Below are 57,671 nucleotides of genomic sequence, written 5' to 3'. Positions count from 1 at the left end.
CCCGTTGGCATGAAAGCCGCGTGAAACCGGTGCTGCGTCATCACATTCAAGGATATCAGCGCCCCTTGACGGGTCACAGTGCGCCTCTTGCCCAGGCTTCGGTGAATCCGCACTCTTCGATATCGCGCCAGGTGAGCGTGACGTCAGCCCAGGAGCCGTGCCCTGGGCCGAGGGCTTCCTCGAGACGGTCATGCAGCAGTGCCAGGTCAGCGCAGTCGGTGAGGTCGAGCACGAGCACTTGCAGGTATCGGGCACGGTCACGTTCCACATCGTTATGCAGCCGCGAGGCGAGGCCCGTGGGCAGATTCACGAGCAGTGATTGCGGGAACCCGGTCGGCCGAAGGCAAGCGATACCAACCCGTAGGACGGCAGGATGCGTATCGAGTTCGTGTTTCAGATCCTGAATGGTGTCATGCCAGCGGGCACGCGCAGCTTTCCGCGTCGCACAGTTCCGGAGGTCTACGCCCCAGAGCATTCCGCGCGACGGAGCATGCTCCAGATCCTCATCGGTGTACGGCGTCTGCGGCAAGGGGTCGCCGCGAACCAGGAACGAGACAGGCAAGAAAGTCTCCTCGGAGGGTCGGGTCGAAGTTGTTTCGCCGACCAGACTTCCCGGCACACCATTCGCTGGATGCGGCAATGCCGCGCAGCGGTCTCCCACTCTACGCCCTCTCCGCGCTCCGTGCGCAAGCACTGCCGTAGAAGGAATCTTCGACGAATATTGTCGTGCGGAGTAAAGTCGAGTGCGGTGCGCCGGGAAGTCTGGTCGGCACACCGCCCGTCCGGGTGGTGTTCATGAATGCTGAGGACAGCCCTATGGATACGCGCACCGGGAACATCGCGATAGCGCGCGTGCGCGACCTTGCCCACCGCGCCACTGCCCGCACCCGCTATCTCGCCGGGCACTCGCCGGCGCGCATCGCGATCCTCGTGTTCGCCGCCGCGGTGCTGCTGTTCACGGCGCTGCTCATGCTGCCGATCGCATCGCACACCGGCACGGTCACCGCGCTCCCCGATGCATTGTTCACGGCGGTGTCGGCGGTGACCGTTACGGGGCTCACGACCGTGGACACGGGCGAGCACTGGTCGATGTTCGGGCAGGTCGTGATCCTGACCGCGATCCAGACCGGAGCGCTCGGGGTCGTCACGATCGCGCTGCTCCTCGCACGGATGGTGACGCGCAGACTCGGAATCAGCGGGCGGGTGTTCGCGCAGTCGAGCATCGGCACCACCGGGCTCGGGGACGTGAAGCGCCTCCTCCGGGTGGTGGTCGTCACGACGTTCACGATCGAGTTCGTGCTGATGCTATTCCTCGTCCCCGCCTTCATCGTCGCCGAAGGGTCGTTCGGATGGGGACTCTGGTATGGGGTGTTCTATGCGATCTCGGCGTTCGCGAACGCAGGCTTCACGCCGCATGTCGGAGGCATGGGCCAGTTCGCCGACAATCCATGGATCTTGTTCCCGCTTGCGATCGGCGTGTTCGTCGGGAGCTTCGGATTCCCCGTGTTCCTGAACCTCATCCGTGCAAAGTGGACGCGGAAGCGTTGGACGCTCCACACGAAGCTCACCATCATCACCACCATCGTGTTGTTCGTGCTCGGCACGGTCGCCTGGGCGGGGTTCGAGTGGGCGAACCCGGCCACGATCGGCGGTGAGACCTGGTGGGCGAAGATCGGAAACGCGTTCTTCGCGTCAGCGATGCTGCGCTCCGGCGGCTTCGCCGTCGTCGACACGGAATCGATGACGGCGACGACGATGCTTCTCAGCGACGCGCTCATGTTCGTCGGAGGCGGATCCGGCTCCACCGCCGGCGGCATAAAGGTCACCACCCTCGCCGTACTGTTTCTCGCGATCTGGGCCGAAGCGAAAGGCACTCAGCACACCAACGCCGCAGGCCGCAGGATCCCGAACAGCACCCTCAGACTCGCGATCAGCGTCGTGTTCCTCGGTGCCACACTCGTGCTCACCGCCACCTCCCTGCTCACTACCGTGAGCGACGCCACCCTCGATCGCCTCCTGTTCGAGACGATCTCCGCATTCGCGACCTGCGGTCTCTCCGTCGGGATCTCCGCGGAAGTCGGCCCATTCGGGAAATATGTGCTCTCTGCGCTCATGCTCGTCGGACGCGTCGGCCCGATCGCACTCGCGTCCGCCCTCGCCGTACGACAGCGCAAGGAGCTCTTCCGGCTTCCTGACGAACGACCTATCATCGGATAACCAGACAGAGGTCAGTGCCCGTCGCCAAGCCCGCCGGTAAGCCTCGTATGGAAAGCAGTCGTATACTCGTTCATCCCGATCAGTTCGACCGTCTTGCCATGCTGCTCGTACTTCGTCACGATCGCATCGAGCGCGGCCACGGTCGACGCATCCCAGATATGCGACTGCGTCATATCGACCACCACTTGGCCGGGATCCTGAGCGTACTCGAACTGGGTGGTCAGATCATTGCTCGAAGCGAAGAACAACTCACCGACGACCGTGTAATAGGCGCGCTCCTCACCGAAGTGCTCCATCACTTCACGCTTGACAGTCACGAAGTGCGCGACCCGGCGCACGAACATCACCGACGCGACGAACACCCCGACCACCACACCGATCGCGAGGTTATGGGTCGCGACGACGACCGCGACCGTCACGACCATGACCGTGGTCTCGCTCTTCGGCATCCGCTTCAGCGAGGACGGCCTGATGGAATGCCAATCAAAGGTGCCCACGGACACCATGATCATCACCGCCACGAGAGCTGCCATCGGGATGATCGCCACTATATCGCCGAGGGCAACGATCAGGATGAGGAGGAACACGCCCGCGAGGAAAGTGGAGATTCGCGTGCGCGCACCCGACGCTTTCACGTTGATCATCGTCTGTCCGATCATCGCGCACCCGCCCATCCCGCCAAAGATGCCCGAGGCGATGTTCGCGACGCCCTGCCCCCAGGACTCGCGCGTCTTGTTCGAGTGCGTATCGGTGACATCATCGACGAGCTTCGCCGTCATGAGCGACTCCATCAGCCCGACCAGCGCCATGGCGAGGGCGTAGGGGGCGATGATTGTGAGCGTCTCGAAGGTGAGCGGCACGTTCGGGATGAACAGTTCGGGCAGGCTGCGGGGCAGTTCACCCTTGTCGCCGACGGCTGGCACGTTGATCGCGAAGATGACCACGGCCGCGGTGACGACGACGATCGACACGAGGGGGGCCGGGACCACCTTGGTGATCTTCGGCATGAAGACCATGATCAGCAAGCCGATAGCGATCAGCGGGTAGACCATCCACGGCACGCCGAGGAGTTCGGGCACCTGCGCCATGAAGATGAGGATCGCGAGTGCGTTGACGAACCCGACCATGACGCTGCGCGGGATGAAGCGCATCAGCTTCGCCACCCCGAACACCGCCAGCACGATCTGCAAGAGGCCGGCGAGGAGCACGGTGGCAATGAAGTAGTCCATCCCGTGGTCACGGGCGACCGGTGCGATGACCAGTGCGATCGCACCGGTGGCTGCGGTGATCATCGCGGGGCGACCGCCGACGAATGCGATCGTGATCGCCATGATGAACGACGAGAACAACCCGACCTTCGGGTCAACGCCCGCAATGATCGAGAACGAGATCGCCTCCGGGATCAGCGCGAGCGCGACCACCAGCCCCGCAAGCGCTTCTCGGGTGAGGAGGCGCGGGGTCTTAAGCGCCGTGCGTACGGAAGGTTCAGGGCGATACCGCTTGCGGTCTTCTACAGTGGTGCTAGTGGTCACACCCATCAACCCTAACGTAACGGGAGATTTGGTGCGAAGCGAGAAGAGGATAACTTCGGGATGAGCGATGTGGGAATGATGCATATTGGCGAGCTCGCCCAACGCACAGAACTGTCCCTGCGCACCATTCGTCACTATGACGAGATCGGCCTCCTCGCACCGTCGGGACGTTCTGAGGGAGGCTTCCGGCTGTATACCGAGGGCGACTACGACCGGCTGATGCTCATCCGCCGGATGAAGCCCCTCGGCTACTCTCTCGACCAGATGGGCGATCTACTGCACGCTATCGATAGCGCTTCGCCGTCTGGCGCTGACCAAGAGGACGCGCGCCGCACGCTAGAAGATTTCCGGCAAGACGCGATGGAGCGACGCGAAAAGCTCGTAAAGCAACTCGAGATGGCGGACGAGTTCCTCCGTCTCCTTGCCATTGAAACGGAATGAGCGAATGTTACCCCAACCGCTTTGCTACTCGATCCGGATCATCGCCACATTTCACAGTCATATTTATCACTTTGTTCACGTTCTCCGCTTTCCTTGGCGCGGTCACGATGAGCGGCCCCTCGGGGGCGCTCGGAGCATCGATCGCTCTAATTGCGGTGTTCCTCCCCTCCGCGCTTCTCGTCATCGGTGTGTTGCCGTTCTGGGAGCGGCTGCGCCGAGCCCCCCGCGTGCAACGAGCCTAGATGGGGGTGAATGCGGGTGTCGTTGGCTTACTCGCGGCGGCCCTGTACGATCCGGTCTTCACCGAGGGCGTCACCGGACTGCACTCTCTCGTGATCGCCGTAATAGCGTTCGTCGCGCTGACCGCGTGGAGGGCGCCCGCGTGGGCGGTGGTGCTGGGGGCTGCCGGACTGGGGGCGTTGCTGCTCTGAACCACGCCCGCGGTCGAGTCCGAAGCATGCTGAGGCAAGGCTCGCCCCCGATGCGCCGACGCCCGCGATCTGGGAAGCTTGCAGCGTGAGACGAGTTTCTGCCGCGACCGGGGCGTATCCGCTGGTGTTCGTGACCCTGCTGGTTGCGGCGATTGGCCTGATCCTGCTCGCGACCCCTGCACGCGAAACCGCCCCATGGCTCGTCGGCGCGTACGCGCTGGCAATCGCGGGCTGGGAGGCGGTCGGTATGATCCGCCAGCTCCTCAAGGGCCACGCCGGGCTCGACATCCTCGCGGTCACCGCGATTGCGGCGGCGGTGACCGTCGGCGAGCCGTGGGCTGCGCTCGTGGTCGTACTGATGCTCACCGGCGGCGAGGCGCTCGAAGACTACGCCGCGAACCGCTCGAAGCGCGAGCTCACCGCGCTGCTGCGCAAAGCCCCGCAGCAGGCGACCCGGTTGCTGCGGGGCGATGCCGCCCCGGCGGGCGGCCCGACTGCCGAGAGGGTCGCCGAGGACGTGCCGGTCGAAGCCGTCAAGGTCGGCGATCTGCTGCTCGTGCGGCCCGGTGCGCTCGTGCCCGTGGACGCGGTGCTCGTGTCGGAGCACGCCGTGCTCGACGAGTCCTCGCTCACGGGCGAGAGCCTGCCGGTCGAGCGAGTCGCGGGCGAGCGCGTCTCCAGCGGAGTGGTGAACGGTGCGACAGCGGTCACGATGCGGGCTGTTGCGCTCGCCTCGGACAGCGAGTATCAGCAGATCGTGCGCTTGGTCGAGCAGGCTGCGGGGAGCAAGGCGAAGGTGGTGCGCCTCGCCGACCGTTATGCGGTGCCGTTCACGGTGCTCTCGCTCATCATCGCAGGCATAGCGTGGGGGGTCAGCGGAGAGGCGGTCAGGTTCGCCGAGGTGCTGGTGGTCGCGACCCCGTGCCCGCTGCTGATCGCCGCACCGGTCGCGTTCCTCGGTGGCATGAGCCGAGCTGCGCGCTTCGGGCTCATCGTGAAGGGCGGCGGCACTCTCGAACAGCTCTCGCGGGTACGCTCCGCCGCGTTCGACAAGACCGGCACCATCACGACCGGGCGGCCCGCGCTCGAACGCATCCTTGCCGAGCCCGGCTTCGACGAGATGAGCGTGCTCCAGTTCGCCGCATCGGCCGAGGTGTACTCGTCCCACGTACTCGCAGAGTCCGTCGTCGTGGCGGCCAAGCAGCACGGATACCCGCTGCTGGACGCGCTCGGAGCCGAGGAGATCGCCACCAACGGCGTCGCCGCGGAGTTCGCATCCGACAACGCGGAGGATGCGGCGACGACGGTGCGGGTGGGCAAGCCCTCCTGGCTCCGCGAGTTCGCCCCGGCCCTCGCGCTCGCCCCGCTGGAGCCCGGTGAACTCGCAATCTACGTCGCCCTCGACGACCGCTTCGCGGGCGCGATCGTGATGCGCGACCAGACACGAGACGAGGCTGCGCAGGCGCTCGGAGAGTTGCAGCGACTCGGGGTCGAGCGCACGCTCATGGTCACCGGCGACGTGGCAGCCACAGCCGAACCGATCGCCGCGGGTCTCGGGATCAACGAGGTGCACGTCGAGTGCCGGCCCTCCGACAAGGTGAGCATTGTGAGCGCGGTGCAGCCCAGACCGCTCATCATGGTCGGCGACGGCCTCAACGACGCCCCCGTACTCGCCGCAGCCGATATCGGCTTCGCGATGGGAGCTCGCGGCGCGACCGCCGCGAGCGAGTCCGCCGACATCGTGAACCGATACGAAACCCTCACTTCCCTCCCCCTGGCGGTACGTGTGGGAAAGGACACGGTGCGGATCGCTCTCCAGAGCATCTGGCTCGGCATCATCATCAGCGTGGGTCTCATGCTCGTCGCAGCGTTCGGGTTCCTTCCAGCGTTGATCGGGGCCTGGCTCCAAGAAGTCGTCGACCTGGTCGCAATCCTCGGCGCGCTGCGCGCCGTCGGTCCGCGCGCCGAGCGCAAACTCAAGGCATCGCGAGCCAACGCGGGCGGCGCACAGCGCACACCGCTGACAGGCCGAGAGAGCCAGCGAACCCACTGAGAATCACTATGGAGGCACCGAGCCATGGCTAGAAAAACAGTACCCCAAGCCCATCCCGGCGAACCTCACGACCGGGGCACTGGCCAGCGACTCAACTGGTTGCGCGCCGGGGTACTGGGAGCGAACGACGGCATCGTCTCGACCGCTGGCGTCGTGATCGGTGTCGCCGCGGCGACCCCGAACAACGTTCTCGCGATCGCCACGGCAGGAATCGCCGCAGTGGTCGCTGGCGCATTCTCGATGGCCGGAGGCGAGTACGTCTCGGTGAGTACCCAGCGCGATACCGAGAAGGCGCTGATTGCCAAGGAAAAATGGGAACTCGAGACCATACCTCAGGAAGAACTCGAAGAACTCGCCGGCCTCTACCGTCAGCGTGGGCTCTCGGACGACCTCGCGCATCAGGTCGCGGTCGAGCTCACCGCGAAGGACGCCCTTGCAGCCCATGCAGAGGTTGAACTCGGAATCGACCCCGAAGAGTTCACCAGCCCCTGGGCGGCGGCTGTCTCGTCATTCGTCTCGTTCGCGCTGGGAGCGTTCATCCCGCTCGTAATGATCCTTTTGCCATTCGGCGAGAACCGCGTCTGGATCGCCGCGGTCGCAGTGGTGATCGGCTTGTTCCTCACCGGCTGGATCAGCGCCGCCCTCGGCGGGGCTCCGCGCGGCCGGGCCATCCTCCGGAACGTGGTGATGGGCTCAGCGACGATGATTGCGACTTACCTCATCGGCCTGCTCTTCGGCGTCGCTGTTGGCTGAGCGGAGACGACCGCTGAACCCAGCTGACCGTGAAGGTGGCGTTCACAGGCCGTTCGGTTTTCCGCGCCCGCGATGAGCGGCCTCGATCAAGTTGGGTGGGGCCGGAGCCGAGTCAGCGGGCGGAAGCGGCCGGCTTAGGGAAAGTAGTGGGGCGGCGGCACCGAAAGGCTCCGGTCAACATCATCACGCCCACGGGGTGCAGTAGATTCCTGTAGCTCGGGCAGAACGCGGGGTCGTCCGCGCTCGCGCTCGAGGACAGCGACACCCGCATGGGCCGACTCGGCCGCGCCGAACTGGGTCTCGGCGAGATCTACACCCTCGACGCGTCGCTCGCGCGCTTCGAGGCGGTGACCGCCGACCAGATCTGCGAGGCCGCAGACCGTCGTCGCGGTCGGCGACGTCGAGAAGAGCGCGCTCCGGGCGAGTTGACGATGTGCGGTGTGAGCCCGGCCGGGGAGCTGCGTCACCCCGCAACGCTCCCCGGCCACCTGATCGCCAAGACATGCTTTCCCAAGCTGCTATCCGAGCGGCGATGCGCCAAGGTAGCCGATACGGCGCGATACTATGAGGGATCGCCGGGGATCGGCACGCTCGCAAGCGGCTGCAGGGGAAGCGCGGCCCGGTCGACGACCTCTCCGGCCTTCACCACGGTGGTGACGTCGAGCAGCGCAGTGATGTCGTCCAGCGGGTCGGATCCCAGCACCAGTACGTCTCCGAACTTGCCGACCTCGAGCGTGCCGATATCGGCGCTCTTGCCGTATGCCTCTGCCGGGATTCGGGTGGAGGACTCGATCACCTGGAGGTGGGACATGCCCTTCTCGATGAGTGCCTGGCCCCACGCGACGTGGTCGGTTCCCAGCGTCCAGGGACGGTTGAGGTCTCCGTGCCCGTGCTGATCGGTCAGCACGTCGTGGGAGGTGCATCCGGCGTCGGTGCCGAGCATGATCGAGGCTCCGGCCGCGATAAGACGCTGCTCATTCTCGATATGCACGCCGCCGCCGTACAGGGTAAAGGGGTGCTGGATTTGCTCGAGAAGCGACTGATAGGCGGCGTTCACGGACTGCACTCCGCAGTAGATACCCTTCTCGAGGATCTTGTCGATCGTGGCCTGGGGAATCGCCACCTGCCCGGTCAAAGTGGAGTGAATGATCACGTCGAAGCCGAGCTCGACTGAGATCTCTAGCGCCTCAACCGACTGGATGTGGGCCAGCGTCGGTACGCCGGCGGCGCGTCCCTCCTCGAGCATGACCTTGAGTGCCCGCTCCGAGAACGTCAGGTAGCCGCGGGTGGCTCCAAGCGTTGGAAGGAGGTGGTCGCTCACCGCGATCTTCAGCATGTCGACACCGCGAGCAAGGTAGTTGCGAATGATGGGTCGGATGTCTTCCGCTGCAAGCATGCTCAGGTCTTCCGCCCCGACTCCGGTAGAGAACAGCTCGTCCAAGCGGTTCGCGAATGTCGTGCTGATCACCTGTCGTGCGCGCAAGTTGAAGTCGGCGCTGAAGGGGCCTCCCATGCCCACGATGTTGCCGGCCGCGAAGATTCGGGCTCCCGGCACTTCGCCCGACGCGATGCGATCCCGGGAGGCGAGCACGGGTCCGGTCGCGTTCCAAGTGTCGAACACGGTGGTCTGTCCCGCTGCGAGCGCGATCTGCGCCGCCTCCTCGATCACGCTGGTGAGGTTGCCCTCATAACGCGCAAGATACTCGACCCCGCCGACGCCCATCATCATGATGCCGTCGAGCAGGTGAATGTTGCCATTCACAATGCCGGGGAGCACCCACTGCCCTTCGGCGTCGATCACCTGAACGCCGGCGGGAATCTCCGCGGCGTCGACCGATGTGATGCGCCCGTTCTCGATCAGTATCGTGCCGTTGAGCCGCGGGCCCGACCCCGTGCCATCGATCAGGGTTCCGTTGGTAATAGCTATGGTTGCTGTCATCGCCGCCTCCTCGCGGATTCTCCCGGGCGCGTTACCCGCGGTGCATCCGAGAGTAGGAGGCTGGTCATACTGCGGCCTAGATTCGGGATGACCCATTCAGGGGCTCGCGATGGACACTTTGCACAACGCGGTGGCTCATGTCTCGCCGTGCGCCGACCTGTCTCGCCGTCCGTCTCCTCCCGGGCGATCAGGGTGAAGATCTCAGCCGTCGAGGTATTGCTTCAGTCGTAGTGCGACGTGTACCTCGAAGGGGCGGTGTGCGAGGTGGTCGGCCAGCAAAGCGCGGGCGCGGTCCAGCCGGTGGTAAATGGTGTTCCGGTGCACGTCGAGATTGCGCGATGCGTCCGCAATGCTCCCGTTGACTGCCAGATACGCGAGGAGGGTCTGCCGCAGCTCCTCGTGTTCCGGCCTCGCGAGGGCCTTGAGGTGGAAGTCGACGAACCGCGTGGCGAGGCGGCGATCGCTCAGCAGCAGGGCCGGAAGCGCAACATCGTCGAAGGATGCGACCGCGCGTCGCATATCGTGTTGCCCGGCGAAGCGTCGCACCACCTCGGCGTCGCGGAACACCTCGCGAAACCCCTCTCGGCCGGCTTCGCCTTCGCTGAGTGCGGCGGCGAGTTCGGACTCCTGCGCGAGGCACAATTCGATTTCGTCCTTCAGGGTTGTCGCCGTCCGTGGATCGGGCGCGGCGGCCCATATCGTCAGCCGTTCCTTGTCCGGCCGGAACGTGAGCGAGTGATATCCGTGAGTGATCGAGGTGATCATTGCTGAGATGCGATCGTACTCCTCTTGAGTGAGGTCCCCGCCCTTCAGCTTCCACACGGCGACGAGGAGGTGCCACGCCTGCAGTGGGTATGCACCGATCCTCTCGGCAGTCGAGTCGCCGTCGAGCACCGCGAGGATCTCGCGCTCTATCTCAACCGCACGAGTGCCGATCTCGCGCGTCCGTTGCTTGTACGAGTGGATGGATGCTTCCACCTGTTCCAGGTAGGCGGCCATCAGTTGATACGCCGCCGTGGATCGCTCGACCTGCTGGTCCTGTGCCAGGCAGGTTTGCAGGATGAGGGGTTGAATGTGCTGACCCCAGAGGATCGATTGGCCCACGTAATACACCAGGGTGATGGCGCGATCCGGTAGGTGGGCTTCGGCGATGGCGTTGACCACCCGGAGCGCTGCAAGCGGCGTGCCCACTGCATGCCCGATTTCGAATGTGTCGGCGATGCCGAGCAGATTCGCTCGGAGGCTCTCAAATCCGAGTTCGCCCATTGCTGTGGGGATCAGTCTTCGGTCATCGAGCGCGATGCTGACGCTCGCGGCAATCTCGTCCGCTTCGCGCCGGATCGCGGCGGCGACCTCCGCGAGCCAGTACACGCTGCCCCCAGCTGCAGTCGATTCCAGATCAGGGATCGAGACCATTGGGCAGCTCCTCATTCATCCTTGCCGAAGCATCCGCGGCAAGATGCACTGCAGTTCATCCGCTCTTGGTCGCAGGTGTCTTTCAGGTAGGTTATCCGATCGGCTGCTCGAAGCATTTGCTCCGGGTACGCTGGAGAGATGAGTGTGACAGATACAGTGGTGGGAGCGAGGGGGGGGGCTCGGCTCGGCTCGCTCGTCTGCGAGGTTGTCGAGGCCCATCACGCGGCCAAGCTGGGGGCCCAGCTCTCGAGCTCCTCCGATCCCGAAGCAGGCGCGGAGGATGCGATCCTGGTCGACGTCAGCCATCCCGAGGCGTCGCAGGCCATCGTGGAGCGCGCGGTCCGACGAGGCCAGCGCGTGGTGGTGTGCACGAGCGGCTGGTCGGCCGAGCGGATCGAGCGCCTGCGCGGTCTCGACGAGGTGACCCCCGGAGCGGCCGTGCTCATCGTGCCCAACTTCTCGCTCGGTTCGGTGCTCGGCACCGTGCTGGCGCAGATCGCGGCCCCCTGCTTCGACAGCGTCGAGATCGTCGAGGCCCATCACGCGGCCAAGGTCGATTCGCCGAGTGGAACCGCGGTGCGCACCGCCGAGCTGATCGCGGCGGCCCGCGAGGCCGAGGGCCGGCCGTCCATCGATGCGCCGTTCGTCGAGCAGAGCGCTCGCGGGCAGCTCGTCGCGGGAGTCCCGGTGCACAGCCTGCGGCTGCAGGGCGTCATCGCCCGGCAGGAGGTCCGCTTCGGCGGCGCCGGCGAGGTGCTCACGGTCACGCACGACACGCATTCCCAGGATTCCTACCGGGCCGGCATCCGGGCGGCGCTCGAGGCGATCGCCGCCGACGGCCTCGAGGGGGTCATGGTCGGGCTCGACCGCATCCTGGGCATCCGGTGATGGGGTCGGCGCGGACGCGGACCCTCGTCGGCGTGGTCGTCATGGCCGCGCTGCTGATCCTCTATTTCGTCTTCGCGGGCGTGGATGCGCCTCGGCATCATCTACAATGTCTGCGGCGACCACACACGGGCTCGGGCTGCAATTCAATCAGCAACTTCGCTTGAACGCAACGAATTTCGTCGTGATTCTCCTAAATATTAGGTTATTTGTCCACTATTTGGCCCACTAGATTCCTAACGGCACCCTGATCGGGCAGTTCACGAGCACCGTTGCGACAGGGGTTCGGGCCCGGTTTCGGCTCCGGCCGGAGGTCACCAGAAACGAGAGAAGCCCTGACAAGAAATGGCTTCTCATCAGGGCTTTTTCGTCGGGATGACAGGATTTGAACCTGCGACCCCCTGACCCCCAGGCAAGAAGCTGACCCATTTACCCCATTTGACCGGGGTCTTTCCCGTTCTCACGTTGCAGAGCGTGTCATAGATTTCATGCTTTGCAGGAAGTTGACCACTAGATTGGCCCACTAACTTCGCGACCCAAGGGACTGCAATAACGAGGTTTCTGGTGAGTTTATGGCAGCTAACTGGAGTTGCCTTCAGTCTCCTCTGCCTACCCGCGCAGGCAGACGATCGAGCACCCGGGCCCCGTTCGACCTGCGCCTCGGGGCCGCATGCGTTGCACAACGCGTCAAAGATTCCACCTGCTGTAGGGTGTTGGCAACTAGATCGACCCAATTGATTCAGGTGCCTCAGACCAGCTGCGAATCGATCGGCTCGGCGCCTGAGTCTTCTGGAGATGCCACATCGTCCGGCAGCATTTCGGCGTACTCGGCGCGGATGAAGTCGAGGCCTTCTGCCAGCGAGGGGTCGAACTCAAGCGATTCGGTCACGAAGTCGAGGCGTCGTTTGTTCTCATCGATGAGATCTCGCCAGCGACGAACGTAGGCCCGCACCGTCGGTCGCCCGGGTTTCGTGTCCGGCTCGAATACGAGCCCTCGCTCTCGATCGTCACTCTTGAAAGAGTTCTCGATCACTTCGTCATAGTCCGTGACGACGAGGACAAAGTCCCAGCTTGCCCGCTCGCTCGCAAATGCTGGAGCCGTGACCACGACGTTCACGTAGTCCTCGATCTGGTCGCGCTCTGTTCGTCCAGCCACGATGTCGGGCGCTTTGAGTTCGACGACGAGGTGCCGCACACGGTCATGCTGTTGGGACTTCGCGGCTACGTGCAGATCCACGCGTCCGCTCTTCCCGTCCCAGCGTTTAACTGGTTCGACCTTACTTGCGGGAAGCCCTTCGAGCTTGAGATGGGTTCGTAGCATCTGGGTGAGTCCACGTTCGCTGTTCATGAAGTGGTACTCCTCGCCGAAGATCCATAACTCGTGTTCGAGCATCTTGTGAAGGTGGTCTCGTTCTCCCACCTTCTGGGAGTCTTCGGGGTCAAACAGCAGATGCTCCAGTCCCGCGAGGAACTTGCTTCGGCTGGTTACGAGGTTGGCACTCCGGATCACACCCGCGAGCGTCGTTTCGCTGAGAAGCTTCGTGAGCGCATGGCGATCTTGTTCGCTGAGGGCAACGAACTCGCTAACCAGCACGGCCAGGTTCTCCGGGTCGGTCTTCAGCGCATCGCGCAGAAGGTTGAGTGTGAGTTGCGCCCCATCCTTGCGCTTCGGGATCTGTGGCACGAGAGCGCTCGAGACAATGTCGAAGACTGCGCGCTCCGCTTTCTCCGCCTCGGTACTAGGAGCTTTCTCGTATGGGTACACACCCTTCGATTTCCAGTCCTCGATCTGGTCACGTCGACGCGCGCGACGACGAGACGCGAAGTGGTCTTTCACCGCCGAGCGCGTAGCGCGCCAGACGGCTCCCGCTGGGTCCGGGGCCATGTCGGTGAGTCCGAGCACAGCGAGCGAATCAGGGTCGAACCCAGGCCAGGTGACGTAGGCGGAAAACGCAGCCTGTGGCTCAAGCTCAGCACCGGAAGTCTCTACGACGAAACGTTCGGAGTCTTCTCCGAAGTACACAGCACGATGTTTCCCAGTTCTCCACTCGATGATCCGGATCAACACAGTCGTGTCGGGGATCGTGTCTAGGGGCACCACCAGTGTCGTGTCGTCAAGGATCTCATCAGCCGGATTCAGCTTGACGCCATCGAATACGATCGTGACCGCATCATCGTTAAGAAGAATCGGCGCGAAGTGCGAGGTGAGAGTGGATACCGTGGCATCGCTCATCAGCGAGTTCAAGCTTCGATCCTGCTCGTTGACTGCAGTAACGAGTGTTCCAGTCTTCGTTGCGTTAGACGGAGAAGCCTCCCAACTGAACGGTTCGGAACGTTCTTTCGCGCCCTCGATGACAACATGCTCACGCTCGCCAGCAGCGTTGACGCTCTCGCTAGCCCAGGTCACACGTGAACCCAGCGCAAAGGCTCGCAGGCGGCCCTCGCCAAGCTTGCCGTGCAGCCCACGCTTGTCATTCTTCGTCTTGGTGGCTAGCGCCTTCCACGAGCCACCAATCCGACCAAATGTTGAGGCGACTTCGTCCGAGGTAATCCCATGCCCGTCGTCCTCAACGGAAACGCTCTCGACTGCGTCCATCGCGGAGCATTCGAGAACCACACGGACGTTATCTGCTTCAGCATCGAGCGCATTCCAGATCAGCTCGACAACGGCGCGCACCGGGTCACGCTCTCGCGCGAGACGCGTTACCAGATCGACTCCGGCAGAAAGTGGAAGGTCCCTCACGAGACTCACTGTAGTAGTCATATCAGTTTCACCCGCTCGCCTCGTCAGTGAATCTCAATGCAACGCCCCGACCGTGGTGCGCAACTCCGCCACACACAGATGGTGCTCTCCACCACTGACATTCCTGTCCCAAGGCAGCCGGAATCGGAATCAGACCCCATCTGGCCGGAGCTTTCTCTGCTCAAACGTTCCTGTCTGCGCCTCGCATCGCTGCTCTGACGTTGGCCGCTCTTGTGGTCTATTTTGTTCTCGGGAGCGCCGACCTTTCACTCCCATTGTGGTGAGCGCAAGGATGGTGACCTCACCTCTGGGAAGCTCGGCTCGTTTCCTGCACTGTCATCGCGGTCGATTTGCATGCACTCGCTGTCCTCGCAGAAGGGGGCTGCCGGTAAGTTGGAACCGTGGTGATTCGTTGGAATGAGATCAACCCGAGCAAGGGTGCCAAACTTACGCGACCTCGCGAGATCTACGCCTCTCTTCAGGGGCGCAAATGGCCTCGCCTTCGACCAGAGCAGAATGAAGTTCTCGAGAAATGGTACGAACGGCGCCACCATTCTGATCTTGTCCTAAAGCAGAACACTGGCGGCGGGAAGACGCTCACTGGGCTTCTGATCGCCCAATCCAGCCTGCATGAAGGTGTTGGTCCCGCAGTATTCCTGGTTCCTGACAGCTTCCTCATCCGACAGGTCGTGAGCGAGGCAAACGAGGCACAGATCCCGGTCACGACCGATATGGATGACGAGTCGTTCCGGTCCTCGCAGTCAATACTCGTAACCACCTTCCATAAGCTCCTCAACGGTCGAAGCGCGTTCGGGGTTCGTGGGGTCAAGCTTGTCATCCCCTTGGGCATTGTCGTCATTGATGACGCTCATGCGGCCCTGGCCGCCACAACTGACTTGTTCACCGCATTCATCCCACGATCAAGCGGAGCATTCGATCAGTTGCTCAAGTTATTCGCAGCAGACCTGCGTGAGCAAAGCCCAAAGTCGTTCGCCGAAATCGAGGCGAATGACTTTGGTGCCCCGATGCGAGTCCCACCGAAGGCCGTGGCCGATCGCGCCGACGAAATGATGAGGATCGTTCAACCGATTGCCAACGACTCCGAAATCCCCTCGCTATTCTTCTCGTGGCCATACGTGGCCGATCTTCTCAAGCTCGCAATCGTCACTGTGGCCAACAAAGGCATCGAGATCAAGACCCCATGCCCTGATGTGTCGATAATCCCAGCCTTCAGCCAGGCGCAGCGCCGCGTATATCTGACCGCGACCCTCGCAGACGAGGGGGTGCTCGTCACTGAACTCGATGCCAATCCGAAGACAGTCCGCGAGCCAATCACACCGAATCAAGCCTCCGACCTCGGCGACAGGCTGATTCTTGCGCCGTTGTCGATCAATCCTCGTTTGTCGGTTGATGCCATACGTGACCTTGCAAGGAACTTCGCCGATGGTGATCGCGATGGAGATGGCGTTGCGGAATGCGAAGCCGTGAATGTCGTCGTACTTGTACCGAGCGACTACGCGGCGAAGCAGTGGTCCGGTATCGCCGACCTAATCCTCCATGTGAAAAACATGCGGCCTTACATCGAAAGAATGAAGAGTGGTGAGCAGCTGGGTGTTGTCGTGCTGGTCAACAAGTATGACGGCGTCGATCTCCCTGGGGATGCCTGCCGGCTCTTGATCATCGATGGCGTCCCCACGCCATTGTCTCCCCACGAGCAGAGGGCTGCAGCGGCCTTGACTGGCTCCATGTCGTTCAAATCTCGGGAGGTGCAGCGGGTCGAACAAGGCATGGGCAGAGGAATCCGTGATGTCGAGGACTACTGCGCAGTATTGGTCTTGACCCGTGAAGTCGCTCTCACGCTGCGCGACACCAGTCTGCGCCAGTTCTACTCTCCGGCGACACGCGCTCAGATTGAACTCAGCCTCCAGATTGCTGACCAGATTCAGGGTGAGGGAATCACGGTGATGACCGATCTGCTGAACATGTTCCTTGGACGTGATCCGCAATGGGTCGCTAAGAGCCTCGAAGCGACTGCGGATGTGACCTACGAACCTGGCGGCAAGGTGACTGAACTCGCAATCGGGCGCCGTACAGCCTTCAACCTGGCGATTTCAGGAGATACCGCGGCAGGAGTCAAGATGCTCCGAGACGCAATCGATTCTGTCGATGATGATTTCGAGAAGGGGTGGTATCTGGAAGAGCTCGCTGGCTATCAACATTTCGTCAACCCCACGGAGTCACAACGTACGCTCTCAGCAGCAAAGAAGCTCAACTGGGGTGTGCTCAAGCCTGCTGTCCCTCCCAAGTATAAGCAGCTGACGCCCCCTGTGGTCCAGGGTAGATCCGCCACTTCACATCTGAGCAGGTACACCGATGCACGACAAATGGAGCTGTCGGTATCTGCGATCTTCGACAACATCATCTGGGGTGTCGAACAAGCAGCAGATCGCGCCGAGGAACAGTTCAGGCTCTTGGGTCTCCACCTGGGGTTCGGATCAAGCCGGCCTGAGAAGGAAATGAATGATGGAGGACCGGACAATCTTTGGGCCCTAACCCCTGGTCACTACGCGGTAATCGAACTTAAGACCGGCACCAGTCGTCCCGATCCGAAAATCATCAAGGACGACGCCGAACAGATCACGCACTCCTCTATGACCTGGTTCCAAGACCGTTACATGGATGAGAACAAAGCGACTCCCGTACTGGTGCATCCATCAATGGAGCTTGATCCCCAAGCCCACGTTCCCTCGGGGACGCGCGTCATCACAGAGAGTCATCTCTCCTCTCTACGCAACGACGTGGAGGCCTTCATACGGGAGCTCAGCGATACTGCTTCGTGGAGAGACGAGGACGCGGTGACCTCGGCACTCTCCCGCCATCGCCTCACTGCGGAACAGGTGATTGCGAGCCATAGCAAGTTGATCCGCAAGTAGCCCTTACGGATTTCAACCAGAGCCTCTCGCGGGCACTGACCCCTCTAGCAGCGGTGTGGTTCATCAGCTGATCTGGACCGCTCGCTCTACGTTTCTAGCAACGAACTCTCTGGCTTGAACCTGCTGATCCGCGTCTAGTGCGTCCCAGACGCGGTCATTCTTCTTACCGACGTATTCAGCGATCTCGCGAACCCGCGCAAGTAGTTCGTCGACGTCGAATCCGATTCTCTGAGCCAGTATTCTCCAGTGGGCTGGGGTCACCTCCTGAGACCGGCGCGCACCTCCAATCTTCATCGCGAGTTCTTGCTCGACCTCCGGGTAGAGGAATAGTGGCACGACATCGTAGATCGGGGCAAACGAGATGGCGTCGGGCCGCAGGAGCAATGAGTAGTTCTTGGCATGCGCATCGGCATTGCCGACGAGCACATTGAGGATCAGCTGACTCAGAAACACACGTTGGAGCTTTCCCGAAGGATCGATCGGCTTTAGGAGAGAGATAACCTTGCCCGCCGACACGTCATATTTCTTCTCCGGCGGCAGACCGAGACTCTGCGCAATGTCCTCCGCATGCAGTCGTCGCGCAAGCTGATCTGGCTCCTCTGTACGGTCGAATCGGGTCACGACATAGGCGGTCTGGTCCCCAAAGCTCATAACCTCGGATTCTGGCGCGAGGATGTCGGCATAGTAGGCGAGATCGATCGCAGCTACTTCGGCCGCCTCGATGCCGCGGTACTTCGGGTTGCCGGGCTTCACGATATGAGTGGATGGCACTGTCTCATTCGACCAGTACCAATCGCCATCCACCCAGGCAAGCGCGAACTTGCCCTGGGCACCGGCAAGCGAAAAGCGAGCCGCTACATCTCTCGGCGTTGTGTCCGAAGAGTCACGTTTGATTGCCGAGATTCGGTCCGCGATGTCGCGTTTGAGCGCCGGGCTCAACTCGGATAGGCGATCCTGCAGTGATTCTCCTTCTGGCAGAAGTACCAATCCTCCGGCAAGATCACCACCGGCTGCATTCAGGAGGTCAAACGCTCCGGCGCTCTTCGCTCCATATGCATTCGCCATTCGTGCTCTGGTCTGCTCATGCTCGGGCAACAGATTCTCGAGAAAGTTCCTCGCCGCTTTCCGCACTGCCGGCCGATCCCGCGGCAAGGAGAGAGAAATCGGAGTTGGAGGTGCGTCCTCGTCGTAGACGAAGGTCACGTCTCCCTCGTCGAACACGAACTGCCCGACATGGCGTCCTTCTAGCCATACCTCAATGCGTTCGCTCATTTCAGCGCCATGCTGGGAAGCGCCGTCGGTTTGACCTCGAGGGTGCGCAAAACTCGTCGCACTTGCCCAGGAGAAGCCAGTGGCCGGCCCGACTCAATGTCACGCACCAGACCCTCAGATACTCCTGCTGCTGCCGCTAGCCTCCGTCGACTCTCGCCGCGAATGGCGCGCTCGGACGACACAATCTGCGCCAACTCTTGGCTGCTGCGCAGGTACTCGGCAGGCCTGCCTAGTGCGCGTTTCAGATAGGAATCATCGTTGCGCTCGGCATGTGCCACGAGACTGTCCAGGAACACGTCGCGAGGCGCGTTTGAAGGTTGCCAGTCGGTCAACAGCCTCGAAGGGTGGTCAGAAGTACGCAGTTGTTTGATGCGGGCCGCTGTCCGTGCTCGTTCCTGACCAGAGAGCCCTTCGAGACTGCGCTGTTTCAACGCCTTCGCGAGGTGCTGCCAGGAACGCGCAGAGAGCGCTCGGCGCCCCTTCGGAGAGGCGAGACCTTCGATCACCCATGCCGAGCCTTCTCTGCGCGCGGGGATACGCCCTTCGGCGGCCATCGCGCGCACCCTGCGTGGCGAAACGCCCATCTGGGTGGCAGCTTCCGTGACCTTCATGACACAACTATACCGCAGGGCATACGATGACCATAGTCCTTACCAACTGGAGTCCTTCGGAGCAGTCGCCAGAGCCGCGCCTTCACCTGTGAACGCGATGGGAGTTGAGCCTCGTGGAAGCTGGTGCTGGACGGCCACCGTGTGGCTCGCGGGGCCGTCACCGCCCGAATCGGTTCTCGAGCATCGATGCGGTGGCTGGATCGACAAGATCATCGCGGACTATGTAGTGCTGCTCGGTGATCCTCGAATCTGTGTGCCCGAGTAGACCGGCAGCGAGGTCGATTCCGCCTGCTTCATAGATCGCTGTCGCGCCTGTCCGGCGAAAACGGTGCGGTGTGACCTTCTTGAGTCCGGCCTTGTCCATGATCGTGCGGAGCTGTCTGCGGACGTTGTTCGTGGTGAGCGGGCCGCCCTTGCGGTTGCAGAAGAGCAGTGCGTTGGGGTCGATGGAGAGCCGATTCCGCAGTCGTTCTCGGATGGCTCGCACCGCAAACAGTGGGAGGACGATGGTGCGGACCGAGCGTGAGGTCTTGGGGTGGTTCTGTCGGTGCGTGGGTTCGCCTTTTCTGCTGATGATGGTGCCGCAGATGTGCAGGGTGGGCTGTGCGCCGCGAAGATCGATGTCTCGGATTCGGATGGCGAGCACTTCCCCGATGCGCACGGAGGTTCCGAGGAGCACTTCGACGATCTGGCCGAGCTGCCCGTCTGGTCTCGGGCCGCTCGCCATGGGTCGTTCTTCCCATTCGCGGATGGCGTCTCGGATCTGCCAGATTTCGGAGTCCTCGAAGACGTCGGGGCATCTGGCGGGGCGTTGCAGCCGAGAGATGTGATCCATCGGATTGCGCGGGATGATCTCGTGGCGGACGGCGAGTCCTAGTGCGAGGCGGAGTACGACTCGGGCTTGCCGGGCGCGACTGTAGCTCTGCCTGGCGAGCTGCTTGATGAAGTAGTCGCAGCGGGCGACCCCGATCTCTCTGAGCGTGAGCTCGGCGAACGCGGACGCGACGAGGGTTCGCATGTTTCGTTCGTAGAGAAGCCGGGTCGTGCGAGAGAGCCGGTCTTCGATCTCCATGTCTTCGAGCCAGTAGTGGACGAGCGCGGAGAAGCTGCTGTCGGCGGTGATTCCGATGAACGTGGGTTGGAAGAGGGATCGTTCGGAGAGCTTTCGTTTGAGCGCGAGTTCGGCTGCGGCGGAGGTCGGCCCGGTGCATTGAACCGCTCGGAGCTTACCGTCCCAGTCGCGGTACCGAGTTCGCGCTTGGCAGGTCCCTGGGCCGAGCCGTCTGTGGCTGATCTTTCCGAAGGTGCCGATCGGTGTCCTGGGTCTAGCCATGTCGGGACCCCGTCCGTGCGGAGAGTCTTGCGGTGTGCCGCCAAGGCGGGGTGTTCGGATGCTGTGCGTGGCGTGTAGGCATCAGATCAGTTTGGCGTGTGATCCGACGCTCTGTTCGCACGGAGCAGCGGCTCCGTGCCGAGCCGGGTGTCGGGGGTTGCTGGAAGAATGGAGACACCTTCAATCACGAGGAGCGGGAATGGGCGTCAGCGTTACCACACGGAAGACTCTGTGGGGTCGCGCTCACAATGAGTGTGCATTCCCCACCTGCTTGCAGGAACTCACGTTTGATAGCGAGACATCCGATACGGCCGCCGCGGGAGTGAGGATCATTGGCGAGGAAGCGCATATCCGCGCACAGCGGGCAGGCGGCCCTCGCTACGATGCCGGCTATGCCGATGTTGACGGGTACGACAACCTGATGCTGATGTGTCCGACGCATCATGCAATGATCGACGCAAACAATGGCGCCGATTACTCGGTCAAGTCGCTTGAGAAGATGAAGGCCGAACATGAGCGTAAGCAGAAGCGACGGGGTGAGCTGCAGGGGGCGCTGCGCGCGTATCTCGGCGACCGATTTGCTGCGGAGAACACGGTGCAGTTCCAGCAGGCTGAGCTGCGGGGGCCTTCAGTGGAGGCGATGTTCGTAGATGTCCCCGTCGGAGGGCGGCGAGATGGCTCGGCGCTTGCGGATCTCCTTGCACATATTTCCGCAGAGGCGCCCGGTGATACGGAGGAACTTGAACGATCTTCGGGTCTTCTGATCACCGGTGCGACGCAGGCGCTTCTTCATCCGAATTGGACGGGCAACGCGATTCTGGTGGGTGGACCTGGTCAGGGCAAGTCCACCGTATTGCAGTATGTGTGTCAGTTCCATCGTGCTCGTCGACTCGGTGAAGAAGGGTACAGTGCTGGGCAGTCTGAGCTGACTCGTGCGGAATCGCCGGCGCGCTTCCCTATCCGGATTGATCTTCGTCGGTATGCGCAGTGGGCCGAGCAGCCTCGGTTGAAATCGGGGAAACGTCAGAAGAAGCAGCGACAGTCGCCTCAGGAAGAGGACCGCTGGTCGAGTCTTGAGGAGTACGTGGTCGACCACATTCGTCGCAACATCGGCATGCACAAGTTCGCTCCGGAGGACCTTGCGCTGCTCCTCGCGACCGAGCCGGTGCTCTTCGCTCTGGATGGCCTGGACGAGGTTGCGAACCTCGCGACACGATCCCGCGTGGTCGAGGAGATCAGTCGCATGCGCGGACGCCTGAGAGCAGATGCTGCTGATCTGGTGATCTTGGTAGCGACTCGCCCGGGTGCTGCTCTCCGCCCGCTGACTGCTTCGGGAGCGTTCCCGGTTCTCCATTTGCAGCGTCTGACACAAGGACTCCGGCTGCAGTATCTGAGGCAGTGGGTGGAGGTACTGCAGCTCTCCGAAGAGTCCGCCGAGAAGCTGCAGTCCACATTCATGGATAGTCAGCATGTGCCGCATGTGAGCGAACTCGCCTCGTATCCGATGCAGCTGGCGATCCTTCTGCATTTGCTTCATCGTCGCCAGTTGTTGCCGCAGCAGCGCACGGAGCTCTATGCGGAGTATCTCAAGACGTTCCTGGATCGTGAGCAGACCGAGGACAAGGAGCCCCTGCTCAAAGACCAGCGGCGCGTGGTCGAGGATACGCACGCCTATTTGGGATGGTATCTCCAGACCAAGGCGGAAGAAGAGGGAAGCGCGGGGTCGATCACTCGAGATGAGCTTCGTGCCCTTCTGCGGGCCTATCTTGCCGGGCAGCCGGAAGAACAGCAGCTGGCGGACGACCTATACTCTGCGATTACCGACCGGGTGCTGTGTCTGGTTGAGCGCGAGGATGCATTCGAGTTCGAGGTGCAGTCTCTGCGCGAGTATTTCGCGGCGTTGCATCTCTATGAGAACCTGACGCCGAAGGGCATCGGTAACTCTCGTGATGACGGGCTGAACGCGCTACTGGAGCGCCCCTACTGGGCGAACACGTGCCGATTCTTCATCGGGATGCTCGCCAAGGGGGAACTTCGCGCCCTGATCGGGAACTTCTTCACGGTCGAGAAGAAGGTCACGCCCCGGCCCCTGGTGCGATCGATGGCAGTTACGCTGCTGAACGATCGCGTCTACGACGGTCTGACTAGCGACGAGATCCGGGGTGTCGTCGACTTCGTTCTCTCTGGCCCTGGGCTGCTTCTTGCTGAGGACGGCGTGCTGGACGCCGCGGGCAACCCTCTCCGATTCGGGGAACGTGCAGGCCGCGCCCAGGCGATTGCCCATCTCAAGACGCGCCTTGAGCAGGACCCCGATGCTGAGGCACGTCAGGCCGCAGCGACAAGCCTTCTCGCCCACTCTCTGCCTACCGACGATCTCGCCGCCTGGTGGTGGGAGCAGTTCACTCCGACCCCCCTTTGGGTGGAGACTGCCGCGCGTCTCAGAGTGTTTGCTCCGCTCAGTGTGCAGCAAGAGGCTCGGTTGCATACGGTGCTCTCGTCGTACAACGAGCCAGGCCAGTGGCGTGCAGATCTGCTGCGGCAGGGCGGGTATTCAGGGCACAGCACAGACGCGGTCCAGTTGGTGTGGGAAGACCTCAACGCCGGATGCGACACCGACCCAGACGGCCCGAGTCGCGATCTGAATGCTCTCATCGCGTGCGCGAGTTCAATCCTGGCCGGGAGCCAGACTGTTCCCTTGATTGCTTCCGAGGAGAACTCGCAGGCGCAGTCCCCGCTTGCGGTTCGCGTATGCGAAGCCGCCCGTTCCCTGCGACCGGTGTCGACGGCCTCCGCTGCGGTGGAGTGGGATCAGTACTTGTCCGTCGTCGCGGAGGCTTGGGGTCCGGGATGGGTGCTTGGTCGGGCCGTTGCTCGGGTTCCAGAAACGATCGATGTCTCGCTCATGTCAGCTCGGGCCGGATCTCCTGCGCTCACGGCCGCGGCCAGGATCGAGGCTGACTATCGTGGGCATCGATCAGACCCTGATTGGTGGCGAGATCGACTCTCGTCGGTTGGGGACGGGTATGACCTCATGCTGGCGGTGATCGCGCTTGTGGAGCAGGCGCGGACCGCGACGATTGTTGCGGTGGCGGCCGAGCTTGACGCGGCCGTGCGGAGGCTCGATCTCAAGCAGTTCCGTGCTGTGGAGCGCGCTCTTCAGCAGGATGCCGCTTCATATCGGGTGCAGCCCCTCGACCTGCACGAGCCGTTGCGTCTGCACCGTGTGAGCCTCTCGGGTCGGGTGCTCTGGCTGATCTGGCAGCTTGCGACAGAGTCCACTCGCGAGAGAATCCCAACCTACCTCGAGAAGGAGTTGGCCGACGTGTTCCTTGCGGGGCCGACAGATGGACGTCCAGTGGTGGCGGCGGCCCGGACATCTCGGAAGGTGAAGCTCGACTGCTTCCGGCATGCGCGGCCTTCGCTTCCGGGCGGTGGGTGGGCCGATCCCACGCAGTTGGCGACGATAACGATCGGGCTTGCGAAGGAAGTCCTTGAGACGCCGGGGGCTTGGCCCATGGAGTTGGTGCAGATCGCGATCGATCGCCTGAACGCGCAAGCTGCTTCGCGCGTGACACCGCTGTCCGATGTCGCGTCGGCAAATCACTGGTTTGGCAGCCCATGATCCGTTCCCCGGGGAACTCGGGGTGCAGCCGTTCTGGCGGTGAGGCAGCTACTCGGATGTGGGCGGGGCGAAGCTCACGTGGATGCGGTTCCGGTTGAAAACATCCCAGTCGACGTGCAGGACAAAAGACTGCTGGGGATGCGCCCGCTCGATGTCGATTGAGGTGGAGAAGTCCCCTTCGTCGGTGAGTACTTTGACGGCGCTGCGCACATCCTCCGGGTCACTCTCAAGTTCCTTCGCGAGCTGATCAAGGCTCACCAGGATGTGATCGACTTCCTGCTCGTCGGTGCGGAAGAACCGAATAATCGCCTGCGCGGTGCGCTCGTGAAGCCTCTCCCAGCGGATCTTGTCTTGCCGCGCTGCTTCTCGCGCATCGAGCGGGAGCACCTCCGCAGGAAGTGGTGCGTGCGGATTGAGGAAGAGCCCGCCTGCCTCGTTCGCGCTGAGGACGTTGCAGGAGACGAGGAGGTCGACCAAGGCCCCGAAAGTGTGCGAGACAGGGAGGTTCTTCGAGGCGAGGTAGCGTGCAAAATCTGCTTGGTCTAGTTCTCGTTGGGCCTTGTCCTGGGCGTTCAGTTCGTCCGCGGTGCGGGACTCATCGGGTTCGCCGAAGTCCTCATCGAGCTCGGCGAGCTTCTCCTCTGTCCACGGCTCCAGGGGTTCCCAAACTGAGGAGTCGAGACCATCCGGAGTGTGTGGGTTCTCTGCGCGGAGCATGGAGTCGAGCGCGGTCCGCGTGATGGGGCCGGCGCTGGCGAGTTCACCGAAAAGGATTACGACGGCGGGCGGCAGAGTACTGCTCCACCCTCTGCCGAACAAGATGTCGGTGACCGTCTGCATCGGGTGTGGCTCTTCGCTCATGCATCGATTATCTCGTGTGCGGATGCGGTGGAGAATCTATGCTTCGCGATGCCCTGAGCAGCAGGCTGTTCGGTCCCATGAGCATGAAGGCTCCGCGAAGGATTCACGTCTTACTTCCTTCGGGCAACGACCTCCCGAGTGCGCGCGATTGCCAGAAGAACAAGACTGGCAGGCCCCATCGCCAGGAAGACGAGACCCATGACGAGGCACCAGAGCATCGGGATGCTGAGCCACGGTTCGCCGCCGCCCTCGATGAGTTCCTTGAAGATGTTCGCCACGAGGAAGTAGGGAGCCGCGATGAGCATGGCGGGCACGCCCCACTTGTGGCTGTCGCGGCGGTGGATGATCCGCATGATGAGCCGGAGGCTCGGCAGGTACCTGGCCAGGAAGCCGAAGGCTTTGATCACTCCCGCGGTGATACCGCTGAACATGGTGAGTTCCTCTCGTTAGCGCAGAGCTATTCAGAAGCGGCGCTAGGAGAGTTGCCCGAAGGCCTGCCCGGAGGCGGAAATGTTGATCACAGGGGTGACCGCTCTGCTTCTACTGTACGTCGAGGCGGCGCGACCGGGAACCCTCGCGTCAGAGAGTGCGTCCTCGTTCCCTCGCGGACGCTCGCCCACCCGCCTGCGGCCGAGCACGTTCAGCCGCGAGCGCATGGGCGCGCTGGATCGCCTGCGCAGCGCGGGCGTGGTCGATCTTCTGCGCCACCCCGTCCGGCTCCGGGCCGAGCGCGTCGGCGCTGGTGATCGTGTAGCGGTCGCGGTAGGCGGCGACCGTGCACGCGTATCGTGACCACGCCTCCCGCTTGCGCGGTTCGTCGGGGCGACTCCCTAGCGCCTGAGCCCACGCGGTGCCATCGGCGATCGCCTGTTCGGCGAGGGTGGCGGCTCGGTTCTCGATGAGCTGGTGCCGCTCTGCGAGCGCCTGCTTCATATCGGGGTCGGTGATCCCGACCGCGACGGGGATGAGGCCGGCGATGAGTTGCGATGCCCGGCGGGTGCGTCCGGTGCTGGCCGGTTGGGCGGTGGCGTTTGCGACGCGCCAGTGCAGCACGGAGGCGATGTCACCGGCGTCATCGAAGCCGCGCGCTTTGACGAGGCGCGGGAAGATCCGGTCAACGTCGTGGTGGTTCGCCTCGGCACGGCGAAGCTCCGCAGCGAGGGCACCGAAAGCGTCGGAATCGAGCACCGCATCCGCTTGTACGGGGCTGAGGCCGGATGCATGGATGAGGGTGGCCCAGCGGTCGTGTTGTGCTTCGGTGGCGATGGTCTCGTACTCGGCGGCGAGCTGCAGGATCGATCCCCACCGTTCCTGCTCCGCCTGGATCGTCTCGTGCACGGAAAGCTCAGCCCCGGAATGATGCAGCACCCCGTAGAGCACCCGCCGGGCTGCCTCTTCCATGTCTTCGACCTCGTGCGAGTGCGCGTGCGCGTCGTCCGGGGTGTCGGTGGCGACGTACGCGAGGTTCGCATCCTTGCCACGGGTCAAGGCGACGTACAGGTTCTCGCGGGTCATCGACGGGTCGACCAGCACATGCGAGGTGTCCACCGTCACGCCTTGCGCGCGGTACGCGGTCACGGCGTAACCCAGGTCGAGGTGCTGGGCGACGTAGTCGGCGGGGAGCACGATCGACTCGCCACGGCCTGGGCTGGCGGGGCGCACGGTCACTGATCCGTCGCGGCGCACGTTCGTGATCGTCCACCTGTTCCCGTTCTGCACCCACGAGAACCGGGTGCGCAGCTTCCGCTCGTTCTTCCGCGTGATCACCGTGTCACCGACAGACGCTTGGACGCCGCCGTCCAGGGTGACCTCGCCTCGGAGCGGGTTCACGACATCGGCGAGGATGAGCTCGGTGCGGGCGCGCAGGTTCAGCGCCGTAACCGCGTCGTCGGAGTCGGAGACGAGGATCGACGCGATCCCGGCGGCTCGGTCTGCGCGCCATGCTTCGTAGGCTCGTGCGGTCATGTCGTCGGTGGTGCCGCCGATGATCCGGTCGGCGTCCTCGTAGACTCCGATCACGTCGGGTTCCCCGAGCCGAAGCCGGAGCGATGCTCGTTTCTCCCACTCGTGCGTGAAGCGGTGGATCGTGGAGAGTTCCGGGGTGTCGTGGCGGTCGCCGGCGAGGAGCCCGAACGCGCCGGCCGCTGCTGGGGATTGGAGTTGTCCGTAGTCGCCGACGAGGAGAATCTTTGCGCCGGCTTTCGCGGCGGCCCCGGTGATGCGGTCGAGGGCGAGGGTGCCGGCGAGGCTCGCCTCGTCAACGATCACGAGCTGACCGGCTTGGAAGGTTCTGCCGGTCGTCATGTGCAGCGTCCACCATCTCGCGGTGTTCTCGGTCTTGATCCTGAGATCCCCGGCGAGCACTTCCGCAGCGACCGCCGATGGGGCCAGCCCGACCACGGACCCGGCGCCGTGTTGCTGTTCCCAGGCGGTGCGGAGCGCGAGCATCGCGGTCGTCTTCCCAGTGCCAGCCGGGCCGACGAGGAGATCAAGCTGACGGCCAGAGACCGCGATCCGGGTGAGTGCGTCGGCCTGGTCGGGGCCGAGCATCCGCCCCTCCCGATCCGGCCGCCTCGTGACCCTCTCGATGAGGGCGAGCGGGAGCTCGGGCCCGGTCAGGGTGCGCGAGCGTTCGAGGAGCCGCTTCTCCGCATCGAGCAGCGCCTCGGACGAGTACAAGGTGCCGTGGCGGGGGCGGAACGCGCTCGACCCATCCGGCCGCTGAAACCTGGCCGGCGTGGACGCGAGCTCCGGCGGCGTCAGTCGCAGCGAGGCGCGCTCGGCGGCATCGACGACCATGCCGGTGACGGCCTCCCGATCCCGCGCCGTCGCGAAACGGTACTCCATCGTCTGCCGTGCGGCCTCGGCGGTCAGGTTCCAGCGATGCCAGGTCGACCGCTTCTCACCCACCGTCTCCATGACCTTGCGGCCGATCTTCTCGATCTCCTCCAAAGGAAGGTCATCGGCACGCAACACCCGCACGGGTGCTACCGGGATCGCCTCTCGCACCCATTCCGACGCCTCCCGCCCCAGCCGCGCTGTGGCGCGCTTGCGCCATTCGGTGGTGAGGTCGGCAAGGGAGCGCACCTGCTTCTCAGGCCGGGTAGACAAGGTGGCTTGAGCGCGGAGCTTGATGATCGTCGCCGCGGACGGTTGCCGGCCGTGCTTCTGAACATACTCGGCGATGAGGCGGTCTTTCTCGGCATCGATCAGGCGGGCGCGAGTGGAGAACTCGAGCACGAGCTCTTCCGGCACCGTCCTGACAGCCCAGGCGGGGTTACGGTCACGGCCACGATCCCGCGCCTCCCATGCCACGCTGAGTAGCCGGGTGAGGTGGTCGGCGATGATCGCCTCGTGCAGTTCGGAGAGCGCGACGGTCGCGGCGTGCATCGGCCGCCCATCCAGCGACCGCCACCGCCCATCCAGCACGGTCTTCACCTTGTTCGACACGACGACATGGGTGTGCAGATGCGGATCACTGCTGCGGGAGTCGTAGTGGTCGTAGGCCGTTGCGGCAAGCCCGAAGGTATCGACCTGCGCGACCGCGCCGCCGTCCGCGCCGATCATGCCGACGCGGGTCGCGGCGACCTCTCGTTCCATGAAATCGATCACCTCGGCAATCGCCGCGTGATGCGCTTCGGCGATGAGCGCCTGGGTGCCAGCATCGGCGACCGCCCAGAGCACCGACGCCGACTTCGGAAGCGAGAACGTGTAGTCGTATCCGGCGACGGCCTTCCGAGTGCCGCGTGCGTGTTCTTCGGCTTCGATCTCCACGACCGCTTCCGCACGCGACGCCGGGCCGAGATTCGGGTCGAGGGCTTCGACGCGCTCGGCGATGTGCTCGGCCGGGGTCTTGTACACCGGGTAGGCGCGGCCGAGCGGGTCGCCTGTCACCGGGTCGCAGCCCATCCCGATGAGGAGCTGGAGCTGCTGCTCCGATACTTCATCGCCGGGAGTGATGCGGCCTCCGCCGAACTGGGTGAGGCCAGAGCCGAGCCACCGGCCGGGAGGGTTCCCGGCCTCGGCATAGTAACGAGTCAACGGCGTCGACAGGCTCCGGTCACCATCGCCCGCGACCACGGAGCGCAGGAGGTATTTGTAGCCGTCGCCGGCGCTCATCACCCGCATCGAGACAGTCATGCCAATAAGGTGAACCCGACATCGTCAGCGTTTCCGAAGACATGTCACTTGTCCCCATGTCTTCGTCGCTTGCCTCGTGTGCGTAATAAGGGCGATGCCAGAGATTCGACGCTTTGTGTATGAGGAGCATTCGACAGACTTCGAGTGTCTGACGGAAAGAAAGTGAACTTTCGGTAGCGGTGGTGAAGTCGTGGCCCATGGTGCACGAGCCATGCCTCATGCTGGGAGGGAAATGTCATCGCTTGAGCATCGGCCCCCATTGCCCTCAGGGTCATCCCTCGGTGTGTTCTTGGTTTTTCTTCGCCTGGGGCTGACATCGTTCGGTGGCCCCGTGGCGCACCTCGGGTACTTTCGTACCGAGTTCGTGGAACGGCGCAGGTGGCTCAGTGATCGTGCCTATGCGGACCTTGTCGCGCTGTGCCAGTTCCTGCCGGGCCCGGCGTCGAGCCAGGTCGGTATGGCTATCGGGCTGCAGCGTGCCGGAGTGCTTGGAATGGCAGCGGCCTGGGCGGGTTTCACCTTGCCCTCTGCCGTGCTGCTGCTCGCGTTCGCGTTCGGGGTCTCTGCGCTCGGCGATCTGTCTCAGGCCGGGTGGGTGCTCGGATTGAAGGCTGCTGCGGTCGCGGTCGTCGCCCATGCGGTGCTGGGCATGGCGAAGTCTTTGACGCCTGACGCTCGCCGCGCGACGATCGCCGTCGCAGTTATGGCTTCCGTCGTGCTCGTTCCCGGCTCCCTGACCATGCTCGGCGCCCTGTTCATGGCGGGCATCTTGGGGCTCCTCGTCTGCCGCCCTCAGCACGACCCCGCAGAAAGCGGAGACACTTTTCCGGTGCGGATACGACCTGCCGTGGCGGCGATCAGCCTGGCCGTGTTTGGGCTGCTACTGGGAGGCCTGCCGATCCTCACCATGCTCACCGGGAATGCGACGGTGGGCCTATTCGATATCTTCTATCGCACAGGGTCGCTCGTGTTCGGTGGCGGTCATGTCGTCCTGCCGCTGCTGGAAGCCGAGACGGTGCAGACGGGGCTTGTGGAGTCCGGCACCTTTCTTGCTGGCTACGGTGCCGCTCAGGCGGTGCCGGGGCCGTTGTTCACGTTCGCCGCATTCCTCGGTGCGGTCACCACGAGCGGCCCAGGCGGGATGGCAGGAGCGTCAATCGCCCTGATCGCGATCTTCTTGCCATCCGCGCTGCTCGTGCTGGGGGTACTGCCGTTCTGGGAGCGACTGCGCCGCATAGTCGGGGTGCAGCGTGCTCTGATGGGCGTGAATGCCGGGGTCGTGGGTTTACTCGCCGCAGCACTTTACGATCCCGTGTTCGTCGAGGGTGTTACGGGTGTCGTTTCGTTCCTCGTGGCGGTGCTCTCCTTCGTGGCACTGGCCTCGTGGAAAGCGCCGGCATGGGCGGTGGTGTTCGCCACCGCCGGACTAGGTATCGTGCTGCTGTGAACAGTCCAGATTCCAGCCGTCACTGATGTAGGTGAGGCTGGCCTGCGGTGCGGGGGCAGCGCCCGCCTGCGAAAATGAGTAGCATGAGCCGATTTCTCGCCGCAGTCAGGGCGTATCCGCTCGTCTTCGCAACCCTGCTGGTCGCGACGATTGGGCTCCTGCTCCTCGCGACGCCAGCGAGCGGCGTGGCACGGTGGATCGTGGGCGGGTACGCGCTCGCGATCGCGGCGTGGGAGGCAGTCGGGATGATCCGGCAGCTCCTACGGAAGCATGCGGGGCTCGACATTCTCGCGGTAACCGCGATCACTGCGGCCGTGCTCGTCGGGGAGCCGTGGGCGGCGCTCGTGGTGGTGCTGATGCTCACCGGAGGTGCGGCGCTCGAAGACTACGCCGAGCACCGTTCCAAGAGAGAACTCACCGCGCTGCTGCGCAAGGCCCCGCAGCAGGCCACGAAGATCCTCGACACCGAAACCTCGGCGCACACGGCGGATACAGCCACCGAGGAGGTGCCAGTCGATGCGGTCGCGGTCGGTGACCTGCTGCTCGTGCGCCCGGGCGCACTGGTGCCGGTGGACGCGATCCTCGTCTCCGAGCACGCCGTGTTCGATGAGTCGTCGCTCACGGGCGAGAGCCTGCCGGTCGAACGTCAGGCCGGGGAGAAGGTGTCGAGTGGTGCGGTGAACGGCCAGGCCGCGGTGACGATGCGCGCGGCAGCGCCGGCTTCGAAGAGCGAGTACCAGCAGATCGTGCGGCTCGTCGAGCAGGCCGCGAGCAGTAAGGCGAAGGTCGTGCGGCTCGCGGATCGCTACGCGGTGCCGTTCACGATCCTCTCCCTGGTCATCGCCGGTGTCGCGTGGGCCGTGAGCGGTGACCCGGTCAGGTTCGCCGAGGTGCTGGTGGTCGCGACCCCGTGCCCGCTGCTGATCGCGGCCCCGGTCGCGTTCCTCGGCGGAATGAGTCGGGCGGCGCGTTTCGGACTGATTGTGAAGGGCGGCGGCACCCTCGAACAGCTCTCCCGCGCCCGCTCGGCCGCATTCGACAAGACCGGCACCATCACCACCGGGAAACCCACCCTCGAACGCATCGTGGCTGCGCCGGGGTTCGACGCAGACGAAGTGCTACGCTTTGCGGCCTCAACCGAGGTCTACTCCTCGCACGTGCTCGCCAGCGCCGTCGTCGGAGCGGCGAAGCAGCGTCAGATTCCGCTCCTCGAAGCATCCAAGGCCGAGGAGTTCGCCACCAACGGTGTCGCCGCAACCCTCCGCACGCCTGAGACACCGAACACAGTGCTCGCGCGGGTCGGCAAGCCCTCCTGGGTAGGCGAATATGCGCCAATGCTTTCCGTGGCTGACCTTGCGCCAGGCGAGCTTGCGATCTACGTTGCGGCGGATGACCGCTTCGCGGGTGCGATCATCATGCGCGATCAGGTCCGCGAGGAGGCAGAGGCCGCCCTCCGTGAACTCACGACACTCGGCATCGAGCGCACCCTGATGGTCACCGGAGACGTAACCGTCACCGCTCAGCCGATCGCGGAAAAACTCGGAATCAGCGAGGTGCATGCGGAGTGCCGCCCCGCAGACAAGGTGCGCATCGTGAGCGAGGTGCGGCCGCGCCCCCTCATCATGGTCGGCGATGGCCTGAATGATGCACCGGTGCTCGCGGCCGCCGACATCGGATTCGCGATGGGTGCTCGCGGCGCGACCGCTGCGAGCGAATCGGCGGCCGTCGTCAACCGCTACGACACGCTCTCCTCGCTGCCGCGCGCGGTGCGGATCGGCCAGGATACCGTGCGGATCGCGCTGCAGAGCATCTGGCTGGGCATCATCATTAGCGTCGCCCTGATGCTCATCGCCGCGTTCGGATTCTTACCGGCACTCCTGGGCGCGTGGATGCAGGAGCTGGTCGATCTCGTTGCGATCCTCGGTGCACTCCGCGCGGTCGGCCCACGATCCGAACGCCTTGCAAGCGCCGGGCCGCACAAGACAACTACCCCCGTTCAGGTAGCACACACTCCACAAAGGAACTGATCCATGACTCCTCACTCATCTGACACGCACCATCCCGGTGAAGCTCACCTCCAGGACATCGGCCAGCGCCTGAACTGGCTTCGCGCCGGAGTGCTCGGTGCGAACGACGGCATCGTGTCGACGGCGGGCGTCGTGATCGGTGTCGCCGCAGCCGCCCCAAACAACGTGCTCGCGATCGCCACTGCCGGTATCGCCGCGATCGTCGCAGGCGCGTTCTCGATGGCTGGCGGAGAGTACGTCTCGGTCAGTACGCAGCGCGACACCGAGCAGGCGCTAATCGCCAAGGAAAAGCGGGAACTCGAGACAATGCCCGACGAAGAACTCGAAGAGCTCGCTGGCCTCTACCGGCAGCGAGGCCTCTCCGGCGAGCTCGCGCATCAGGTCGCCGTCGAACTCACCGCGAATGATGCGCTCGCCGCCCACGCGGAGGTCGAACTCGGTATCGACCACGAAGAGTTCACCAGCCCCTGGGCAGCCGCGCTATCGTCGTTCGTTGCGTTCGCGGCCGGCGCGCTGATCCCCCTTGTGATGATCCTGCTGCCCCTCGGGGAACACCGGATCTGGGTCGCGGCAGTCGCCGTCGTGCTCGGCCTGTTCCTCACGGGATGGATCAGTGCTGCTCTCGGTGGTGCTCCGCGCGGCAGGGCGATCCTGCGTAACGTGGTCATGGGCTCGGCCACAATGATCGCAACCTACCTCATCGGGCTGCTCTTCGGCGTCGCGGTCGCGTAGCACTAGTACGAGCCCAGGCAGGCGAGACACTACCGGCAACCCGATTCCCGTTTTCGTCCCTCGTCGCAGCCGTGCAACCGGGGGTTGCGTCAGGGATTGCAGCGCGCAACATCGCGCAACCCCGGCGGTGGGTCAGAAGAGCGTCAGGCCGTCGCGCTTGCTCGCCGGGGGTCGCTGCCGCGTGGGTGCCGGCAACCGTCTGGCCGATGCCTGCAACTCTTGGGGTTGCAGTCGCTCGGCGAGTACCCGCTTCACGTCGCTCCACAGATCTGGGCGGTCGAGGTGCGCGTCTTTTTCGCAGTCGCGGCGCAGCTCGTTCAGGAAGCTCGCTCGTCGTTCCGGGGTGGATAGTTGCGCGTCGTAAAAGCCGTCGAGGTCGTAGTGCGCGATGAACCCGAAATAGCCGTGGGCCGAGAGCCCCTGGTAGAGCGATCGAGTGAAGCGTTCGCGCGGGCAATCCGCCGCGATGAACCGGAGCAAGGCGTTCACGAACCTCGCCTTGTGCTCCGGAGTGCCGGAATCCCACCCCGAAGCCTCGAACTGGGCCGGCTGGTATGTCGTTCTCGCGCTCATCGGTGGTCGTCCTTCCTGAACGCTCGGTCGCGTTCGGGAAGGAGGTGCGCGCGGGTGGCTCTGCGTGTACTCACGGGCTCTGAAACCTCATCTGCAAGACGCGTGGAGGCTCGGGAGGGAGGAGGCGAAGAGGTAGCTGAGGACGCGGTGGCGGTGAGGGCTGCGGAGGCGAGGAGCCGGGCGCGGGAGCGGGGGCCGGGTCTGCGGGAGAGATGTCGGGGGTGAGCAGGGCGCGGGTATCGCGGCGTGCACCTGTGAGGTGATCAGCTCGGCGCGCTGGAACCTCGGTAGAGGGGTGCCGCCGGGATCGCAGACCGGCAGGAACCCCGATGCTCACACCTCCCGAAACGCTCGACCCCGAACCGCTCAAGGTTGGGTCGCTGTTTTCCGGCTACGGTGGCCTCGACCTCGCCGTCGAGCACGTCTTCGGAGCACGCACCGCCTGGTTCTCCGAGATCAACGAACCCGTCGCCCACGTGTTCTCCCATCACTGGCCGGATGCACCCAACCTTGGCGAACCCACCATGATCGACTGGCGCACCGTCGAGCCGGTGGACATCCTCTGCGGCGGGTTCCCCTGTCAGGACGTCTCCACCGTGGGGAAGATGGCCGGCCTCGCGCCCGGCACGCGCTCCGGGCTCTGGGCGAACATGGCCGACGCCGTCGACCAGCTTCGGCCTGAGTGGGTCGTGATCGAGAACGTGCGCGGCCTGCTCTCAGCCTCGGCGATCCGCGCAACCCCCGAAGATGCAACCCTTCAAGGAGACGAACGTGCAACCCCTGACCCCGCAACCCTTCGCCATCTGGAACCCGGCCTGTGGGGTCTGGGAAACCAGCCAGCTCGACCTCTCCGGGCGCTCGGCGCCGTACTCGGAGACCTGGCCGACCTCGGGTATGACGCACGATGGATCGGCCTACCCGCTTCCCTCGTCGGCGCTCCGCATCCCCGGTTCCGCGTCTTCATCCTCGCCCGTGCCACTCTTCCGAACCCCGCTCGCCTCCGACGCGGCACGGGGCGGGGAGAACCTGGATCAAGTGCGGGCACGACGGGGAACGATCGCGCTCTCGCACCAGGTGATCGACCTCGCCCTGAACGGACCCAATGGCTCACCGAAATGGAGAGCCAAATCAGAGACACTGTGGAACCTGATCGACGGCATCTTCACCGCTGGGGAAGATATGCTGCGGCCATCGCCAGATGGGAGCACATCACCGGACGAGCTGCGCCCGCACCTGCGCTCCTGAACGACTCGGCTGGGCCTCGCCCAGCGTCCGCATTCGTGGAATGGCTCATGGGCCTTCCTTCTGGTTGGGTCACTCACTCGCTCCCTGCGCTCACCTTGAATCAACAGCTTGCAGCGCTAGGCAACGGCGTTCTGCCTCTCCAAGCAACCTTGGCACTAACCCGACTTCTCTCTCTCCTCAAACCGACCAGGAACTGACCCTCGAGCACCGAGCACTTCTTTCATTCTCGAAGAGTCGTCGCGAGACTGGCCCTGAACCAAATCTAAAATGGAGAATGCAGCGTTTTGTACCAGTGCTGGCTCAGACAAGGGTCCTGTCCAAACCTTTTAAGTCCAAGAGCTGCACTTGTGTCAGATACATCTTTGTTCGTTCTGGGTCTGCGATTGTGAGTAGCGACAAAGGCGACAGATCGCTTCTTCCCGGCGATCTCATGATCCTTGGCCCCAACCTGTCGTGCGAGAAGATTCCTAACAGCACCGTAACCCTGACAACCGTTTACGCGGATTTCGAGTATCTCGCGGACCAACTGCTTTGGGAGATGTCAACGATCTTCATTGATCGCTCGCAGGTTCTAAGCTACCTGGGCAAGACCTTCCCTGAACAAGAGGTCTTGCTGCGCCTAAATGCTGAAGATCACAAACGTCTCTCCGAACAGCTGAACCTATTGGTTTCGGTGAGCAAGATGAGTCAAAACTTCTATCAGATTCAGTCTGCATTTGGAGAAGTTTTGCAAATCCTGAATCAGCGGCTGCTACCTGTTGAGCTACTGCAAAACAGAGGGCTGGGCACTCCAACAGTCAGGCGGACCGGGGTGAATAGTTTCAAGATCGTTTCAAGAGAGGCGGCTGCAATTCGGGGGCTGATTGAGCGGGAGCCGTCGCGGCGCTGGACGTTAGCGGAGCTCGCGCAGATCGTTCATCTTTCCCCATCTCAGTCATACAGACAGTTTGTAGCCGCTTACGGCACAAGTCCCCTCGGTTACCAAACGATTCAACGAGTTCGATTCATGGCACATTGCCTGCGAACAACTCGCACTCCGGTGAAAGAGATAGCCCGCGAGGCTGGATGGCGAGATGCGGGCCATGCTGCCGAAATCTTTCTTCGGCATTTCGGGCAGACACCAACTGGTTATCGTTCTTTCTTCGGGGATCAAAGCATGACTTCGGCCGAACTAAGCCTGTTGGTCGATACTCTCATCCCAGGCCAACCTTCCTTCCGCTAAACATATTCGGACTCGCTGGGTTCAATGAAGAAGCTATCGGTTACCTGCCCGCTTAGGATCCACATCCTCTGCGGAGTTCTCGGCGTACCTCAAGGTGACTGGGTCGCGTGTGTTGCGCGTCTCGTCGAGAGGAGCCGGGGATCATGGCGGGAAGAAGGAGCAGCGAGGAGCTTCGGGCTGTGCGCGAGGCGCAGGTCGAGGAGCTGCAGGAGACGCTAAATGCGTCGGTTGAGGCGTTGGTCACGGGCGAGGACTGGAAGCGAGCGCTGACGTTCGTGGCGCAGTTCCGTAAGCGCAGCGTGAACAATGTGCTGCTGATCTTCGCGCAGCACGAGGCCGCGTTCGCTGGCGGCCTGGTGCCTGATCCGTACCCGACGTATGTGGCTGGGATGAAGCAGTGGCAGTCGCTCGGGCGTGAGGTGATCGACGGGCAGAAACCGTATGGCATCCTCGCGCCATTCAAAGCGCGGTTCGCGTCAGCGACGCCGAGCAACCCGGATTCGTGGCGGAGGCTCAAGCCACGCGAGCGGCCGAGGCCGGGCGAGTCGGTGCGGGAGCGGATGATCGGCGTCACGCCCGCCCGAGTGTTCGACATCTCCCAGACCGAGGGTGCGGAGGTACCGCTCCCACCGCGTCCGAAGCTCCTGGAAGGCGAGGCACCTGCCGGACTGCGAGAGGGCCTGATCGGACAGATCTCGGCGGCGGGGTACGAGTTCCGGCAGGTGCCGCATGAGCAAGAGATTCGCGGCGCGAACGGGCTCACACATTGGAACGAGAAATGGGTCGCGGTGCGCACGAACATGGACGATGCCGCGCAGGCGAAGACCCTCGCGCACGAGCTCGCCCACATCCGCCTGCATGACCCCGACGACGAGGACGCGACCCGGCATCGCGGGATCGCGGAGGTCGAGGCGGAGTCGGTGGCGCTGATGATCGGTGCCGCGCACGGCATGGATACCGCCGCTTACACGATCCCGTATGTGTCGGGGTGGGCGGCGACCGTGGACGGGAAGGACCCGGTGACGGTCGTGAAGCACACTGCCGAGCGGGTGCGGCAGATCGCCGTCTCGATCCTCGACCAGCTCGATACCGTGCAGCTTGGCACCGGGGAGCCTCCCGGCCTCGTCCGCGAGCCTCCTGCTCGTGCTGCGTCGAAGCAGCCGGCACGCACCGGCCGCACCTCCACTGCGAGGTCGCGCCCCGCACGGGCAGCCGAACCGGCGCGCAAGCCAGTCGACGCGCGAGGGCTGTCATGAGCGCCGGCCAGCTCCTCACCCCGGTCGCGGGCATGACGCTTGCTGAGGCCGCCCAGCACTATGCGAGCCAGGGCGTGCCGGTGTTCCCCTGCGTGCCCGGCGAGAAGCGGCCGCTCGTCGCGCACGGCTTTCACGATGCGACCGCCGACCCCGGGCAGGTCGCGGCGTGGTGGCAGAGATGGCCGGAGGCGAATATTGGCATCCCGACCGGTCCCGCGTCGGGGGTCGAGGTCGTCGATGTCGATGTGAAGGGCGATCCTCCGCGCGGCCCCGAGTCCTGGCAGCGCGCCACCCGGACCGGCCTCCTCGACGGCTGGGTCGCGCACGTCGTCACCCCGTCGGGCGGGCTGCACGCCCACTATCCAGTGGCGGAGGCCGAGCAGCGGTCGTGGGCGTCCGGCACCGCGCAGCTCGACTTCCGCGGCACCGCCGGCTACATTATCGCCCCGCCCTCCCGCGCGCTTGTTGGCGGTGAAGTGGCGGCGTATCAGCTTCTCGAACTCTCGCCTGATCCTGCTCGGCCGGTGGATGCGGGCGCGTTGCGGGAGTTCCTGGACCCGCGGCCGCCGCGTGCGTCGTGGCAATCGCCGTCGTTTCGCGGGAGTCTCGAAGAGCGCACCGCGCATATCGCGGCATGGCTGAGCGGGCGGAGCGAGGACCGGAACGTTGGCCTGTACTGGGCGTCCTGCCGTCTCGCCGAGAACGGGGCCACGCTCGCGGAGGCGTTCGATGCGCTCGGGCCAGTTGCCGAGGACATCGGCCTGCCACCGAGGGAGATCGAGCGGACGATCCGCTCCGCCTACCGCGCCCCTGCGCAGCCGGCCCCTGCGCAGGGCAATGCGCGGCAGTCGCAGGCGCGGCGGGAGCCAGCCAGTCGAGGGCGGGTGCTCGCATGACGACGACGGTGGTGCGAGGAGGTGGCCGGCTTGCGGTCGTGACGGCGGTGGCGGGCACGGTGCTGATTGCGGCGGGCGCATTCTGGCTCTCCTTTACCTCGCTCGCGGACCTGGCGCGCCGTTCCGGGATCGATGTCGGGCAGGCGTGGGCGTGGCCGTTGATCGTGGACGGGATCATCGTCGTCGCAACGGTCGCGGTCGTTGCGCTCGCGGGCACCCGGCAGGCGTGGTATCCGTGGCTGCTGCTGATCTGCGGGGCGGGTCTGTCTGTGACGGCAAACTCCATCCATGCGCTCGTCGCCGCCGATGCCGATGTGCCCGGTGTGCTCGCGGCGTCGGTCGCGGCGGTACCGCCGGTGGTGTTGCTGTCGATCACGCACCTCACCGTCATCCTCACCCGCCACCACAACACTGCCCCCGCGAACCCGGAAGAGACCTTCACGACGGCCGAGGAAGGGGCGGCGTTGCCGGTTTCGTCTGCGGTGGTCTCGGCGACGTTCCCGCTGCCCTCGATCATCGACGCCCGCCCGGCCGTCGCGGAGGCTCCCCGAGCGGTGCCGGGTGGTCGGGGTGTTGCGGAGGCGTTGCGCGCGGAGGGGTGGTCGAACAAGAAGATCGCCCGGCACCTCGGCGTCCATGCCTCGACCGTCGGCCGCTGGTTCGTCCCCGATCAGCACACCGTCGCCGGACAGACACCTGAGCCAGCCGAAGACGATCTCGAACCTGAACTTGACCCTGCATCCGTTCTTGACGAGGAGGAGGAACCCTCATGAATCCCGACGATCAGACCCCAGAGTTGGGGCCGCCGGAGGCCGCGCGCTCGCGGCTGCATCCGGCGCTTGCGGCGGCGATGGCCGCCGAACGCGCCCGGCCGGCCGAGGAGGCTGCGGCGGAGCGGTCGATGCTCGCCACGCACCGCGACCCCTCACTCACGCGGCAAGACACCGCTCCTACGCGCACTGGAACTGCCGAGGCCGAGACACCGGAGCCGGAGGGGTGGCAGCGCACGCAGGTGCGGTGGGTGCGCCCGGCGGAGCTGATCGCCGGCGGCGGTGCTCGAGTGACCGGGTGGGGCGTGGACCTCAGAGCCGAGCTGCTGCGTCGCGCCCGCGAATCCGTGCACGAGCGCCGCGCCGTCCGGGCGGAGCGTCCTGAGCGGAGCGAGCGTGCGAAGCGGCTGCCTGATCTGTCGATCGGCGGGCGCCGGAGAACCCCCGCACGCCGCGAGGCCGAGCGCGCGGGGATGGGGCTGAGGTGAGCTGCCATGTCCGCACGCATCGACTTGCTCGCGCAGGACCTTCCCGCCCCCATGCAGCGCTGGCGCACCACTCCGGTAGGAGGTGCCATCATCATGACCAGCCATCGCAAGACCAGAACCCCCGCGACCGCGCCCAGAACTCCGGGCAGGGCGCGGGGGTTCGAGCATCCCGAAGGACTCCGCGCCCTGCTGATACGCCTGCAAGGGCAAGGCCAGTGGGCGTGGCAGCACGACCCCGAAGTGACCGCACTCATGCGGCACGCCGCCGACCGCTACGCCGCGCTCGCCCGCCGGCACGGCTTGGACCCGTGGGAGGCCGCCGCGGCGGCGTTCGATGCGATGCGGACCGGGGCGGTGCGCCGCGCCGACGATCCCTGGGCGGTCGTCACCCGTGCCGTGCAGGTGACCTGCATCGCCGAGGAGCGCGCGAACGGGCTCTTGTGTTCGGTGCATCAGGCGCGCAGGCCGAAGTTCTCCGCGCACCACGACGCCGAACGCTTCTCCGACCGGGAGAACCCGCTCACCGACTACCATCCCAGCTTCCGCGCCCCCGACCCCTTCGCCGAGGTCGCCGAAGCTGAGGCGGATGAAGCCGCCGGGCGGGTCGCCCCGGCGATCGAGGATTGCGTCGCGTTGTTTCACTTCCTTGGCTGGCCGGAAGAGGCGGCACGTTCCGGGATCGAGTACATCGTGACGCGGCTCGCCGAGTGCCCGTCGCGTGCCTCGGCGTTCGAATCGCTGCGCCGCGACTACCACGCCCGCGCCCTCCTCGACCTTCCGGCCGGGTCGTGGCTGTCGATGCTGCGGGTCGTGCTCGGCAACCCCGACCCGAACCTCGCCCACACTTCCGCAGCACGCGGCGTGCTCCATCGGCTCGTGAACGAAGAACCCCTCCGCTCGCTCCTCACGGATGAGGCCGTGCTGTCGGAGGTGGTGCTCTCCGCTCCGGGAGGGGGCGGGTGCCGTGGCTGCGAGTAGCCCTGGGCATATCGAGCTGGAACGCGCCCTCGACTCCATCGTCGTCGGCACGCGGCATCGCACCGATCTCGGCGACATCGACGCCCTCGTGGAGTCGATCAGCCGTGTCGGCCTGTTGCAGCCGATCACCCTCACCCCGGACGGGGTGCTCGTGTGCGGGTGGCGCCGCTACCACGCGCTACGCCGGCTCGGGCATCGCACGACGAACGTGTGGATCAGGTCCGGGCTCACGGACCGGCTCAGCCAGCTCCTCGCCGAGCAGGACGACAGCGCCATGCACAAACCTTTGTCGCTGATCGAGGCGGAGTCGCTGTACCGGGAGCTGAAAGCCGTGATGGCCGAGGACGCTGCGCGCCGGCAGGAGGCATCACGCTTCGGCAGCACCACCAGGGAATGCGGAGATGATGCGGAAGCCGGCGATATTGCGGGAGTCTCCGGTGCCGTCGAATCGACGGCACCGCGCTCCGCCGGGGAAGCACGGGTGCAGGCCGCCCGCATGGTGACCGGGCGCGGCTCGCAGACGATGCTCGAACAGATCGGCCGCCTCAAGGACCTCGCGTGCGACGACACCCGCCCTGAGCACATCCGCGCCCAGGCCGTCGAGGAGCTGGCGCGGATCGAGGCCGGCGGGAAGGTGCATGGCTCGCACCTGCGCATGAACGCCGCGCTCTCGCTCGATGAGCTCGACCGCCTTGTCACCGACCCCGGCACGCCGGAGATGGTGCGGGCGCAGGCCGCGACCTCCGCCGCCGAGGTGCGAGCCGCAGGGCACGAGGCGCGCACGGCGGAGCTTGCGCAGCTCGCCGCCGACGCAGTGGCCCGGATCACCGCGGCGAAGCGCGCCGGGAAGAAGAAGGGGAAGCCCGAGGCGCGACCGCGGCTGGCGCTCGTGATGCTGCCGCCGCGCGCGTTCCTCGCCTTGTGGGCGGACCTGGACGGGTGGACGACCCGCTACGAGGCCGCCGAGATCGCACAGGCGCTCACCCCCTCAGAGTGGGAGCGGGTCGAGCGGGTGCTCGCCGAGACCATCGCCTTCCTTACGATCATCCGCGACCTCCGCACCGAAGCTGCCAAAGCCGCCAACGATGCCGCCGCTGAGCCGCGGCGGGGCGGGGTGCGGGCGGGCTGACCCAGGGCGCGGGGTGCGCACCTCCTGAGCATCGACTTCCAGGAGGTTCCGCATGGACCCGAACGCTGACCGCCCGCCCCGCAGGCTCTTCATCGCCGCAGCAGCCGGCGCGGCCGTGCTCCTGCTGCTGATCGGCGTCGGCGTCTACGGTCTCCTCCGCGGCCCCGCCACCCCGCACACGCTGGCGACGCCTGCGAGCCCCGCCGAGGAAACGCGGCAGCCGAGCTTCACACCGCGCCCGGTGCCCGAGACCTCGAACGGAGAGGCGTTCGCGCGGTCAGTGGCGGAGCGGCTGTTCGGGTGGGATACCGGCCTCGAGTACGGGCCGGCCGACTACATGCAGCGCCTCGTCGATGTCGCCGACCCCGCAGAAGCGCCGGGCCTGGCCGCGGATGTGCGCGGCTACTTCCCGGAGGCGAGCGCCTGGGGGGAGCTGCGGCAGTACCAGACCCGGCAGTGGATCGAGGTCGAGAGCATCGTCGTGCCTGCGGATTGGGCGGCGGCGAAGGCCCAGGCCGGTGCCGGGCAGCTCCCGCCCGGCGCGATCGCCTACACGATCACCGGCACCCGCCACCGCACGGGCGTGTGGGATGGGCGGGAGACCTCGGATGCGCGCCCGGTCGCGTTCACGATCTTCGCCGCCTGCACCAGCGGCGATGGGTGCCGGCTGCTCCGGTTCTCCGCCGTTGACCAGCCACTCCGGTAGCCCAGGGCTCTGCTGATGGTGAAGAAGCTGTTGATCCTCGGCCTGGTGCTCTTCTGCCTGGGTCCGTCGGTCGCGATCGTGAGCGTCGGCGCGCTTCTCGGCCCGGTGCTGTGCATCACGGGATCGCTCACGGTCGGGCCGATCCCGGATTCTCTCACCGCGACCACCGCGGACGGCACACCGGTCACGCTCGACCGGACGCAGCTCACCCATGCGGCGACCGTGATCACGACCGGGGCGGGCATCCCCGGCGTCGGACAGCCCGGCGTTCGGGTCGCGCTCACAGCCGGGCTCACGGAGTCGCGGTTGCGGATGCTCGCGAACACTGGCGCCTACCCCGAGTCGGGGTCGTTCCCGAACGACGGCGACGCCTCAGACCATGACTCGCTCGGCATCTTCCAGATGCGCCCGCAGGCTGGGTGGGGCACGGTCGCGGAGCTCATGGATCCCGTGTATCAGTCCCGAGCGTTCTACGGTGGCCCCGACGGGCCGAACTATCCGTCACCCAAGGGGCTGCTCGATATTCCCGGCTGGCAGCAGATAGACCCAGGAGCTGCGGCCCAGGCGGTCGAAGTGTCCGCCTATCCGGACAGGTACCGGAACTGGGTGCCCGTCGCGGATGCGATCCTCACCGCGCTCACGAAACCCGCCAATAGTGGTGGAGGGGGCACGAGCGGGCCGGATCCGGTGCCGGAGACTTCGCGCATCGTGTTCCCACTCCCAGAAGGCACCTACACCAGCACCGATTCATTCGGGTGGCGTTCGGATCCGTTCACCGGGGAGCGCGAGTTTCACTCTGGCAGCGACCTCGCAGCGGCTGACGGGACCCCGATCTCGGCGATCGGGGACGGGCGGGTGACGGTCGCCGAGTTCTCCGCCGGGTGGGGTGGCCTCATCATCGTGGAGCACACCGTCGGAGGCGAGCGGGTCGCGTCGTACTACGCGCATATGTGGCAGGACGGCATCTACGTCACCGCCGGAGAAACCGTGACCGCGGGGCAGCACATCGGCGATGTGGGCTCATCGGGCCGCTCCACCGGCGCGCACCTGCACATCGAGATCCGCCCGGGCGGGCAAGGACAGCCACCCGTGGACGCGGTCGAATGGCTCTCCCAGCACGGGGCCGTCGCCACAGGCGACCACGGACCTCGGCAGGGCGGCTGCCAGATCGGGGCCGGCGCATGAACGTGTTTCCCGACTTCGGCGCAGTCACTGGCGCGGACGGGCTGACCGAGGCGGTCGCGGCGATGTTCACGATCGTGCTCATCGCCTCAGTTTTGACGCTCCTGATCTCCGCGATCGCGTGGGCGATCTCCTCCTCGACCGGGAACCCCTACACGGCACAGAAAGCCCGCGTCGGCGTGTTCGTCGCCCTCGGCGCTGCCGCTCTCGCCGGGGCCGCCGTCGCGTGGACGAATTTCCTCATCACCGTTGGCGACACCCTCTGATCTCGCTCTGACCTGCCACGTTCTGCCGGATCGCCGGGGCGCACCTGCCTGCTGGTGGACGAGTCGCGTCCCCGCATCGACAGGAGGACCACCCGTGATTGACATCAACCCGAACAGCGACGGGCTCCCCGGGATCGCGCAGCTGCGCGAGATCGTGGGCGCGGTCATGACGGCAGGGCTCATCCTTGCCGTGCTGGCGCTGATCGTCTCGGCGATCATCTGGGGCTTTGGAGCGAACAGCAGCAACCCACACTTGGCGTCCAGGGGAAAAACCGGGGTGCTCGTGTCCTGCGGGGCTGCGATCCTGTGCGGTGCGGCGGTCACGCTGATCAACTTCTTCTGGACTGTCGGCCAGGCCGTCAACTAGCTGGGGTCGGTGAGTCACGGTGAGTATCTGCGACGTCCCGATCATCTCCACCGTCTGCACCGCCGTCGGCGAGGGCCCTGCTGGGCTATTCTTCGGTTGGGTCGCGGACGCGATGGGGCTGGCCGTCTCCACACTGTTCCAGGGCATGTGGGAAGTGTTCTCCACCACGACCGCCGTGGACATCACCTCGGACGGATACATCCGCGTCTACAACGTTCTCTTCGGGATCGCAGTCGTCGTGACCCTCCTGCTGTTCTGCTTCCAGCTCATCGCAGGGCTCGCCCGACGCGACCCCTCAGCATTGACGCGCGCCGGTATCGGAGTCGCGAAATCGGTGCTGGGGTCGTTCGTGCTGATCACTCTCACCGCGCTGCTCCTACAGGTCACCGATCTGCTGTCGGTCGGAATCATGCAGGCCGCCGGCGAAACCATCGAGAGCATGGGCGGCCGGCTTGCGCTCCTCACCGCCGGCCTCACCGTCGTCGGAGCAACCAGCGGGGCCGGGGCACTGCTGATGATCTTCCTCGCCGGCCTCATGATCGCCGCAATCTTCATCCTCTGGTTCTCGCTCCTGATCCGCAAAGCGCTGCTGCTGGTCGCGATCGTGCTCGGCCCCATCGCCCTCGCCGGTCTCACCTGGGAAGGGTCGCGCGGATGGTTCGGCAAGTGGGCGACCTTCGTGGTCGCCCTGATCGCCTCGAAACTCGTCGTGACCGTCATCTTCCTTGTCGCACTCACCCAGGTTGCGACCCCGATCACTTTGGATCTTGCCGTCCTGTCGGAACCCATTGCCGGAATCGTGCTGCTGTTCATCGCGGCCTTCGCCCCCTACATGGTCTACAAGTTCCTTTCGTTCGTGGGCTTCGACATGTATCAGGCGGCGTCGATGGAGCAGGAAGCGAAGTCGGCGCTCAACCGCCCCCTCCCGATCCCGTCCAAACCGAACGCTGGTCAGGCGAAGCAGGTGCTCGACGGTGCCGGGTCGAAAGGCAAGCCAGCCGCGCCCGAACCCGCCCCTGCATCATCTGTGACTCCCGCCGCCCCCGCGGAGGGAGCCGCGGCCGGAGGCAGCACGGGCGGTGCCGGAGCGGGCGCGGGCGGCGGTGCGGCTGCGGGAGGAGGCGCGGCGGCTGCCGGGCCGATCGTCGCTGGTGCCGTGATCGTGAAGGAAGCCGTCGAAACGGCCGCGACCGCAGGTCCCGCGCTCGGCGGGGCGATCGGGGAAGTCGCCGACGGACACGCGGCATCGGCTGGCGAGAGTTCCGCCCCGCCGCCTGCGACCTCGCAGGCGCAACAGCCGCCGACGGTGCTCCCGCCACCGAGTTCGCGGCCATCCGATGCCGGATCGGAGGGGTGAGCGGTCATGTCCAGCACCAGCACCCCGTTCGAGCTGCAGACGATCCAGTTCTCAAGGCTCACCCGCCGCGGCATCCTGCTCGGCTTGTCGCTGTCGCAGTTGATCGTGCTCGCCTGCGCGCTCCTCGTAGTCGTCGTCGCGCTGTACACGAGCGGCGGTGCGGGGCTTGCCTGGTCGTCGCCCGCGTGGCTGACGCTCGCGGCGATCGCGTGGGTGCCCGTCAGTGGGCGCAAGCTAATCGAGTGGGCGCCGATCATCAGCCGATGGCTGCTCCGCACCCGTGCGAAGCAGACACGCTATCGCCGCCGCATGATCCGGCCCCGCCCGGCCGGCACCCTCGCCCTGCCCGGCGACCTCGCAGCCCTGCGCGAGTGGCACGATCCCGAGACGGGGGCGGCGATGATCCACGACCCGCACGCGCAAACCTTGACGGCGATGTTGCGGGTGCAGCATCCGGCGTTCGTGCTCCTTGACCCGGCCGAGCAGCAGCGCCGCGTCACCGGCTGGGGTCGCGTTCTCGCCGCCGCGTGCCGGTCCGGCAGGATCGCCCGCATCCAGGTCATGGAGCGCACCCTGCCCGATTCGGGGTCGGGGCTTGCCGAGTGGTGGCGGCAGCATGGCACCGATGACGGCTCCTGGGCGGCCACCACTTACCGGGAACTCATCGAGCGTGCCGGCCCCGCCGGCGAACGCCACCAGACGACCATCTCGCTCGCGCTCGACATGCGCGCCGCCACCCGGCAGATCAGGAGCGCGGGCGGCGGGATGGGCGGGGCGGCGGTGGTACTCAGGCAGGAGATGCAGTCGTTGCAGACCGCGCTGCGCAGCGCGGAACTCGCGTTCGCGGGGTGGCTCACTCCGGGCGATGTCGCCCTGATCCTCCGTACCGCCTACGACCCCGCCGCAGGCCCCGCCCTCGAACGCCACGGCGCCCTCGGCCGTGATCTTGCCACGGCCGGCCCGGTCGCGGTGAACGAGGCGTGGGATCGGCTGCGCTCCGACAGCGGCCACCACGCGGTGCTGTGGATCAGCGAATGGCCCAGAGCGCAAACCTTCCCAGGCTTCCTCGCCCCCTTGGTACTCACCGGCGGCGTGCTCCGCTCCCTGTCGCTCCACTATCTCCCGGTGCGCGCCGACCAGGCGGCGCGCGACCTGCGGAAGAAGAAGACCGAGATGATCGCCGACGCCGCACAGCGCCGGAAGATCGGGCAAGTCGAAGACACCCAAGCCAGTGCGGAGTTCCAGGACGTGCTGCAACAGGAGAGTGAGCTGACCGCGGGGCACGGCATCCTCCGGGTGATCGGACTCATCTCCGTCTCCGCACCGACCCCGGGTGAGCTCGATGCGGCGGTCGCGCAGATCGAGCAAGCCGCGATCCAGTCCTCCTGCGAAACCCGCAGGCTCGTCGGCCAGCAAGCACAGGCATTCACCGCAGCCGCGCTCCCGCTCTGCCGTCCGCTCTGATCCTGCCTGCGGGTATCCCGGAAGGCCCTGGCGCACCTGGCAGAAGACACCACTCCCCGGAAGGAGCCGATCATGCCCACCCTCCTCGAAGACGCGCAGGACGTCTCTGCTGCTATGCGGAACTTCGCAGATTCGCTTCGCGACGCCGCCGAGCCCGGCGACATCTACCCGATGCTCGGGGAACTCCTCGGCACTTCCCGTTCGCTCACAGCGGTGTTCAACAGGATCTCGGTCGCACTCGCAGACTATCGCCCGCAAGCGACCGACGACCAAGGCAACCCGGAAGCCGGGGCGAATGCCGTGCAGCACACGCTGATCCGGCTGCGGGAGGCCAGGAGTCTCACCGTTCAGTTGGAAGCCGCACTCGATCAAGCCTCGCAATCGGCGGGCACCATCGCCTGGCGCGCGCCGGCCCCCGCTCCTGCCCCGGCACCGCAGCCGCCCCGCTACGTCAACATCGTGTTCTTCCAAGGAGAGGAGGCCGACCGGATCATCGAGACGATCACCATGCACGGCCTGGATGCCGCGTTCGAGCAACTTACCGGGCACGATCACGGCGACGAGACCTTGGACGCTGCCCTCGAGAACGGGTACCTCTACGACCAGCCCCCGACGGGACAGCTCGACCAGGTCGCGACCCGCGACGTGTACACGATGGTCTATAACCCCTTCATGGGGCATGTCGGCCTCTACCGGGAATACGACGCCCTCCCCGATCCCACACTCCTCGGTATCGAAGACCCGCCCGCACACGCCGCTGCCGCAGTGGCGCAGGTGCGGAAGGTATCGCGGGCGGATCGCCTCGGCACCCCGCGAGTGGTCCGGGCCGCCTATCCGACGCGGGCGAGCCTGCGTGGGCGGGGTGCGTGACCGGCCGCCACGCCTCCGATCAGGGGCGACTGCATACCTCGGTGCTCGTCGGCCCGGAAGGCGAACGCCGCGCTCAACGCCGGGCACGCCGCGAGGCCGCCGCCCGGCTCCATGCTGAAGCCCGTTCCGCCCAGGCCGCATCGGCGCGGGCGGAACGGGAAGCGCAGCGGGAGGAACGGCGTGCGACCAGCTACCTGCCCCGAGCCGGAGAAGCCGGGGCGGCGTCGCTTCGCACGCCGGGCAGGTTCCGGCTCCCGCGCCACCAGGACACCTCGGCGACCCTCGCCGGGCACTACCCGTTTCTCGCGGAAGGTGGCCTCGGCTCGGCCGGCACCTTTGTCGGGCAGGACCTCTACTCGGGTGGCTCGTTCGTGTACGACCCGTGGGAACTGTACCGGCAGGGCGTCATCACCGCCCCGAACATGATCCTCGCCGGCATCGTCGGCAGCGGGAAGAGCTCTCTCGCAAAAGCGCTGTACACGCGGGGGCTGCCGTTCGGGCGGCGCGTCTACGTCCCCGGAGACCCGAAAGGCGAACACACCTCCGTCGCTCGCGCCGTCGGCGGGCGCGCGATCCTCCTCGGACCCTCGCTGCCCGCACGCCTGAACCCCCTCGATGCCGGATACCGGGCCGCAGGGATCGCGGACGAGGATTGGAAAGCGCAGGTCGCCGCCCGCCGCCGCGATCTCATCGGCGCACTGTCAGAGACGGTGCTCGACCGTCGCCTCTCGCCGGTCGAGCACACCGCGATCGACGTGGCGCTCGCTGACGCCGTGCGCTCTGCTGAGGTGCCGATCCTGCCGATGGTCGTCGAGCGCATCCTCGAACCCTCACCCGACGACGACCCCGACGGCAGGCTCGCGGAAGACGGCCGCATGGTCGGACACGCACTCCGCCGCCTCGTCGCCGGCGACCTGTCCGGCATGTTCGACGGGCCATCCACGGAGACCTTCGACCCGACGCTGCCGATGCTCTCCCTCGACCTCTCCCGCGTCGCCGAGAACAGCGCCCTGCTCGCAGTACTCATGACGTGCAGCTCGGCCTGGATGGAGGCCGCCCTCCAAGACCCGAACGGCGGCCGGCGTCTCGTCGTCTACGACGAGGCCTGGCGGCTCATGTCCTATCCGAGCCTCCTTGCCCGGATGGATGCGCAGTGGCGGCTGGCTCGTCATTTCGGGATCAGCAACCAGCTCATCTTCCACAAGCTGACCGATCTGGAGAACGTCGGAGATAGCGGGTCGCGGATGCGCGCCCTCGCCTCTTCGCTGCTCGCGAACGCGGAAGTGCGGGTGGTGTACCGGCAGGCGAGCGACCAGCTCGGCGCGACCTCGGAAACCCTCGGACTCACCGGCACCGAACGCTCCCTCCTCCCGACCCTCGGCATCGGCCAAGGCCTGTGGAAGATCAAGGACCGCAGCTTCGTCGTACAACACCAGCTCCACCCAGCAGAATTTGAGCTCTTCGATACTCGCGGCCGGATGCTCTAAGACTCCCGTAAGTTCACGATTCGTGAACCCTGAAATGGTGGGAACTCACGGGTCCAGGTGCTGTTTCAGCGTATCTGGACCCGTGAGTTCGTGCGGGTCAGGCTGGGGTCGCGGCGAGGCGGTTTTGCGCTTCCCATGCCTGGGTCGCGACCTGGACGGCGTCCCATGGGGAGCCGAGGGGTGGGGTGTAGGAGAGGTCGAGTTCGGTGATCTGCTCGATGGTGAGCCCGGCGTAGAGGGCGGTGGCGTAGGTGTCGACGCGTTTGGCGACCTCGGTGCCGCGCCTGCCGACGAGTTGCGCGCCGAGCAATCGGCCATCGCGGGTGTTGCCGGTGATGCGGAAGTGGATGGGGTGCGCGCCGGGGTAGTACCGCTTGTGATCGTCGGCCGCCGCCGCGATCGTCGAGGGCGTGTATCCGGCGGCGATCGCCTCGTGATCGCGCAGGCCGGTGCGGGCGGCGACGAGGTCGAAGACTTTGACGACCTGGGTGCCGACGGAGCCTTGGAAGGCCCGGTTGCCGCCGAGCGCGTTCTCTCCGGCGATGCGGCCCTGCTTGTGGCTCGTGGTACCCAAGGGCAGGTACGTCTGGCCCAGGAGGCGGTGGTGGGTGATGATGCCGTCGCCGGCGGCCCATACGTGCGGGAGCCCGGTGCGCATGTGCTCGTCGACGACCACGGCGCGTCCCGCGCCGAGGCGTGCCCCGGCCCGTTCGAGCAGTTCGGTGTTCGGCCGGACACCGACGACGACGAGGACGAGGTCCGTGGTCTGCGTGAATGGCTGGCCGGCGCGGGTGCCGGTGACGGTGAGGCCGGCCGGGGTCTTCTCGATGCCGGTGACGGTCGTGCCGGTGACGACCTCGACCCCATGCGTGGTGAGCTCGTCGTGGACGAGGGTGCCGAGTTCGGGGTCGAGGGTGGAGAGCACTTCGGGGCCGCGTTGAAGCTGGGTGACCGTCATGTCGCGGGTGATGAAGGCTTCGGCCATCTCAAGGCCGACGTAGCCGGCGCCGACGATGATCGCGGACTGCGGCTGCCGCGCGGTGAGGTCGTGGTCGAGGGCGAAGGTGTCGCCCATCGAGTGGATGACATGCACCCCGTCTACCGGGGTGAGCTGGTCGAGGCCGGCGATGCCAGCGTGGGACGGGAGGGCACCGGTGCCGACGATCAGTTCGTCGTAGCCGATGTCTTCGGTGCGGCCGTCAGGGGTGCGGACGGTGAGGCGCCGCCCTGCGACGTCGATGTCCGTGGCGAAGGTGTTGAGCCGCAGGCTCATCCCGGTCGCTTCCAGGTCGGCGGCGGTGCGGTGCGCGAGCGACTGCCACGGCTGGACTTCGCCGGTGAAGTAGTAGGGGATGCCGCAGATGGAGAAGTTCGGATACTCATCCGCCACCACCACGGTCACGTCGGTGCTGGGGTCGAGTTCGCGGGCGCGGAGGGCGGCGGAGATGCCGGCGTCGGAGCCGCCGATGGCGATCAGGTGGGTCATGGCTGGACCTTTCGATTCGGGACGAGCAGGAGAACAAGGACGGCACTCACAGCGGCGCCGACGAGCTGTGCGGCGACGAACCACACGGCGGAGGTCGGGGCGATGCCGGCGAAGGTGTCGGTGAAGATCCGGCCGATCGTCACGGCCTGGTTGGCGAATGACGTGGAGGAGGTGAACCAGTACGCGGCGCCGATGTAGGCGCCGACCGCGGGGGCGACCAGGGCGCTGCGGCCGGTGCGGGCGAGGGCGAAGATCAGCAGGACGAGGCCTGCGGTGGCGACGACATCGCCGAGCAGATGCCCTGCCGAGAACCGATCCGTCGTGGCGATCGTCGTCGGGGCGTCGAACATCAGGTTCGCCAGCACCGCCCCGCCGATCCCTCCGGCGATCTGCGCGACGAGGTACGCGGTGATCTCGGTCGGCCGGTGTCGGGTGCCGAGGAGCCGGTCGGCGAGGGTAACGACCGGGTTGAAGTGCGCCCCGCTGACGGGCTGGAAGATCAGGATGAGCACGGTCAGGCCGAGCGCGGTCGCCAGCGAGTTCTCCAGCAACTGCAGGCCGACGTCATCTGGCGAGAGTTGCTGGGCGGCGATGCCGGAGCCGACCACGACGGTCACCAGCAGTCCGGTGCCGAGGAACTCGGCGATCGCGCGCCGCCACAGCGGCGAGGAGGTCGATCTTGCGCTTGTTTCGTGGTTCACCTTGACGACGATACATTGCTCAGTCACTATTGAGGTAATGAACATTGAGCGAACTGACTTGACGGGGCGAGTGGCGCGGTATGCGGCGCTGGCCGATCCGGTGCGACTGCGGATCATGGACCTACTGACCCTGGGCGATGTCGCCCCGGTCGAGCTGCAAGCCGGGCTGGGAATCTCGTCCAGCTTGCTCGCGCATCACCTGAACCAGCTCGAGCACGCCGGATTCCTGGTGCGCACTCGGTCTGAGGCCGACCGGCGCCGCACCTACCTGCACCTCGCCCCCGACGCGTTCTCGGGGCTGACCCCGTCGCCGGGGCTCGGGGTGCGGCGGGTGGTGTTCGTCTGCACCGGCAACTCCGCCCGCTCCCAGCTCGCCGCCGCCCTCTGGCACGACGCCAGCGACATCCCGGCAGCCTCGGCCGGCACCCACCCGGCAAACGCCATCGAGCCCGGCGCGATCGCCGCCGCGAACCGGCACGGCCTCACCCTCCGCGCCACCCGGCCGCGCGCACTGGAGGACGTGGCCGAGGCGGACGACTTCGTGGTCACCGTCTGCGACACCGCCCACGAAGAACTCGCCGGCACGGGCGGGGTGCACTGGTCCGTGCCTGACCCCGTGCGCGACGGGTCCGATGCTGCATTCGATGCGGCCTTCGAAGACATCGCCGACCGCATCCAGAGCCTCGCCCCGAGACTGACCACCACCAAAGGATGACGACGCTACCCCGCCAGGGGCGAGCGCTGAACCGATGGCCGCGAGCATCAGTTCTCCATCTGCAGCGCACAGGCGTGAGTGCTCAGGAGGCCGCGTCAGCTCCCGTCCTTGCGGAGCACGAGGAATGCTGCGGCGATCGCGGCGGTGACGATGACGATGTCGGCGACGTTCCCGATGAACCAGTTGCCGTAGGCGAGGAAGTCCACGACGTGCCCCTGCGCGAATCCTGGTTGGCGGAAAAGCCGGTCGCCGGCGTGCGAGGCAGCGGCCCCGCCGAGCGCACCGATCACGATCGCCCATCCGGGGCGTCGGACTCGGAACGCGAACACGATCGCGGTGACCGTGGCCGCGACGGCGATGAGAGCGAACACCCAGGTGGAGCCCTCGCCGAAGGAGAATGCCGCGCCGGGGTTGTAGGCGAGTTGCAGGCCGAGCAGGTCGCCGATCAGCGGGATGCGCTCGTGCTCCGACAGAGTGGCCTCGGCCCATGCCTTCGTCCCCTGATCGATGAAGACGACGACCACGGCGATCAGGAGTGCCCAGGCAGTGAGCCGCCAGCGCCCCCTCTGCGGCCGCTGTTCCGATGCCGACTCAACGTCTGCGTTCGTGTCCGGAGTCATGCGAGGACCTCGAAGAGACGGACGATGACGCCGGACTCGATCAGGATGAACAGGCCCAGGCCGATGAACACGACCGGGACGAGCCAGTGCTCGACGCGCTCGAGCGTCTCGGTGACCGCCTTGTGCGTGCCGATCAGGCGTCCGGCGGCACACCAGACGGCGACGAGGATCAGGAACACGACGATCATGATCACGACGTCGCCGGGAGTGCTGGTGCGGAAGATCGGCGTGTAGAGGGAGATGTTGTCCGCCCCGTTGGCGATCGTGATCCCCGCCACGCCCCACAGGCCTACTGCGGTGATCTTGTCGTCATCGTCGTCACCGTCGCCGTTGCGGCGCAGGCCGCGCACGAGGGTCCAGATGCCGATGGCGAGCGGGATGAGACCGAGGAAGCCCACCCATTCGTCCGGGACGATCGTGAGACCGAGCGCGGCGATCACGCTGATCACGACGAGGGTGATGAACCCGAGATACTGCCCAGCAACGATCTGCCACGGCCGTGGCTTGCCCCGACTGGAGGCAAGGAACAGCACCGTGAGCACGACGATGTCGTCGATGTTGGTCGCAGCGAACAGGCCGATCGCTGAACCGATGGTCGCGAGCATCAGCTCGCCAACTGTGGCGTGCGGGTGCGGGCGGCGCGCAGGCCGTTGAGGATCACGACGACCTCCGCGACCTCGTGGACCAGAACGACAGCCGCGAGTCCCAGCACACCGAACAGCGCCAGCGGGAGCAGTGCGGTGATGATCAGCAGCGACAGGATGATGTTCTGGTTGATGATCCGCCGACCCCGCCGCGCGTGGTCGAACGCCCGCGGGATGAGACGCAGGTCATGGCCGGTGAAGGCCACGTCCGCGGACTCGATCGCTGCATCGGAGCCGGTCGCCCCCATCGCGATGCCGATGTCCGCGGACGCCAGGGCAGGGGCGTCGTTGATGCCGTCGCCGATCATCGCGACCGATTCCGCCTTCGACAGCTCGCCGATTGCGGCCGCCTTGTCCTCGGGACGCAGCTCCGCGCGCACGTCACCGATCCCCGCCTGCGCAGCCAGCGCACGAGCGGTGCGGGCGTTGTCCCCGGTGAGCATCGTCACGCCGATGCCCTGATCCGTGAGCGTACGGACGACCTCCGGGACTTCAGGGCGCAGCTCGTCACGGACGCCGATCGCGGCGACCGGCACTCCACCGCGGTGGACGATCACGACGGTCATGCCCTGTCCCTCAAGAAGCGCGACCCGGTCGCCGAGCTCGCCGACGTCGAGCCAGCGGGGGCTGCCGACCGTGATCGTCACGCCGTCGACGCTGCCTTCGATGCCGTGTCCGGCCTGCTCGGTCACGTCCGCGGCCGCGGAAACGCCCGGGGCGGCGGCGGTGATCGCGGCGGCGAGGGGGTGCGTGCTGTGCTGCTCCAGCGCTGCCGCCCAGGCCAGCGCCTGCGTCTCGGTCACGCCGTCCGCAGTGAGGACTGCGGTGACCGCGGGCTCGTTGCGGGTGAGGGTTCCGGTCTTGTCGACCGCGACGTGCCGGACCGTGCCGAAGCGCTCGAAGACAGCACCGGACTTGATGATCACGCCGAACTTGCTCGCCGCGCCGATCGCGGCGACGACCGTCAGCGGAACCGAGATCGCCAGTGCACACGGAGAGGCGGCGACCAGCACGACAAGCGCGCGGGTGATCCACACCTCCGGATCGCCCAGCAGCGACCCGATGATCGCGACGAGAGCCGCGAGGATCAGAACACCGGGCACCAGCGGGCGGGCAATCCGGTCCGCGAGACGGGCACGCTCGCCCTTCTCCGTCTGCGCCTGCTCCACCAGCTCGACAATGGTGGTGAGCGAGTTGTCGGTGCCCGCCGCGGTCGTCTCGACCTCCAGCGCGCCGGCGCTGTTGATCGCGCCGGCCGACACCGCATCCCCGGGCTCGACCTCGACGGGGATCGACTCCCCGGTGATCGCCGAGGTGTCCAGGCTGGAGCGTCCCGCACGGACGATCCCGTCGGTCGCGATCCGCTCGCCGGGACGGACCACCATGACCTGGCCGACCGTCAGTTCCTTCGCCTGCACCTGCACGAACACGCCGCCCTGCAGCACAGTCGCAGTCTCCGGCACGAGCTTCAGTAGCGCCCGCAGCCCGCCCCGGGCGCGGTCCATCGCCTTGTCCTCCAGGGCCTCAGCAATCGAGTACAGGAACGCCAGCGCCGCGGCCTCCTCCACGTATCCGAGGATGACCGCGCCAATCGCGCTGATCGTCATCAGCAGCCCGATGCCGAGCTTGCCCTTGAACAGCTTCCGGATCGCGCCAGGAGTGAACGTCGACGCCCCGGCCAGCAGCCCCGCCCAGAACAACACCAACGCTGGGATCTCGAGGCCGGACCATTCGAAGATCAGACCCGTCAGGAACGCGACACCGGAGAAGACCGGCAGCAGGATCTCGCGATCCTTCCACCACGGCCCATCGTGGTCATCGTCGTCGCTCTCCACCTCGTCGACCTGCGACCCCGTCACCGCGCTCACGCGTCTACCCCCGTGTCGCAGCATCCGGGCACCGTGCACGCAGAATCCACGCACGGCGCATCCTCATCCACCGCGAGCGTGACGTCGATCAGAGACGTCAACGCAGCCGCGAGGTGTGGGTCCGCGATCTCATAGCGGGTCTGCCTACCCTCAGGTTCAGCAACAACGATCCCGCAATCACGGAGACACGTGAGGTGGTTGGACACATTCGAACGCGTCAACTCCAGCTCGCGCGAGAGCACGGCAGGGTAGCTCGGGTGCTCAAGCAGCGTCATGAGTATCCTGGAACGCGTCGGATCCGCCATGGCCCGGCCCAGCCGGTTCATCACATCAAGTCGCGAAGCAATAGTCAGCACACGATGACTATATAGCCGATGGTGACCTATGGGCAAGCCGTCGACTCTTGTGTCCATCCGCCCTGGTGCCGCTCGCGCACGATGCGGGCCGGGAGGAGCCGCGGGATAAGGTGGACGAAGACGACCATTACGATGAGCTCGACGAGGGGCTGCGTCACCACGACGAGCGGGGCAAGGACGAGGATTACGCGCTGGAGACGGAGCGCACCGACACCCGACTGACCATCCACCACGCCAAGGTCGACGACTCCACCACTCGTCGCAGCTGAGAGCATTTGCTGCGCCTTCGCGGACTGGAACATCGACGAAACCCACGCCGACCTTCGACTCATCATCACCGGGACGCCGCAACAGCTCGCCACGCTCAACGTCCGATAGTCCGCTCACCCGACTCGCGGGAACCTGCTCACCCCTCCCGGTCGAGCCCCTTACTGAGGTCTGGGTCGAGGACGCGGAGGTAGCGGGTGGCAGCGTCGACGCCAATGCCGAAGAGATCGGCGATGCGGCGGACGTCGCCGCCGGTGGCTTGGATTTCTTGGATGATGCGGTCGTTGCGGAGCGCTTGGGCCGAGATCCCGGCTTTCTGCCAGGGAAACTGATGTCCCGGCGGGCTGAGGCGTCCTGCGGTGAGCAGGCTGACGAAGAGGTGTGGGTTGAGGGTCCGCGGCCAGGTCGTCGCCCGGTGGTCGAGCCAGACCGCCAGGCGAACACGGACGGGCTCGGCGAGCGGAATCACCCGCCCGTCGGGGAGGGAGAGTCTGCCATCGATGATGTCGGTGAGTTGGATCTCTCGGATCTGGCCGCTGGTGAGGCCGTCGAACGTGACGATCGAGGTCGCGAGGGCGATGGCCGGGTCTTCGTGGTTCAGGACGGCGAGGATTGTGTCGGTGTCGATCGGGAGTGGGATGCTCTCTCCGGAGTCGGTGAGGGGGATGCCGCGGGTGGGGTCGGCGAAGATGAGCTTGCGGCCCTTGAGGATGCTGAACAGGGTGCGGCATCCGCGCTCGGCCCAGTGTCGTTTCCCGCGCTCGGCCGGGAGGGCGTCGAGGATCATGTCCGTGGTGATCTCGGCGAGAGAGTGATGGCCGGCCGCTGCCCAGTCGGTGATGATCGGCGCGATGCCGAGGATCTGAATCTTCACCGTGGCGGGGTCGCGGGGTTTGCGTCGGGGCGGGGTGCGGCTGCCGTGGATCATGATGTCGAACCAGAGCTCGAGCTGGGTGCGCATCGTGGGCGGGAGGCTCTCGAACTTCCCGTCGAAGTAGCGGTCGATCGTCGGCACCCGGTCATCGATGAGGATGCCTGCGGCGTCGAGGACGTCGAGGGTGGAGACGACGTTCGCGTCGGCATCGTGGCGGCGCAGGCGGAGGACTTCGCTGGCGCGGATCGTGTTCGCGCCGGGGTTGAGGATCTGGAGCATCTTCAACGAGCGGCGGACCTGGTTCGTTTGGCGTTTCGACCAGCCGAAGCGTTCGGCATGCTCGAACACGATCGTGTCGGTGCGGTAGGTCCAGTCGCGGGCCTGCTCGGTCGCCAAACGCCGCAGCACCTCGGGGTCGGGATCGACATCGAACAGGGCCGGCTGTTCGTAGGCAGCGGCCGCAGCCGCGGCGGCTTCGGCGTCGAGGATGATGCGG

The 57,671-nt window shown here is 65.6% G+C and carries 49 protein-coding genes and 1 pseudogene (1 of these 50 running past the window's edge); 31 read left to right on the top strand and 19 right to left on the bottom strand.

What is annotated here, in order from left to right:
* Positions 1-73 precede the first annotated feature (73 nt).
* On the bottom strand, positions 74-562 hold the full coding sequence (locus H490_RS31925; protein WP_152424158.1) for a hypothetical protein: 489 nt from the start codon (positions 560-562) through the stop codon (positions 74-76).
* A gap of 254 nt (positions 563-816) precedes the next feature.
* Between H490_RS31925 and H490_RS18135 the strand changes: the two genes are divergently transcribed.
* Positions 817-2,217, top strand: a complete 1,401-nt coding sequence (locus H490_RS18135) for a TrkH family potassium uptake protein (protein WP_017882812.1) — start codon at positions 817-819, stop codon at positions 2,215-2,217.
* Between the two features lie 11 nt (positions 2,218-2,228).
* Here H490_RS18135 and H490_RS18130 read toward each other — a convergent pair whose 3' ends face one another.
* Positions 2,229-3,755 carry a SulP family inorganic anion transporter gene (locus H490_RS18130; RefSeq protein WP_031289565.1) on the bottom strand — a complete coding sequence of 509 codons (1,527 nt, stop codon included), beginning with the start codon at positions 3,753-3,755 and terminating at the stop codon, positions 2,229-2,231.
* Between the two features lie 54 nt (positions 3,756-3,809).
* On the opposite strand from H490_RS18130, the gene H490_RS18125 reads away from it, so the two are divergent.
* From H490_RS18125 to H490_RS18110, 5 genes are all read left to right on the top strand, one after another.
* Positions 3,810-4,190, top strand: a complete 381-nt coding sequence (locus H490_RS18125) for a MerR family transcriptional regulator (protein WP_017882810.1) — start codon at positions 3,810-3,812, stop codon at positions 4,188-4,190.
* The gene (locus tag H490_RS32880) at positions 4,187-4,432 is read left to right on the top strand and encodes a chromate transporter (RefSeq protein ID WP_306408052.1); all 246 of its coding nucleotides are present in this window, start codon (positions 4,187-4,189) and stop codon (positions 4,430-4,432) included. Before H490_RS18125 ends, H490_RS32880 begins: the two co-directional genes overlap by 4 nt.
* Complete coding sequence (locus H490_RS32875) at positions 4,433-4,621, top strand: hypothetical protein (protein ID WP_017882809.1); 189 nt, start codon at positions 4,433-4,435, stop codon at positions 4,619-4,621.
* An 85-nt stretch (positions 4,622-4,706) separates the two neighbouring features.
* The gene (locus H490_RS18115) at positions 4,707-6,674 is read left to right on the top strand and encodes a heavy metal translocating P-type ATPase (protein ID WP_041204890.1); all 1,968 of its coding nucleotides are present in this window, start codon (positions 4,707-4,709) and stop codon (positions 6,672-6,674) included.
* 24 nt (positions 6,675-6,698) lie between these two features.
* Entirely contained in the window at positions 6,699-7,427 is a 729-nt protein-coding gene (locus H490_RS18110; RefSeq protein WP_031289564.1) for a VIT1/CCC1 transporter family protein, read from the top strand.
* Positions 7,428-7,989: 562 nt separating this feature from the next.
* Here the strand turns inward: H490_RS18110 and H490_RS18105 are convergent.
* Positions 7,990-9,366: an amidohydrolase family protein gene (locus H490_RS18105; RefSeq protein ID WP_017882806.1), complete on the bottom strand. Its 1,377-nt coding sequence runs from the start codon at positions 9,364-9,366 to the stop codon at positions 7,990-7,992.
* A 201-nt stretch (positions 9,367-9,567) separates the two neighbouring features.
* Positions 9,568-10,782, bottom strand: a complete 1,215-nt coding sequence (locus H490_RS18100) for a PucR family transcriptional regulator (RefSeq protein WP_017882805.1) — start codon at positions 10,780-10,782, stop codon at positions 9,568-9,570.
* A 138-nt stretch (positions 10,783-10,920) separates the two neighbouring features.
* Here H490_RS18100 and dapB point away from each other — a divergent pair, with 138 nt between their 5' ends.
* Positions 10,921-11,670, top strand: coding sequence for a 4-hydroxy-tetrahydrodipicolinate reductase (dapB, locus tag H490_RS18095; protein ID WP_031289562.1), 750 nt, complete (start codon positions 10,921-10,923; stop codon positions 11,668-11,670).
* A 745-nt stretch (positions 11,671-12,415) separates the two neighbouring features.
* Here dapB and H490_RS0115385 read toward each other — a convergent pair.
* Positions 12,416-14,410, bottom strand: a complete 1,995-nt coding sequence (locus tag H490_RS0115385) for an ATP-binding protein (protein ID WP_031289561.1) — start codon at positions 14,408-14,410, stop codon at positions 12,416-12,418.
* 401 nt (positions 14,411-14,811) lie between these two features.
* On the opposite strand from H490_RS0115385, the gene H490_RS18090 reads away from it, so the two are divergent.
* Positions 14,812-17,343, top strand: coding sequence for a DEAD/DEAH box helicase family protein (locus H490_RS18090; RefSeq protein WP_051066121.1), 2,532 nt, complete (start codon positions 14,812-14,814; stop codon positions 17,341-17,343).
* Between the two features lie 63 nt (positions 17,344-17,406).
* Here H490_RS18090 and H490_RS31540 read toward each other — a convergent pair whose 3' ends face one another.
* The 3 genes from H490_RS31540 to H490_RS18080 all read right to left on the bottom strand — a co-directional run bounded on the left by H490_RS31540 (position 17,407) and on the right by H490_RS18080 (position 20,559).
* Positions 17,407-18,615: a HipA domain-containing protein gene (locus H490_RS31540; protein WP_081611573.1), complete on the bottom strand. Its 1,209-nt coding sequence runs from the start codon at positions 18,613-18,615 to the stop codon at positions 17,407-17,409.
* Positions 18,612-19,226 carry a helix-turn-helix domain-containing protein gene (locus H490_RS32240; protein WP_162903906.1) on the bottom strand — a complete coding sequence of 205 codons (615 nt, stop codon included), beginning with the start codon at positions 19,224-19,226 and terminating at the stop codon, positions 18,612-18,614. The genes H490_RS31540 and H490_RS32240 overlap by 4 nt, the downstream gene beginning before the upstream one ends.
* Before the next feature lie 157 nt (positions 19,227-19,383).
* Positions 19,384-20,559, bottom strand: a complete 1,176-nt coding sequence (locus H490_RS18080; protein ID WP_031289559.1) for a tyrosine-type recombinase/integrase — start codon at positions 20,557-20,559, stop codon at positions 19,384-19,386.
* A 271-nt stretch (positions 20,560-20,830) separates the two neighbouring features.
* Between H490_RS18080 and H490_RS18075 the strand changes: the two genes are divergently transcribed.
* Entirely contained in the window at positions 20,831-24,181 is a 3,351-nt protein-coding gene (locus H490_RS18075; protein WP_238560283.1) for an NACHT domain-containing protein, read from the top strand.
* A 48-nt stretch (positions 24,182-24,229) separates the two neighbouring features.
* On the opposite strand, the gene H490_RS18070 is transcribed toward H490_RS18075, so the two are convergent.
* The 3 genes from H490_RS18070 to mobF form a co-directional block, all read right to left on the bottom strand.
* Complete coding sequence (locus tag H490_RS18070; protein ID WP_119077064.1) at positions 24,230-25,042, bottom strand: DUF6042 family protein; 813 nt, start codon at positions 25,040-25,042, stop codon at positions 24,230-24,232.
* Positions 25,043-25,152: 110 nt separating this feature from the next.
* The gene (locus H490_RS18065; protein WP_017882797.1) at positions 25,153-25,473 is read right to left on the bottom strand and encodes a hypothetical protein; all 321 of its coding nucleotides are present in this window, start codon (positions 25,471-25,473) and stop codon (positions 25,153-25,155) included.
* Between the two features lie 148 nt (positions 25,474-25,621).
* Positions 25,622-29,182: a MobF family relaxase gene (mobF, locus tag H490_RS18060; protein WP_017882796.1), complete on the bottom strand. Its 3,561-nt coding sequence runs from the start codon at positions 29,180-29,182 to the stop codon at positions 25,622-25,624.
* A gap of 232 nt (positions 29,183-29,414) precedes the next feature.
* Between mobF and chrA the strand changes: the two genes are divergently transcribed.
* The 3 genes from chrA (at position 29,415) to H490_RS18045 (ending at position 33,388) form a co-directional block, all read left to right on the top strand.
* Positions 29,415-30,629, top strand: a complete 1,215-nt coding sequence (gene chrA, locus H490_RS18055) for a chromate efflux transporter (protein WP_031289556.1) — start codon at positions 29,415-29,417, stop codon at positions 30,627-30,629.
* An 83-nt stretch (positions 30,630-30,712) separates the two neighbouring features.
* Entirely contained in the window at positions 30,713-32,656 is a 1,944-nt protein-coding gene (locus H490_RS18050; protein WP_017882794.1) for a heavy metal translocating P-type ATPase, read from the top strand.
* A gap of 3 nt (positions 32,657-32,659) precedes the next feature.
* Positions 32,660-33,388 (top strand): VIT1/CCC1 transporter family protein, encoded by a 729-nt coding sequence (locus tag H490_RS18045; RefSeq protein WP_017882793.1) that lies wholly within the window; start codon positions 32,660-32,662, stop codon positions 33,386-33,388.
* A gap of 132 nt (positions 33,389-33,520) precedes the next feature.
* Here the strand turns inward: H490_RS18045 and H490_RS30920 are convergent, their stop codons facing one another.
* Complete coding sequence (locus tag H490_RS30920; RefSeq protein WP_017882792.1) at positions 33,521-33,961, bottom strand: hypothetical protein; 441 nt, start codon at positions 33,959-33,961, stop codon at positions 33,521-33,523.
* Between the two features lie 329 nt (positions 33,962-34,290).
* On the opposite strand from H490_RS30920, the pseudogene H490_RS32585 reads away from it, so the two are divergent.
* The 17 genes and pseudogenes from H490_RS32585 to H490_RS17970 form a co-directional block, all read left to right on the top strand.
* A pseudogene (locus H490_RS32585) lies at positions 34,291-34,671 on the top strand (DNA cytosine methyltransferase); the annotation flags it as partial.
* Between the two features lie 61 nt (positions 34,672-34,732).
* Positions 34,733-35,206: a hypothetical protein gene (locus tag H490_RS32580; RefSeq protein ID WP_238560303.1), complete on the top strand. Its 474-nt coding sequence runs from the start codon at positions 34,733-34,735 to the stop codon at positions 35,204-35,206.
* Positions 35,207-35,591: 385 nt separating this feature from the next.
* Positions 35,592-36,428 carry a helix-turn-helix transcriptional regulator gene (locus tag H490_RS31530; RefSeq protein WP_162903907.1) on the top strand — a complete coding sequence of 279 codons (837 nt, stop codon included), beginning with the start codon at positions 35,592-35,594 and terminating at the stop codon, positions 36,426-36,428.
* 143 nt (positions 36,429-36,571) lie between these two features.
* Positions 36,572-37,684: an ImmA/IrrE family metallo-endopeptidase gene (locus tag H490_RS18035; protein ID WP_017882790.1), complete on the top strand. Its 1,113-nt coding sequence runs from the start codon at positions 36,572-36,574 to the stop codon at positions 37,682-37,684.
* Entirely contained in the window at positions 37,681-38,580 is a 900-nt protein-coding gene (locus H490_RS18030) for a bifunctional DNA primase/polymerase (protein WP_017882789.1), read from the top strand. Before H490_RS18035 ends, H490_RS18030 begins: the two co-directional genes overlap by 4 nt.
* A complete protein-coding gene (locus H490_RS18025; RefSeq protein WP_017882788.1) occupies positions 38,577-39,353 on the top strand; it encodes a DUF2637 domain-containing protein in 777 nt (258 codons plus the stop codon). Before H490_RS18030 ends, H490_RS18025 begins: the two co-directional genes overlap by 4 nt.
* Positions 39,350-39,838, top strand: a complete 489-nt coding sequence (locus tag H490_RS18020) for a hypothetical protein (protein ID WP_017882787.1) — start codon at positions 39,350-39,352, stop codon at positions 39,836-39,838. The genes H490_RS18025 and H490_RS18020 overlap by 4 nt, the downstream gene beginning before the upstream one ends.
* Before the next feature lie 6 nt (positions 39,839-39,844).
* A complete protein-coding gene (locus H490_RS18015; RefSeq protein WP_238560281.1) occupies positions 39,845-40,816 on the top strand; it encodes a hypothetical protein in 972 nt (323 codons plus the stop codon).
* Positions 40,817-40,904: 88 nt separating this feature from the next.
* Complete coding sequence (locus tag H490_RS18010) at positions 40,905-41,945, top strand: hypothetical protein (RefSeq protein ID WP_238560280.1); 1,041 nt, start codon at positions 40,905-40,907, stop codon at positions 41,943-41,945.
* Between the two features lie 52 nt (positions 41,946-41,997).
* Complete coding sequence (locus H490_RS18005; protein WP_017882784.1) at positions 41,998-42,651, top strand: hypothetical protein; 654 nt, start codon at positions 41,998-42,000, stop codon at positions 42,649-42,651.
* A 15-nt stretch (positions 42,652-42,666) separates the two neighbouring features.
* Positions 42,667-43,836 carry a M23 family metallopeptidase gene (locus tag H490_RS18000; RefSeq protein ID WP_017882783.1) on the top strand — a complete coding sequence of 390 codons (1,170 nt, stop codon included), beginning with the start codon at positions 42,667-42,669 and terminating at the stop codon, positions 43,834-43,836.
* Complete coding sequence (locus H490_RS17995) at positions 43,833-44,099, top strand: DUF6112 family protein (RefSeq protein ID WP_017882782.1); 267 nt, start codon at positions 43,833-43,835, stop codon at positions 44,097-44,099. Before H490_RS18000 ends, H490_RS17995 begins: the two co-directional genes overlap by 4 nt.
* A gap of 94 nt (positions 44,100-44,193) precedes the next feature.
* Complete coding sequence (locus tag H490_RS17990) at positions 44,194-44,466, top strand: DUF6112 family protein (RefSeq protein WP_017882781.1); 273 nt, start codon at positions 44,194-44,196, stop codon at positions 44,464-44,466.
* A 19-nt stretch (positions 44,467-44,485) separates the two neighbouring features.
* Positions 44,486-45,823, top strand: a complete 1,338-nt coding sequence (locus tag H490_RS32235; RefSeq protein WP_017882780.1) for a hypothetical protein — start codon at positions 44,486-44,488, stop codon at positions 45,821-45,823.
* 6 nt (positions 45,824-45,829) lie between these two features.
* On the top strand, positions 45,830-47,287 hold the full coding sequence (locus tag H490_RS17980) for an SCO6880 family protein (RefSeq protein ID WP_017882779.1): 1,458 nt from the start codon (positions 45,830-45,832) through the stop codon (positions 47,285-47,287).
* A gap of 72 nt (positions 47,288-47,359) precedes the next feature.
* Entirely contained in the window at positions 47,360-48,157 is a 798-nt protein-coding gene (locus H490_RS17975) for a hypothetical protein (protein WP_017882778.1), read from the top strand.
* Positions 48,154-49,644 carry an ATP-binding protein gene (locus H490_RS17970; RefSeq protein ID WP_017882777.1) on the top strand — a complete coding sequence of 497 codons (1,491 nt, stop codon included), beginning with the start codon at positions 48,154-48,156 and terminating at the stop codon, positions 49,642-49,644. Before H490_RS17975 ends, H490_RS17970 begins: the two co-directional genes overlap by 4 nt.
* 97 nt (positions 49,645-49,741) lie before the next feature.
* Here H490_RS17970 and H490_RS17965 read toward each other — a convergent pair whose 3' ends face one another.
* Together H490_RS17965 and H490_RS17960 are read right to left on the bottom strand one after the other, a co-directional pair.
* Positions 49,742-51,130 carry an FAD-dependent oxidoreductase gene (locus H490_RS17965; protein WP_017882776.1) on the bottom strand — a complete coding sequence of 463 codons (1,389 nt, stop codon included), beginning with the start codon at positions 51,128-51,130 and terminating at the stop codon, positions 49,742-49,744.
* Positions 51,127-51,831 (bottom strand): aquaporin, encoded by a 705-nt coding sequence (locus tag H490_RS17960; RefSeq protein ID WP_017882775.1) that lies wholly within the window; start codon positions 51,829-51,831, stop codon positions 51,127-51,129. Before H490_RS17960 ends, H490_RS17965 begins: the two co-directional genes overlap by 4 nt.
* Before the next feature lie 37 nt (positions 51,832-51,868).
* On the opposite strand from H490_RS17960, the gene H490_RS17955 reads away from it, so the two are divergent.
* On the top strand, positions 51,869-52,546 hold the full coding sequence (locus H490_RS17955; protein WP_017792501.1) for a helix-turn-helix domain-containing protein: 678 nt from the start codon (positions 51,869-51,871) through the stop codon (positions 52,544-52,546).
* A 95-nt stretch (positions 52,547-52,641) separates the two neighbouring features.
* On the opposite strand, the gene H490_RS17950 is transcribed toward H490_RS17955, so the two are convergent.
* The 4 genes from H490_RS17950 to cmtR are packed head-to-tail and all read right to left on the bottom strand — an operon-like array spanning position 52,642 to position 56,034.
* The gene (locus H490_RS17950; RefSeq protein WP_017882773.1) at positions 52,642-53,166 is read right to left on the bottom strand and encodes a signal peptidase II; all 525 of its coding nucleotides are present in this window, start codon (positions 53,164-53,166) and stop codon (positions 52,642-52,644) included.
* Positions 53,163-53,771 carry a cadmium resistance transporter gene (locus tag H490_RS17945; RefSeq protein ID WP_017882772.1) on the bottom strand — a complete coding sequence of 203 codons (609 nt, stop codon included), beginning with the start codon at positions 53,769-53,771 and terminating at the stop codon, positions 53,163-53,165. The genes H490_RS17950 and H490_RS17945 overlap by 4 nt, the downstream gene beginning before the upstream one ends.
* The gene (locus tag H490_RS17940; RefSeq protein WP_238560278.1) at positions 53,771-55,702 is read right to left on the bottom strand and encodes a heavy metal translocating P-type ATPase; all 1,932 of its coding nucleotides are present in this window, start codon (positions 55,700-55,702) and stop codon (positions 53,771-53,773) included. Before H490_RS17940 ends, H490_RS17945 begins: the two co-directional genes overlap by 1 nt.
* Positions 55,675-56,034, bottom strand: a complete 360-nt coding sequence (gene cmtR / locus H490_RS17935) for a Cd(II)/Pb(II)-sensing metalloregulatory transcriptional regulator CmtR (protein ID WP_031289545.1) — start codon at positions 56,032-56,034, stop codon at positions 55,675-55,677. The genes H490_RS17940 and cmtR overlap by 28 nt, the downstream gene beginning before the upstream one ends.
* Positions 56,035-56,144: 110 nt before the next feature.
* On the opposite strand from cmtR, the gene H490_RS32230 reads away from it, so the two are divergent.
* The gene (locus H490_RS32230; RefSeq protein WP_017882769.1) at positions 56,145-56,303 is read left to right on the top strand and encodes a hypothetical protein; all 159 of its coding nucleotides are present in this window, start codon (positions 56,145-56,147) and stop codon (positions 56,301-56,303) included.
* A 137-nt stretch (positions 56,304-56,440) separates the two neighbouring features.
* Here H490_RS32230 and H490_RS0115360 read toward each other — a convergent pair whose 3' ends face one another.
* Positions 56,441-57,671: the 3' portion of a hypothetical protein gene (locus tag H490_RS0115360; protein ID WP_017882768.1), read on the bottom strand. Its footprint extends 86 nt past the window's final position; the window shows 1,231 of its 1,317 coding nt (coding positions 87-1,317); the start codon falls outside the window, past its right edge; it ends in the stop codon at positions 56,441-56,443.

Origin of the sequence: Leucobacter sp. UCD-THU (assembly GCF_000349545.1) — a bacterium.
GTDB classification, from domain to species: Bacteria; Actinomycetota; Actinomycetes; order Actinomycetales; family Microbacteriaceae; genus Leucobacter; species Leucobacter muris.
The sequence above is the reverse complement of the archived record's forward strand: the minus strand, read 5'-3'. Positions and strand labels throughout refer to the sequence as shown.

Excerpts from the sequence above, each read along its gene's own strand:
- H490_RS18135 (WP_017882812.1), top strand. The coding sequence starts at position 817 with ATGGATACGCGCACCGGGAACATCGCGATAGCGCGCGTGCGCGACCTT.
- H490_RS18130 (WP_031289565.1), bottom strand. The coding sequence starts at position 3,755 with ATGGGTGTGACCACTAGCACCACTGTAGAAGACCGCAAGCGGTATCGC.
- H490_RS18125 (WP_017882810.1), top strand. The coding sequence starts at position 3,810 with ATGAGCGATGTGGGAATGATGCATATTGGCGAGCTCGCCCAACGCACA.
- H490_RS32880 (WP_306408052.1), top strand. The coding sequence starts at position 4,187 with ATGAGCGAATGTTACCCCAACCGCTTTGCTACTCGATCCGGATCATCG.
- H490_RS32875 (WP_017882809.1), top strand. The coding sequence starts at position 4,433 with ATGGGGGTGAATGCGGGTGTCGTTGGCTTACTCGCGGCGGCCCTGTAC.
- H490_RS18110 (WP_031289564.1), top strand. The coding sequence starts at position 6,699 with ATGGCTAGAAAAACAGTACCCCAAGCCCATCCCGGCGAACCTCACGAC.
- H490_RS18105 (WP_017882806.1), bottom strand. The coding sequence starts at position 9,366 with ATGACAGCAACCATAGCTATTACCAACGGAACCCTGATCGATGGCACG.
- H490_RS18100 (WP_017882805.1), bottom strand. The coding sequence starts at position 10,782 with ATGGTCTCGATCCCTGATCTGGAATCGACTGCAGCTGGGGGCAGCGTG.
- dapB (WP_031289562.1), top strand. The coding sequence starts at position 10,921 with ATGAGTGTGACAGATACAGTGGTGGGAGCGAGGGGGGGGGCTCGGCTC.
- H490_RS31540 (WP_081611573.1), bottom strand. The coding sequence starts at position 18,615 with ATGAGCGAACGCATTGAGGTATGGCTAGAAGGACGCCATGTCGGGCAG.
- H490_RS32240 (WP_162903906.1), bottom strand. The coding sequence starts at position 19,226 with ATGAAGGTCACGGAAGCTGCCACCCAGATGGGCGTTTCGCCACGCAGG.
- H490_RS18080 (WP_031289559.1), bottom strand. The coding sequence starts at position 20,559 with ATGGCTAGACCCAGGACACCGATCGGCACCTTCGGAAAGATCAGCCAC.
- H490_RS18070 (WP_119077064.1), bottom strand. The coding sequence starts at position 25,042 with ATGAGCGAAGAGCCACACCCGATGCAGACGGTCACCGACATCTTGTTC.
- H490_RS18065 (WP_017882797.1), bottom strand. The coding sequence starts at position 25,473 with ATGTTCAGCGGTATCACCGCGGGAGTGATCAAAGCCTTCGGCTTCCTG.
- mobF (WP_017882796.1), bottom strand. The coding sequence starts at position 29,182 with ATGACTGTCTCGATGCGGGTGATGAGCGCCGGCGACGGCTACAAATAC.
- chrA (WP_031289556.1), top strand. The coding sequence starts at position 29,415 with ATGTCATCGCTTGAGCATCGGCCCCCATTGCCCTCAGGGTCATCCCTC.
- H490_RS18050 (WP_017882794.1), top strand. The coding sequence starts at position 30,713 with ATGAGCCGATTTCTCGCCGCAGTCAGGGCGTATCCGCTCGTCTTCGCA.
- H490_RS18045 (WP_017882793.1), top strand. The coding sequence starts at position 32,660 with ATGACTCCTCACTCATCTGACACGCACCATCCCGGTGAAGCTCACCTC.
- H490_RS30920 (WP_017882792.1), bottom strand. The coding sequence starts at position 33,961 with ATGAGCGCGAGAACGACATACCAGCCGGCCCAGTTCGAGGCTTCGGGG.
- H490_RS18035 (WP_017882790.1), top strand. The coding sequence starts at position 36,572 with ATGGCGGGAAGAAGGAGCAGCGAGGAGCTTCGGGCTGTGCGCGAGGCG.
- H490_RS18030 (WP_017882789.1), top strand. The coding sequence starts at position 37,681 with ATGAGCGCCGGCCAGCTCCTCACCCCGGTCGCGGGCATGACGCTTGCT.
- H490_RS18025 (WP_017882788.1), top strand. The coding sequence starts at position 38,577 with ATGACGACGACGGTGGTGCGAGGAGGTGGCCGGCTTGCGGTCGTGACG.
- H490_RS18020 (WP_017882787.1), top strand. The coding sequence starts at position 39,350 with ATGAATCCCGACGATCAGACCCCAGAGTTGGGGCCGCCGGAGGCCGCG.
- H490_RS18015 (WP_238560281.1), top strand. The coding sequence starts at position 39,845 with ATGTCCGCACGCATCGACTTGCTCGCGCAGGACCTTCCCGCCCCCATG.
- H490_RS18005 (WP_017882784.1), top strand. The coding sequence starts at position 41,998 with ATGGACCCGAACGCTGACCGCCCGCCCCGCAGGCTCTTCATCGCCGCA.
- H490_RS18000 (WP_017882783.1), top strand. The coding sequence starts at position 42,667 with ATGGTGAAGAAGCTGTTGATCCTCGGCCTGGTGCTCTTCTGCCTGGGT.
- H490_RS17995 (WP_017882782.1), top strand. The coding sequence starts at position 43,833 with ATGAACGTGTTTCCCGACTTCGGCGCAGTCACTGGCGCGGACGGGCTG.
- H490_RS17980 (WP_017882779.1), top strand. The coding sequence starts at position 45,830 with ATGTCCAGCACCAGCACCCCGTTCGAGCTGCAGACGATCCAGTTCTCA.
- H490_RS17975 (WP_017882778.1), top strand. The coding sequence starts at position 47,360 with ATGCCCACCCTCCTCGAAGACGCGCAGGACGTCTCTGCTGCTATGCGG.
- H490_RS17965 (WP_017882776.1), bottom strand. The coding sequence starts at position 51,130 with ATGACCCACCTGATCGCCATCGGCGGCTCCGACGCCGGCATCTCCGCC.
- H490_RS17955 (WP_017792501.1), top strand. The coding sequence starts at position 51,869 with ATGAACATTGAGCGAACTGACTTGACGGGGCGAGTGGCGCGGTATGCG.
- H490_RS17950 (WP_017882773.1), bottom strand. The coding sequence starts at position 53,166 with ATGACTCCGGACACGAACGCAGACGTTGAGTCGGCATCGGAACAGCGG.
- H490_RS17945 (WP_017882772.1), bottom strand. The coding sequence starts at position 53,771 with ATGCTCGCGACCATCGGTTCAGCGATCGGCCTGTTCGCTGCGACCAAC.
- H490_RS17940 (WP_238560278.1), bottom strand. The coding sequence starts at position 55,702 with ATGCTGCGACACGGGGGTAGACGCGTGAGCGCGGTGACGGGGTCGCAG.